Here is a 57,390-nt window from a genome sequence, read left to right as displayed (position 1 = left end):
GCGTACCCCTGCTCGGCGAGGAACCGCTGCCGATGGGCGGCGAAATCCTGGTCCACGGTGTCACGGCTCACCACCGAGTAGAAGCGCGCCCCGCCCCCGCCCGCCTTCGGCCGCAGCACCCGGCCCAGCCGCTGAGCCTCCTCCTGCCGGGACCCGAAGGTGCCCGACACCTGGATGGCCACCGCCGCCTCCGGCAGGTCGATGGAGAAGTTGGCGACCTTGGAGACGACGAGGACCTGGATCTCCCTGTCGCGGAACGCCTGGAAGAGGCGCTCCCGCTCCTTGACCTTCGTCTCCCCCTTGATCACCGGTGCGTTCAGGTGCTCGCCGAGCTCGTCGAGCTGGTCGATGTACTGACCGATGACCAGGACCTGGTCGTCCGGGTGCCGTCGGACCAGCGCCTCGGTCACCCGCGTCTTGGACGGCGTGGTCGCGCAGAACCGGTAGCGCTCCTCGGACTCGGCCATCGCGTAGGCCAGCCGCTCCTCGTCGGTGAGCGTCACCCGCACCTCGACACAGTCGGCCGGGGCGATCCAGCCCTGGTTCTCCATCTCCTTCCACGGCGCGTCGTACCGCTTGGGGCCGATCAGGGAGAACACGTCACCCTCCCTGCCGTCCTCGCGCACGAGCGTCGCGGTCAGGCCCACCCGCCGCCTCGCCTGCAGGTCGGCGGTCATCCGGAAGATCGGCGCGGGCAGCAGGTGCACCTCGTCGTAGACGACCAGACCCCAGTCACGGGCGTCGAAGAGCTCCAGGTGCCGGTAGACGCCCTGCCTGCGGGTCGTCATCACCTGGTACGTGGCGATGGTGACGGGCCTGATCTCCTTCTTCGTGCCGGTGTACTCGCCGATCTCGTCCTCGGTCAGCGAGGTCCGCCTGAGCAGCTCCTGCTTCCACTGGTGCGCGGAGACCGTGTTGGTCACCAGGATCAGCGTCGTCGCCTTCGCCTGGGCCATCGCCGCCGCGCCCACGATCGTCTTGCCCGCCCCGCAGGGAAGCACGACCACGCCGGAGCCGCCGTGCCAGAACGCCTCGGCGGCCTCCCGCTGGTAGGTGCGCAGCTCCCAGCCCTCCTCGGTGAGCACGATCGGGTGGTGCTCGCCGTCGACGTATCCGGCCAGGTCCTCGGCGGGCCAGCCCAGCTTGAGCAGGTGCTGCTTGATGTTGCCGCGCTCGCTCGGGTGCACCACCACGCCGTCGTCGCCCAGGCGCTCGCCCAGCAGCGGCTGGATCTTCTTGGCGCGCAGGACCTCCTCCAGCACGGCCTTGTCGGTGCTGGTCAGGGCGAGGCCGTGGACGGGGTGTTTTTCCAGGCGGAGCCTGCCGTAGCGCGACATCGTCTCGGCGACGTCGACCAGCAGCGCGTGCGGCACGGGGTAACGGCTGTGCGCGATCAGCGCGTCGATCACCTGCTCGGCGTCGTGCCCGGCGGCCCGCGCGTTCCACAGCGCCAGGGGGGTGATCCGGTAGGTGTGCACGTGCTCGGGGGCGCGCTCCAGCTCCGCGAACGGCGCGATCGCCTTGCGGCACTCCCCGGCCCGCTCGTGATCGACTTCAAGGAGCAGGGTCTTGTCCGATTGGACGATCAATGGTCCGTCAGTCACAGCGGCCTTCTCCCTCGGTTACCACAGGCTACGGCGGTTCGGCTCATGGTCGCACCCGTGAACGCCCACCGGCTCGTCGCGTAAGGCCCCGGCCCGCTCAGGAGTCGAAGGCGCCGTTGACGCCGGCGACGATGAAGAAGGTCATGCCCAGGGCGAGCAGCGCGATGTTGACGCCGACGCTGATCCAGGTCCACTTGAGCAGGTTTCTCGCGCCCTGCGGATCGGCGTCGACCTTGCCCAGCGCGATGCCCGACAGGATGGTGCCGACGATGCCGCCGGGGCTCACGAAGCAGCTCAGCGCGAGGGTGATGCTGATGACCAGGGCGACGATCCCGTGCGTCCTGACACCTTCGACGTTGCGAGGCGGCGGGGATCCGTAACCCCCGTAGCCCTGTCCGTAACCCTGTCCGTAGGGCTGCTCGCCGTAACCCTGTCCGTAGCCCTGGCCGTATCCGGGGTCGGTGTAACCGGAGGGCTCGCCGTAGGCCGGGACCTGGTTGTAGCCGGGCTGACCGTAGTCAGGCTGACCGTAATCCGGCTGGGCGTAGCCGGGCTGGTGATCCTGCCGGGTCTGCTCGTAGCCGTACGGCTGCCGCTCGTGGCCCGGAGTCTGGCCGGGGCCTGTGGTGTAGGGGCTCTTCCAGTCGTCCGGGTTGGTGCTGGGGCCTTCTGAGTGACCGCTGCTCAATGGGGATCTCTCGCTTCTGTGGAGCTCAGAACGTCAACTGACACGATATGGGGCGTAGGTCGTGGGCCATGGGCGGATGGACTCGGTCGCGTCCCGGGGGCGGAGCCCGGAGGGGACCCGGAAAGGGACCCTCGCACCCCGGTGAGCGGCGGGGCGAACGACGCGCCGTCGCCGGATCATCGGACCGCCGGCCGAGTTCGTGGTGGGCCCGTCCCGCAACCGAGACTACCCCTTGGCCCCTTACGGCACGCCGGGCCGGCGCGGCCTTTCCGCCCCTCGTGCTGTCGGCGGGAGGCATCTCAGACGATGTCGGCTATGCCGGTGATGCGGTGCAGGGCGAAGCGGTGCACCGCCGCTCGCGTCTCGTCGTAGGCGGTGAGATAACCGCCCTCCATCCGGGCGGGTTCGAGGATCCGGCTGGTGGCGTTGCCCTGGGAGTCGAGGTAGCCGATCCAGACCTGCGACCCCTGCCGGATGGCCTCGCGCAGGGCGGTGATCGTGGCGGTGGCGGGGGAGCGCGGCACCTCGCCGCCGGGGACGGCGACCGGGGCACGACGGGCCTGGAGCGCGGCGTCACCCGCGCGCACCGCGCGCACCGCGGCGGCCACCACGTCGGCCTCGTGGCCGTTGAACGTGACCGGGGAACGACCCGCCGACGTGCCCTCGGTCCTGCGGACGTCGATCTGGGCGATGATCACGTCACCGTCGAGCGACTCCGCCGCCGGTGCGTACCCCATCGCGCGCAGCGCGTCGACCAGCGTCGGACGGGAGGACTTGGAGGCGATCACCGTGGGGGCGAGCCGCCGCAACCGCAGCGGGATCGCCCGCTTGTCGGCCATCACCTCGTCGAGCAGGGAGGAGTCGTCGCACCGCACGTACGCGCTCGCCGATCCGACGCGCATCCGGCCGTGGCGCCTGGCCACGTCGGTGACCAGGTAGCTGAGCGGCTGCGGCACGGGCGTGGTCGAGTGGCGCTCCAGCATGGCCAGCAGCTCGTCGGCGCCCTGACCCGCGTCCAGGGCCCGCCGGATCGAGCGCTCGTCGAAGCGGTAGACCGTCGCGCCGCCGGTCGACTCCACCTCCGCCGTCAGCGCGAGCCATCGCCTCAGGTCGCCGGTGAGCGGCCCCGGGGCGACGGCGGTCAGGTCGGCCTGGAGGAGGACGTGGTCGAGCGGCTCGGGCAGCAGCGGGAGCAGCAGGTGGGCGGCGGGCATCGCGCGGCCGCCGGCGGAACCGGTCGGCGTGCCGGAGCCGCCGGAGGAATCGGGGAGCAGGGCGCGACCGTGGCTGGCGAGCGCCCCGAGCCCGGTGACGCCGATCTGCTCGGCCTCGCGCAGCGTGAACTCCACCAGCTGGTCGCGGTAGCCACCGCGACGGCGGGGCTGCTCCCAGGCCAGGCGCTCGCGTACCGCGTCGAGGGTGGGCGCCACCCCCGGCGTCGAGGCGAGCACGCCCAGGGTCGTGGCGCGGACCTCCGCGGCGGCTGGACGGCGCAGGTCGGGATGGAGGGCGTTGAGCAGCCGATCGCGCTCGTCGCGCTCGCCGATGATCCCCGGCACCCGGTCCATGGTGAGCCAGGCCGTGGCCAGCACCACCCAGCGGTCCTCGGTGGCCTTCACCCTCCAGCCGTCGTAGCCGGGGGTGGGCATCCAGTCGCCGTCGACCGTGCCGCTCGCCGCGATCAGCCCCGCCGCGTACGACACCTCGACGATCAGTCCCGTCACCCACTCGGGCAGGTCGAGCAGGCCCGCCGTCCGCTTGAGGTCGCGCACGGCCAGGCCACCGCTGCGGAGCACGCCGGGCGGGTCGACACTCCAGCGCTCGCACAACTCCTCCACCGCGCGGGTGAAGGTGAACGCCTGCCCGGCCGCCGTGCGGTCGGCGAGCCCGCGGTCGCGCTCGGTGCCCTCCGCGGCGGGAGGGAGAGGGGACAGGTCCCGGTGGACGCGGCCGCCGCGCAGGAACAGGGCGACCTCGCGGGGCAGCACCACGGTCTCCTCGCCGGTGGCGGCGAGCAGTGCCCGGGACAGGAGCTGGTCGATCGGCGACCGGGCGGTGGCGGCCCGCACCTCACGGCGGGCGTTGGGCACCCGGCCGCTGGCCGGACCCCAGACCAGCTCGTTGAGCGCGGACCGCGCCTGCGGCGAGACCTCCTCGATCAGCCGTCCGACGATTTCCGCGTCGCCGAGCAGCGCGGCGAGCGTCTCCTTGGTCGCGCTCCCCGTCTCGCCGCCCTCGCCCGCGACGTCCTGGACCAGCTCGGCCAGCCGCTCGGCGGGATGGTGCCTGAACGCCTCCACGGCGGGCGGACCGAGCCCCGCGGGAGCGTCGAGCACCTCCCGCACCCCGGGCGCCGGAGCCAGGGCGCGGTCAGGGCCGTAGACGAGGGCCATGGTGCGCAGCCGCTCGACCGTCTCCTTGAGGGCGCTCTGGAACTGTGGATCGGCCGTCCCCGCAAGGGAACGGGCCATCTGGGCGCGCAGCGACCTGTAGGCGATCGGGCCGGGAAGCACGGCCAGCGTCTCCACGACCGCGAGCGTGAACCGGTCGAGCCTGTCGAGCGCCCTGCCCACCGCCGACGGGCTGCTCGCCCGCCCGGCGAGCCCTTCCAGATGGGCGGGCACGGGGGTGATGAGCTCGGGACGTACGGAGACGAGAGCCCGCAGCCGGTCATCGCTCCGGCCGCGCAACCACTCGGTGAACTCCGTGCTCATTCCGCCAATGGTAGGAGGCTTGACCGACATCGCGCGGCCTGGGGGAATTCCGTGATCGACCGAAGAGGGAAAACGATCATGTGAAGGGCGGCGAACAGATCACGTGAAGGGCAGCGAATAAGGGAAGAAGCTCACGAGCGAGGCGATGCCGAGAGAGGATGGTCAGTGTGATCGAGCGTGCGGACCAGCTCGTCCTGGACTACGTCAGCAAGGCGGCCGACGCGGCGCACGGTGTGATGAGGCCCAGGCAGCGGATCGACTTCGTGGCGGTGTTGCGCAGGCGGATCGACGCCGAGCGCGCGGGGACGGACGACCCGGCCGCCGTGGAGAGGATTTTGGCCCGGTTCGGCGACCCCGCCGCACTGGTCCAGCACGAGCTACGCCGTCTGAGTGGGGAGGTACCGTCCCCGTCCCCATCCCCGGAGACTTCACCGGGGCGTCCCGAGCCACGGGTCTCCGAGGAGGGCTTTCCGAGTTTGCGGGGCTTGCGGGATCTGTGGAGATCCCGGCGTGATGACTCCGGTACGGTCCCCAGGCCGCGGGGGGAGGGGGCCGCCGGGCTCCCCGGTGCCGCCCGTGCTGATCATGTGGATCGTCCTGACAGCACACGTACCGGCCACGCTGACCGTGCTGATCATGTCGATCGCTTCGACACCGCACATCCTGACCGTGCCGATCGCTTCGACCGTCCAGACCGTGCCGACCGTGCCGATGGTGCTGACCGTCCAGACCGTGCTGATGGCGTCGATCGCTCCGGCCATGCTGACCGTCCAGGCCGTGCTGACCGCATTGATCGCCCCGACCGCGCTGATCCCGCCACGGGCGTCGGCGGTGTCACCCCCATCCCTTCCGTGGCACTCGTGCCTCTCGCCGCCCCCACCCCCGATGACCCGGCCCCCACCCCGGAGGGTGCGGCGCCCAAGGGTCCCTCGAAAAGGGCCGTTCCCGAGGAGCCTTCGGAGGGGGACGTTCCCCAGAGCTCCGCTTCAACCTCCCCCGAGGGATCCGCTCCCACATCGAAGGAGCCCGTTTCCGGAGATCCCCCCGTCTCCCCGTCTCCCCGCCGACCCGTGCGAGGGCATCCGTACGCCGTGATGGGGGCTCATCCCGATGCCGGTGAACCTCAGTCGGATCGCCCCGTTTCGGAGCGCCGTGAGCTGGATCGCCTCGTGTCGGACCATCCCTCGTCGGATCACCCCGAGCCGGACCGTCTCGCCTCGGACCGTCTCGCTTCGGATTACTCCCAGGCGGACCGTCCCGAATCGGCCGCTCCTGTGTCGGATTACCCGGAGCCGGATCGCCCTGAGTCGGACCGGCCCGCGTCGGATCGCCCCGAGTTGGACCGGCCCACGCGGGGTCGGCCCGAGCCGGATCGGGTCGACGAGTGGGAGGACGCGGTGGAGAACGACCCGCCGACCGAGGAGATCCCAGCCGTGCGGGATCCTTTCCCGCCGTCGGCGGCACGGCGGTCGACACCGGACACGCCACAGGAGTCGGGGGAAGAGCAGGAAGACGGGGAGGTCCAGGGAGAGCAGCGGGAGGGAGAGCGCTCGGAGGCGTCGCGAGGGGAACCGGTACCTCAAGGAGCCCAGGGGCCCCAGGAAGACACGAGGGCTCAGGAAGACACGGGACCTCAGGAAGACACCCGAAAAGAGACGCATGTCCGGGGAGACGCGGAGGGCCGTCCGGAGCTTCCGCCCGGGGTGGCCAGGGGCATGCGGGAGGCCGAGGAGCGGCTGGCCAGGAGGCGGGCGCGCAACCGTCCCGACTGGCTGCGTCGACGGCGTCCGGTCCGTTCCAGGGAGGACGTCGTCCCCGGCACCCAGGACACCCGGACGATCCTGCTGAGCCATCGGCGCGAAACGGCCGGCATGGTCCTGCTCGCCCTGGCCGGCCTGCTGATCCCCTTCCCGTTCGCCCCGATCGCGATCTTCACGATCCCGGTGCTGGTCTGGGCCGTCGCGGCTCTCGTCGTGGTCGCCTGCGAGAACTGGCACACCTCCGACAAGGCGCTGGGACTGGCCGCTCCGCTCGTGAGCTACACCTTCGGCGGTGCCCTGGTCGCCCTCGTACGGGCCAGGAACGACCTCGGCACGGTGGTGGACGAGTTCTTCACCATCAGCGGGCTCATGTTCATGCTGGGTACGGCCTGGGCCGTCTTCTGGCTCGCCTACCGCCTGCTCAATCCTCCGATGCCGGTGGGAAGGGGAGCCCGCCGACCCGGGTGACGCCATCGGAGTCCTCACGGCTTCCGGCCTCGCACGGGGTGGTCACGGCCTCCGCTCTCGCGGGGTGACCGTCCGGTGGCGCGTCGGCCGCCGGGTCTGTCGGCGGATGGTCCGGACCATCCGCCGGGGCGGCGGGCCGAGGGTGAGGCACATCAGGGAGGTGGAGAAGCGGTCGCGCTCCACGCGGTCCCGAGGGCTCGCCCACGGTCTCCGCGAACACCGGAGAACCGATGGGGAGGCGTCGGCGCGTCTTCCGGATAGGCGAATCTTTTCGTGAAGGCTTCCGCGGTGGGATGCGTCACGGACAACGCTCTGGATTAGCAATGTTTGGGGGGATTTGGCATTCTTTGAGGGATTCTCCGTGAATCTCTTCGCGGAGCGGACAAGGAGCGGTGAGTGACCTGGTGAACTCTGTGGGATTCGACCTCGATCTGACGCTCGCCGACACGCGTGCGGGCATCGCCGCCGTTTACGAGGAGGTGGCGCTGCGTACCGGCATCTTTATCGACACCGTCACCGTGCTGGGCAGACTGGGGCCGCCGCTGGAGTGGGAACTGGCCAACTGGATGCCCGTCGAGGAGGTTCCCGCCGCCGCCGACGTCTACCGGGAGCTGTATCCGTCGATCGCCGTCCCGGTCACCACCCTCATGCCCGGCGCGCGCGAGGCCGTCGAGGCCGTACGGCGGGTGGGAGGCAGGGTCGCCGTGGTCACGGGCAAGAACGCCCGCGACGCGGCGAGGACGGTCGAGTTCCTCGGGCTGGAGGTGGACGAGGTCGCCGGATCGGTTTTCGGGGCGGCCAAGGGTCCGGCCCTCGCGGCTTTCGGCGCCGCCGCATATGTTGGGGATCATGTCGCGGACATCGACGCGGCACGAGCGGGGGGAGTCGTCAGCGTGGCGGTGGCGACAGGTGTCTATCCGGCGGGAGAACTGCGTGATCACGGAGCCGATGTGATCTTGGGTGACCTGACCGAGTTCGTCGAATGGTTCGACGACTGGCGAACCCCCGTTCTCGTGTAATTCGGGTCTCAATACGCGGTCGCTCCCGGCGCCTGCGGGGCATAACCTACATCCATTCCTTTTCACGACAGTCTGAACGAGGTCACCCCTGTGCCGAGTGGCAAGGTCAAGTGGTACGACGCCGACAAGGGATTCGGCTTCCTCACCCGCGACGACGGCGGTGAGGTCTTCGTGCATTCTTCCGCGCTGCCGTCCGGCGTGGATTCCCTCAAGCCCGGACAGAAGGTCGAATTCGGTGTGGCCGAGGGGCGCCGCGGCCAGCAGGCGCTCTCGGTCCGAGTGATCGATCAGCCGCCCACACTCGCCAAGACCGCCAAGCCCAAGGGCAAGCGCAAGAAGCCCGACGAGATGGTCGTCATCGTGGAGGATCTGATCAAGCTCCTGGACACGGTCTCCATGTCGTACCAGAGGGGCAAGCAGCCGGAGGCCGCGCACGCGAAGAAGATCGCCGCCGTGCTCCGAGCCGTCGCCGACGACCTCGACGACTGATCCGAACCCGCCGGAAGACCCTCGCGGCTCAGCCGTGCGGGTTGGTGAGCGGTCTGGTCCGCTTCTCCGTCGGTGGATCCCCGTGGTGTACGACCGCGGTGGTCGTCCCGGCGGGCCGCGACCCGACCCGCTCCTCCGGCGTGCCGTCAGATGAGGGCCGCTCTCCGTTCGCCGTGGGGTGCGGCCCTGACGGGGAGTGGCGCGGACCTCTCGCGGCCTCGACCCTGGCGTCCACCTCCTTGACCCGTCCTCGGCGGCGTACCAGCAGCCAGCCGAGCGAACCCGCCAGCACCACGGACATCACGGCCAGTCCCGCCGTCCCGCTCGCGAACAGCGAGAGCCAGAGCCCGACCAGGCCGCCCAGCACCCACGCGATCTGGAGGAAGGCCTCCACCACCCCGAACGTGGACGAGCGCACCTCCTCGCCGATCTCCCGTTGCACGATCGCGTCCAGCGCGAGCTTGCCCAGGCCCTGGGCGAACGCGGCCGCGAGCGCGACCGCCACCGCGCTCCACAACTGGAAGACGACGGCCGCCAGTATCGTGATCGCGGTCGTCAGGGCGAGCGTTCCGAGCACGATGACCTGCGGGGAGTGGTTGCGCACCCACGAGGCCACGGCCGTGCCCGCCAGCCCGCCGATCCCGGCGGCCGCTCCCAGCACGCCGATGGCGACCACCGGCGGCAGGCCGGGCAGGTTCTTGTCCTGGACGAGGAACAGCAGGTAGAAGAGCAGAAACCCGGAGTAGAGGCGGATGGCGACGTTGGCGTGCATCGCCTCGGTCACCACGGGACCCACGTTCAGCATCGTGCGCCAGCGGGGTGGCCGCTCCTCGCCCTCGTCGTCCAGTTCGTCCAGATCGGGGGAGTCGATGTGGCGCGGGAGCCGTACGGCGAGCACGCCCTGGAACAGGAAGAGCACCGTCGCCCCGCGCAGCACCCACTCGGCGCCCAGCCAGGCGCTGGCGCCCGCGCCGATCGGCACCGCGACGCCCGCCGCGACCAGTGCGAACAGGGCGACCCTCGCGTTCGCCGTGACGAGTGCGATGTCGGCGGGCAGCACGCTCGGCATGATCGCCGCGCGGGAGACGTTGTACGCCTTCGACAGGACCAGCACGGCGAGCGCCGCGGGGAAGATCGTGAACACGTCGCCGGGGACGATCGCCGCCGCCATCGCGAAGCAGAGCAGCCCGCGGCCGAAGAGGGTCCCGGCCATCACGAAACGCCGCCCGGAGCGGAACCGGTCGAGGACCGGGCCGACGAACGGCGCGACCACCACGAACGGGATCATCGTGATCAGCAGGTAGAGGGCGACCTGGCCGCGTGCCTCGTTCACCGGGAGCTTGAAGAGCGTCCCGGCCAGGGCCGCGGTGACCAGGGCGTCGCCCACGCTGTGCGCGGCGGTCAACTCGATCAGCTGGCCCAGCCCGGTACGGCCCGCGCCCTGCGCGTGGGTCAGCCGCCGCGCGGCCCTGCCCGCCCGCTGGGTGCCGCTGACCGCCCCCCTGCCCGCCTTCGCCGTCACCCGGCCGGTGCCGCGGCCCGCGCGCGCGGCGGTCCTGCCCGCGGCGGAGGCGGCCTCGCCGACCCACCGGGAGGCATCGCCCACCGTCTTCCGCGCCCGTTCCCACCCAGCTGCCACGTATCCAGTCATACCCGAAGGGCGGGTGAGTTGTCCGGTGCGCCTGGTCACTCCCCTGGCGATCGAAGCCACCGCCTCGGCCGGGGCGCTCTCAGGGGGTGGCTGGTCACTCCGGGGGATCGGGCTCCACCGGCCTGGCCGGGTTCTCTTCCGGGGTGCGTCAGGTCACTCCAGGGATGATCGGAGAGGATCCGCGGGCCTGTCTGCTCGTGGGGATCCGGGGTGCGTCAGATCGCTCCTGGGGCGATCGGAGTCCGCCACCTCGCCCGGGTTCGCCATGACGGCCGGTCTCCGGGGCGCCGGATCACTTCCCGGGTGATTAGATGTCCACGGTGCCGTTCGCTCCGGGCATGGGCGAGAATGAACTGTGAGCGCAGTGAGCGAGCCAGCCGGTAGGGACGGCAGCCGTCGTGCTGCGAGGCTGACGGGAGGCGACTCATGAGTCGGACTCGATCCCGCGCCGTGGTCCTTGACCAGGCGTGCGTCGCGGCCGTCGACCTGGCCAGAGCCGCGGTCGAGGAGAATGTCAGGCCCGGAGAGGTGGGCGAGCACCTCGGGGTCGAGGGTGAGGGCGACCGCGTCGTCACCCATTACTTCGCCTGTCTCGACCGCGCCTACCGGGGCTGGCGCTGGGCCGTCACGGTCGCCCGCGCCTCGCGGGCGCGCAACGTGACGGTGAGCGAGGTCGTGCTCCTGCCCGGCTCGGGGGCCCTGATGCCGCCGCAGTGGGTGCCGTGGAGCGAGAGGCTGCGTCCCGGCGATCTCGGCGTGGGCGACCTGCTGCCCACCTCCGACGACGACGACAGGCTCGCGCCCGGTTTCACCGAGACCGACGACGACTCCGACCATCAGATGATCTTCGAGTACGGTCTCGGCCGGGCCAGGGTGCTCTCCCCGATCGGCCGCGACCGCGCCGTGCGGCGCTGGCACTCCGGCGAGTCGGGACCGCACACCCCGCTCGCGCACGCCGCGCCCGCCCAGTGCTCCACCTGCGGCTTCTACTGGCCGCTCGCGGGCGCGCTGCGCACCGGCTTCGGGGTCTGCGCGAACGAGTACGCTCCCGACGACGGGCGGGTCGTCGCCGCCGACCACGGTTGCGGCGCCCACTCCGAGGCCGCCGTGCTGCCGCACCAGGTCGAGCCGACCTCGCCGATCCTCGACGACCTCTCCTACGACACCGCCGAGCACGTCTCGGAACCAGACCTGGCCGGATCGGTGGACGACACCGCCTCCGAGCCGCTCGGTCACTCCTGACCCGGCGTCGCCGGGCCGCTCCCAACCCGGGGCACCACCGGGTCCATCCCGCCCCGCCGCCCGCCCCCGCGGCACACCCGGCCGTCGCGGCCGGGAGCCGCTTCCGTGGCGTCCTGGCCGTACTGGTCGTCCTGGCCGTCGCGGCCGGGGCACCTGGTCGCGCGGGGCTTCGACCTTTGGAAGCATCGCCTTGACTGACATCTTCGGCACCGAACGACTGCGTTCCGCCGTCCTGGCCGCCTGGACGGCCTCGCCCGCCCGTTTCCGTGAGGACGCCAACGCGGAGGAGGACTTCGCACTCGGCGGCTACCGCGACCGGCTGATCGTCGAGCTCGCCCAGAACGCCGCGGACGCCGCGCTCCGCGCAGGGGTGCCCGGACGGCTCCGCCTCTCGCTGCGCGAGGGCGTGCTGTCGGCCGCCAACGTCGGCGCCCCCGTCGACAGATCCGGGATCGAGGGGCTGTCCACGCTGCGTGTCTCCGCCAAGCGCGACGACGCCCACGCCGCCGGCCGGTTCGGCGTCGGGTTCGCGGCCGTGGTGTCGGTCTGTGACGAGCCGGTGATCGGCTCGCTCGGCTCCGGGGTCGTCCGCTGGTCCCGTGACCAGACCGCCGCCCTGGTGGCCGCGGAGCCCGAGCTGGCCAAGGAGCTCGCCGAGCGCGGCGGGCACGTACCGCTGCTGCGTCTCCCCTTCCCCGCGGGCCCGGTGGAGATCCCCGCGGGGTTCGACACGCTCGTGCGGCTGCCGCTTCGTGACGAGGCGGCCGAGGAGGCCGTACGGGCGATGCTGCGGGAGACCAGCCCCGCCCTGCTGCTCGGCCTGCCCGCCCTGGAGTCGATCGAGATCGACGTGGACGGCGAGACGCGGACCGTCACCTCCGAGGGCTGGAAGGTCGTCTCGGACTCCGGGCGGTTCACTCCCGAGCAGGTGGCCGAGCTCTTCGCCGACCGCCCGACGGAGGAGCGCTCCCGGCCGCACTGGCTGGTCCGCTGGGCGGTGCCCGTCACCGCTCCCGTGCCCGCCACCGGGTCCGAGGCCGCCGGGACCGGTTCTGTCGAGGGCGGCTCTGTCAGGTCCGGGTCTTCCGGGTCCTCCGGGTTCGTCGGAGCGGGCGGGGAGCCTCGGCCGCTGCCCGCGCTGGTACCGCCCGTGGTGCACGCGCCCACGCCGAGCGACGAGCCGCTGGATCTGCCCGCGTTGCTGATCGCCTCGTTCCCGATGGCCACCGACCGGCGGCATGTCGCGCCGGGCCCGCTCACCGACTTCCTGGTCGAGCGTGCCGCCGACACCTACCTGGAACTGCTCGCCGGGCTGCCTCGCACTCCCCGGCTCCTCGACCTCGTCCCGGGCATGATGGGCAAGGGTGAGCTGGACGCCCGCATCCGCCGGGCGATCCTGCGCAGGCTCCCCGACGCCCCGCTGCTTCCCGCGCTCTCGCCGCCCGCCGACCCGGCCTCGTCGGGCAGGCCGGGCGGTTCCGGTGCCTCGCTCCTGCTCCCCGACCCCGCCGACGCCGGTCCCCTCGACGCCGGAGCCGGTCTCCACGCGGCAGGGGTCGGCTCCGGCGCGGCGGGCGACGCCTCCCCGGACGCGCTCTCCGCCGGTGCGGAGCCGGTCGTCTCCGGGCGGCAGGCGTCCGTCGTCGCGGCCCCGGCCGAGCTGCTGGAGAGGGTCGCCCCCATGATCCCCGGACTGCTGCCCGCGGGATGGCCGTCCCGGCATCCGGCGATCACCGCACTCGGCGTGAACCGGGTGCAGCTCTCCGACATCGTGGACATGCTCTCCGGCGACGCCGTCAAGGACAGGGACCCGGCCTGGTGGCGGTCGCTGTACGAGGTGCTGCCCGCCGACGACCCCGAGGCCCTCGGCGCGCTGCCGGTGCCGCTGGCCGACGGCCGCCTGGTCAGGGGGCCGCGCGGCACGCTGCTGCTCACCGACGGTTCCAGGCTGGACCCGGCGGTCCTCGCACCGCTCGGATTGCGTGTCGTGCACCCGGACGCGGCCCATCCCCTCCTGCTCAGGCTCGGCGCGGGCGAGGCCACGCCCCGTACCGTCCTGGAGGATCCGCTGACCCGCTCCGCCGTCTCGGAGTCGCTGGACAGCCCCGACTCCGAACCGGTGGCCAAGGCGGTGCTCGCGCTGGTCGACGCCGCCGGGCTGACCGCGGGCGACGCCCCCTGGCTGTCCGAGCTGGCGCTGCGCGGCGCCGACGGCGAGCTGTACCCGGCGGGCGAGCTGCTCCTCGCCGACGGGGCGCTCGCCGGGCTGCTCGACCGCGAGACGCACTTTGGCACGGCCGCGCCGGAGCTGGTGGAGCGGTACGGCCCCCGGGTGCTCGCGGCGGCGGGGGTGCTCGACGGCTTCGCCGTGGTCAACGACTCCGACGTCATGATCGATCCCGACGAGTGCGACCACGACCTGGACCGCGAGGACGAGTGGCTGGAGGTCGTCCTCGACCTGCTGCCCGAGACGGCCGTGCCGCCGGTCGCGAGGGAGTTCTCCGCCGTACGCGACCTGGAGTACGTCGCCGACTGGCCCGCCGCCCTCGCCCTGCTGTCGCGCCCGCCGCTCCGTTCGGTCCTGCACCCGCTGCGGGTCCTGGTGGCGGGGGAGGTCGTGGAGGTGCCCTCCTACACCGCCTGGTGGCTCTCCACGCACCCGGTACTCGCCGGCAGGCGCCCCACGGAGTTGCGGCTCCCCGCGGGCGACCCGCTGCTGTTCGGCCTGTACGGGGACGCCCCCGCCGTCGTCGACGAGGCCGCGCTGGCGATGATCGGGGTCCGGAGTACGCTGGCCGACCTGCTCGCCTCCCACGGTGGTCCCGACGAGCTGCTCGACCTGCTGGGCGACCCCTCCGTGGAGGTCGATCGCGCCCAGCTCCGCTCCCTGTGGGTGGCGCTCGCCGGCGTCGACCCCGCCCGTGTCGGGCCCCCGCGCGCCGTACGCGCCGTCCTCGGTGACGCGATCGTCGCCGTCGACGCCGAGGACGGCCGCGTGCTGTCCGTCGGCGCCGACTCCGAGGGCGACGCGGAGGCGGCGGGTGAGCCGGTCGTGGTCGAGGCGCCGGACCTGCTGCCGCTCGTCGCGGGCCGGCCGCTGATCCTGGCCCCGTTCGACCTGGCCGAGGCGCTGTCGGAGCTGCTCGACCTGCCGCTCGCCGGTGAGGAGGCCGCGGGTGAGGTGACGTCCTCCGGCGAGAAGCGCGACGTCCCGCCCGCCGTACGGTCGCTGCTGCCGACCGCGCCCAGCGGCTACGTGGAGCACGAGAGGCTGCTGGTGGACGGTGTCCCGGCGGCCTGGAGGTTCTTCGAGGGCACGGTGCACGCCTCGGGTGTGGAGGGGCTGGCGCGCGGGCTCGCCTGGGCGTCCGGCCAGTGGGGCGACCGGCTCGCGGTGGCGGCGCTGCTGCGCGACCCGGCGGCGGTGCCGCTGCTGCTCGCCGAGGCCGACCTGGACAGCTGGACCGCCTCGACCTAGACGATCACCTGGGCGCTCGGGGGACGCCGACGGCGCCGCGAGGCGGAACCGTGGGCGAGATGATCCCTGGGCGCGCTCGGGGGCGTCCCACGGTGAAGTACGGCGACGACGGGGTGGGGAAACCACGGGCGGGCGGACCCCCGGGCGCGGCCCGGGGGTTTACGTGATCGTGGTGGTCGGCTCGATCGGCCCTTCGGCCTCGGGCGGCGGGCGGCGGTTGCGGCGGCGCACGTACCAGAGGCCGAAAAGGCCGCCGCAGATGCCCGAGACACAGGTCCAGATCCACCAGCGGTGCTCGAGGCCCGGCTGCGCGACGAAAAGGACGACCAGGGCGACGGCCCACAGGCCGGTACCCGTGAGGATCGTGAGCGTGTCGTTGGTCTTCAACGGCTGCAGATCCGGAGGTCGTGGCTGGTTCACGCGCTCCAGACTAGGTGACGACCTCTCACTATTCGCAAAACGGGTCACGTGAAGGCGCGAATCCATCTCGAAACCATCACCATCGACGGCCGGGCCTTCCGAGAAGGAAAGCTCGCTGTCACTCTGCGCGAGTGAGCGATGTTAAAAATCCTGAATTAAGTAAAGTTGACCGCTTCTTCTTCATCTCCGACCGTGGCTCGTCCGTGGGCAGGGAGGTGCGCGGTGGGTTCGCCACGTTCTTCACGATGGCCTACATCGTCGTGCTCAACCCCTTGATCATCGCCACCGTCCCGGACGTCGAAGGCCAGTTCATCGGAGACGGGAGCGCGCCCAACGTCCCGCTCGTCGCGGCGGGCACCGCCCTGGTGGCCGGACTGCTCAGCATCCTGATGGGGATCGTCGGCAGGGTCCCCTTCGCGATGGCCGCGGGCCTCGGCCTGAACGCCTTCGTCACCTACGGCATCGCCTCGCAGATGTCCTGGGAGTCGGCGATGGGCCTGGTGTTCCTGGAGGGCGTGATCATCGGGCTCCTGGTGCTGACCGGGTTCCGTACCGCGGTGTTCAACGCCATCCCGCCCCAGCTGAAGACGGCGATCAGCGTCGGCATCGGCCTGTTCATCGCGCTGATCGGTTTCGTGGACGCCGGCTTCGTCCGCCGCGTGGCCGCCGGGCCGCCGCTGGAACTCGGCATCGGGGGCTCGCTGACCAGCTGGCCGATCCTGGTCTTCGTGGTCGGCCTGCTGCTGATCGTGCTGCTGGTGGCGCGTCAGACCAAGGGCGCCATCCTGATCGGCATCATCGCCACCACCGTCCTCGCGGTGATCGTCGAGGCCGTCACCAACGTCGGGGCCTCGGTGACGCCCGGCCAGCAGCCGAACCCCGCGGGCTGGCAGCTTGTCGTCCCCCAGCTGCCCGAGCAGATCTTCGGCTTCAACAACCCGCTGGTGCTCTTCAGGGAGTTCGACCCGCTCGGCGCCTTCGGCTCGGTCTCGGTCGTCCTCGCCCTGCTGCTCATCTTCACCCTCCTCATCACCGACTTCTTCGACACCATGGGCACGATCGTGGGCGTCGGCGGGCAGGCCGGGCTGATCAAGGAGGACGGCACCCTGCCCAGGACCCGCGAGATTCTCCTCGTCGACTCGATCGGCGCGGCGGCCGGAGGCGCGGCCTCCGTCTCCTCCAACACCACCTACATCGAGTCGGCCGCGGGTGTCGGCGAGGGCGCACGCACCGGCCTCGCCAGCGTCGTCACCGGCGTGCTGTTCCTGCTGGCCATCTTCGTCTCGCCGCTCGTCGCCGTGGTCCCCTACGAGGCCGCGGCTCCCGCCCTGGTCGTGGTCGGCTTCCTGATGATGACCGCCATCCGCGAGATCGACTTCACCGACTACGAGATCTCGATCCCGGCGTTCCTCACCATCGTCCTGATGCCGTTCACGTACTCGATCGCGAACGGCATCGGCGCGGGCTTCGTCACCTTCGTGCTGATCAAGGCCATCAAGGGCAAGGCCGGCGAGGTCCACCCGTTGATGTGGACGGTCGCGGGGCTGTTCGTCGTCTACTTCGCACTCGGCCCGATCAAGACCATGCTCGGCCTCGGCTGAGCGACGCGCGGAAGGCCGTCACGATGATCCAAGAAGGTGGTCATCGCGACGGCCTTCCGCGTTCTCGTACGCCGTGGCGAGCCGAGAGCGGCTACCGGCGCACCAGAGTGGCGTCCGCGGCCCAAGACCTGCGGTTTCCCGTCCCAGATCATGTCGACGGGACGGTAGGGCCGCTGCTACCTGATTTGGATGCTCGCGAGCATCCAAATCAGGTAGCAGCGGCGTATGGGTCGTCCGCCTCGCCTTGCCCGTGAGCGCGTCCCGTACGCCGTGCCGAACTCCTGAGAACGAGGTACGGCCGTCACGGTGGGCCTTGGAAGGCGATCACCGTGACGGCCGTACGTGCTCCCGTGCGGTTGTGCTCAGCGTCCCCGGGGGCCGGCGGGGATCAGGCCCGCGCGGTACGCCTTGAGGACGGCGTCGGATTCGGCCTGGGTGAGCGTGCCGGCGGTGACGGCCTCCTTCAGTCGTTCGGCGAAGGCCGTCTCGGCTTCGGCGCGGTGTTGCTGGTCGAGCGTCTCCAGCGCCGCGACGACCTTGTCCGCGCTGATCCCGAGCTTGCCGGCCAGGGCCTCGGCCAGTCGTTCCCGAGGGGCGGCCTTCTTCGGCTCATCCTGCGGGACGTTCGGCTCGTCCTGCGGGGCGGCCTTCTCCGCCTCGTCCTGCTCGGGGGCCTTGGGAGGCCGGCCGGGACCGCCTTCCTTTCTGATCTCCTCCAGGGCCGTGGTGACCTTGTCCTTGTCGGCCCCGAGGATCTCGGCGAGCTTGGCGGCCATCTCCTCGTGGTGGCCGGGACCATGGAGACCACCGTGACCGCCGCGCGGGCCGTGCGGGCCGCGCGGGCCGTCGGTGGCGGTGCCGGGGGTCTCCGAGGAGGAGGACGACGGCGCGGGGGTGGGGCTGGTCGCCCAGGCCGCCACGGGGACGGTCAGTCCGGCGGCGAGAGCGGTGCCGGCGCCGGCGATTATGATCATGCGTTTGGTGCGGTTCATGTAACTCCTTGTCCGATGAAGGGCATGGCACTTACCGGACCGATGGTCGGCTGAGCATCTGAGACCTCCCTCATCCCGAACTGAGAATTCCATGAGATCCGGCGCCGCGTGAGGACGAGAAGCCGGGTGGCACCCCGCCGCCCTTCCGCCGGCGTTTCGGGATGTGCGACGGCGGCTTCGAGGGGCGAGGCGGGCGGTGAGATCCTGGTGTGAGAGGTCGCTCCTTCGAGAGACCTCGGCTTCCGCAGGGGGAGTACGGCCGGACCCGCCGGCGTTTCCACTGGGTGTCGAGCTCTCCCCGGGGTTCCCGGCGAGGAACCCCGGGTGCTCCGGGCGGGTTGGCGATCTCCCGTCCGTCTGGCACGCTGTACGGCCCCGCGCCAAGAAGAAAACCCCTCTGGAGGGAATCACGTGCATCCGTATATAGTTAGCAAAGGTAATGACTTACGCTAATGAACCACCCCAGGAAGGACCACGTCGCGAGCCTGCGCAGCGACGCCGGTCTCGCTTCGGCTCTGCGCGTGTCGCTGGCACGACTGAACAGACGCCTGCGCAGGCAGGCCGCGGTGCACTCGTTGACGCCCACCCAGCTCGCGACGCTCGCCGCCGTAGAACGGCATTCCGCGATAACCCCCGGCGAATTGGCCGAGTTGGAGAAGGTGCAGCCGCCCTCGATGACACGCGTGATCGCCGTGCTGGCCGAGCGGGAGTTGGTGTCACGCACACCGCACCCGACCGATCGGCGCCAGGTGACCGTGAGCGTGACAGAGCAGGGCTCAACGCTGCTGAGGGAGGAGCGGCGCCTCAAGGAGGCGTGGCTGACACAGCGGCTGAAGGAGCTGACACCCGAGGAGAGGGCGACGCTCCGGCAGGCGGCTCCGATACTGGAGAAGCTCAGCCGGATCTAGCCGAACCCGAAGAACCGGAAGAACCGGAAGAACCCGAGCAACTCGGGGTTCCACACGACGCCCGGGTTTCACATGACGCCGGGATCCCACACGGCGCCGAGGTCTCTGCCGCGCCTGGGGGCGAGGCGGGAACGCGGTCGCAGGGGTCACAGGGGGAGCGGGACGACGCGCCGGGCCGGGAGTCCGGCGCGAGTCCGGCCGGAGAGTCGAGCGGGGAAACCGGCGCGAATCCGGCGGGTGAGCCGGGCGGGGGCCCACGCAAGAAGATCGGGCTGAGGGCGAGGATGAGGCGGCGGCGGGCCGCGCGGGCCGCCGCCGCGAGCGAGTTGCAGGCCACGGAGAGCGGGACGGCCCAGCCCGTGCCCGAGACGCGGGGCGGGATGTTCCGCTCCCTGCGCGTCTACAACTACCGGCTGTTCGCGGCCGGAGGCGTGGTCTCCAACGTCGGCTCGTGGATGCAGCGCACCGCGCAGGACCTGCTCGTGCTCGACCTGACCAACGGCAGCGCCTTCGCGCTGGGCGTGACCGTCATGCTGCAGTTCCTGCCGTTGCTGCTCTTCGGCCTGTGGGGCGGCATGCTCGCCGACCGCTACTCCAAGCGGCTGCTGCTGATCGTCGCCCAGTCGTTCATGGGCCTGCTGGCGCTCACCATGGGCGTGCTCGTCGTGACCGGCTCGGCCCAGGTCTGGCAGGTGTTCGCGATGGCGTTCCTGCTCGGCCTCATCGCCTGCGTCGAGGTGCCGACCCGGCAGTCGTTCGTCGTGGAGATGGTCGGCCGCAAGGACCTGTCCAACGCGATCGCGCTGAACGCGTCGAGCTTCAACCTGGCCCGCGTGGTCGGCCCGGCCGTCGCGGGTGTCCTGATCTACGCGTTCGGCGGCACCGGCCCGATCTTCCTGATCAACGCCCTGTCCTTCGCGGGCGTGCTCGCCGGTCTGCTGCTCATGCGCACCTCCGAGCTGACCACCCCAGAGCCGGTGCCGAGGGCGAAGGGGCAGCTCCGCGAGGGCCTGCGGTACGTGATGGCGCGGCCCGAGCTGCTCATGCCGATACTGCTGGTCGCCTTCGTCTCGCTGTTCACGCAGTCGTTCTCGATGTCGATCGCGCTCATGGCGCGTGAGGTCTTCGGGGCGGGCGCGGCCTCGTTCGGGCTCGCCTCCAGCATGTTCGCGGTCGGTGCTCTCGCGGGTGCGCTCATGGCGGCACGGCGGGTACGACCCAGCCGGAGACTGCTGGTCGGCGGCGCGGTCGCGTTCGGCCTGTTCCAGATCGCGAGTGGCCTGGCCCCGTGGTACCCGCTGTACCTGATCTCCCTCGTGCCCGCGGGCATCGCGTTGATCTCGGTGAACACCGCGGCCAACGCCAGCGTGCAGCTCGCCACCTCGCCGGAGATGCGCGGACGGGTGATGGGGATCTACGTGCTCGTGTTCACCGGCGGAGCCCCGATCGGCGCGCCGCTGCTCGGCTGGATCTCCGAGCTGGGCGGCCCGCGCGCGGGGGTCATGGTGGGCGGTGCGCTCACCCTGATCGGTTGCGGTGTGGCCATAATGCTGACGAGGGTGATCGGCAGGAGGTCGCGTGCGGCCGTTCGTGGAATCCCCGCCGCCACCGGTGCGTGACGAGCCCGTTCTCGCCGTCGAACGCGAGGGCCGGACCCGCTGCGGGGCCGGGGACCGCCACGAGACGGTCGAGGAACGGCGCCCGGGGGCGCGCGCACCCCGTGGGCAGAGCTAGGCTCCAGGGCGTGGATCGTCCCCGTCGCTGGCTGCTGCCCACGGTGCTCGCACTGCTCGTGCTCCTCGTGGTGATCGGCGCCCTGGTGTCCTAGCCTCCCGGCGCTACCAGGCGTAGTGCTCGGGCGCCGTCTTGAAGCCGGGGAAGATCTCGTCCAGGCGGGCGAGGGCCTTCTCGTCTAGAACGATCTCCAGCGCCCTGGTGGTGCCGTCGAGCTGGTCGAGTGTGCGCGGCCCGATGATCGGCGCGGTGACGACCTTCTGGTGGAGCAGCCACGCCAGGCCGACGTTCGCCGGGTCCTCGCCCAGCTCGTCGCAGAACTCCTCGTAGCGCTCGATCTTGTCGCGGTGCTTGTCCAGCTGCTTGGTGATCTGCTCCGAGGCCGAACGTCCCTTGTCGATCTTCCGCAGGATGCCGCCGAGCAGGCCGCCCGCGAGCGGGCTCCACGGGATCAGGCCCACCCCGTAGTCCTCGGACGCCGGGATCACCTCAAGCTCGGGCTCACGGACGATCAGGTTGTAGTGGGACTGCTCGGAGACCAGGCCGAGGCTGTTGCGGCGCCGCGCGCTCTCCTGGGCCTTGGTGATGTGCCAGCCCGCGAAGTTGGACGACCCCACGTACAGGATCTTGCCCTGCTGCTTGAGGATGTCCATCGCCTCCCAGAACTCGTCGAACGAGGTGTTCCGGTCGACGTGGTGCGCCTGGTAGAGGTCGATGTAGTCGGTCTGCATCCGCTTCAGCGAGGCGTCGGCGGCGCGGCGGATGTTGAGCGCGGACAGCTGGCCCTCGTTGGGCCAGTCGCCCATCGAGCCGTAGAGCTTCGTGGCGATCACCGTCTTCTCGCGGCGCCCGCCACCCTTCGCGAACCAGCGGCCGATGATCTGCTCGGTGACGCCCTCGCCCTTCTTCCAGCCGTAGACGTTGGCCGTGTCGAAAAAGTTGATCCCCAGCTCGTGGGCGTGGTCCATGATCGCGAAGGAGTCGTCCTCCGTGGTCAGGGGGCCGAAGTTCATCGTGCCCAGGCAGAGGCGGCTGACCTTCAGGCCGGTACGGCCAAGCTGCGTATAGTCCATGTGTCCACCCTAGGTACCTGGAGTGCACTCCAGGCGAGTGGATTGCGTGAGAAATCGGCGCCGGTCGGACCCGCCACGTCTGTGCCGCCCGTACGCACGGCCGGGGCATGATGGCTGAATGCTGAGTAAGCGGGGGGAAGTCGTGGTTCGCGTGTTCGCGGTGGCCTGCCTGACCGTGGCCACGGTCCTCGCGGGCCAGGGCGCGCGGGCCGGCGACGGTGAGGGCGTTCGGGATGACGCGGGACACGGCGTACGGGCGGACACGGGGGACGGCGTACGGGCGGACACGGGGGACGGCGTACGGGCGGACACGGGGGACGGCGTACGGGCGGATGCGCGGGAGGCCGAGGGCGTGGAGGGCGCGCGGGCCGGCGACGAACGGGAGGCGGGGGCGGACGACGGGGCGCGGATCCTCTTCCGTTTCAAGGACAGCCGGATCACCGAGTCGAGCGGGCTGGCGGTCTCGCCGACCGGCAAGGACATCTACTACACCCACAACGACAGCTCCGCGGGCCCGGTGTTCTACGCGGTCGGCCCCGACGGGCGGACCCGCGCGACCTTCACCCTGCGAGGGGCGGAGTCCCGCGACTGGGAGGGCATGGCGGCGTCCACCGACCCGCGGACCGGTCAGGGGGTGCTCTGGTTCGCCGATATCGGCGACAACCTGGAAGGGGCATGGCCTGATATTTCCGTATACAAGGTGGCGGAACCCGCCGTGATGAGGGACGCCGTCGTCCCCGCGGTGCGCTACCGGTTCCGGTACGAGGACGGCGGGCGCAACGCCGAGGGAATCATGGTGCACCCCCACACCGGCCGCCTCTACATCGTGACCAAGCAGTTCGCCGGTGCCGTCTACCAGGCACCGAAGCGGTTGCGCACCGACAGGGTCAACATCCTCCGCAAGGTCGGGCCCGCGCCCATCATGGCCACCGACGCCGCCTACGCACCCGACGGATCGAGCTTCGTGATCCGCACCTACTTCTCGGCCACGGTCTACCGCGCCCCGGGAGAGCAGATCGCCCGGGTGACGATGCCGGAGTTGCAACAGGCCGAGTCGATCACCTACACCCGCGACGGCAGATACCTGCTGACCGGTAGCGAGGGAAGCCGCAGCCCGGTCTACCGGGTGCCGCTGCCCGCGGCGGCCCTCGGCGCCTCCGAACCCGCCTCCGCCCTACGCCAGGCGGCCCCCACACCGACCTCCGACACCCCCGGCGAGCCGGTGCCCACCCCGGTCGCCGGGGCGAGGACCGGTGAGGACACGAAAACAGCGGGTGACGGCGCGGAGGCCGGGGTGCCGGTCCTGGCCGTGCTCCTCTGGCTGGTCATCGCGACGGGCGCGATCGGCACCATCACCCTGATCGCCCGCAAGACCCGCTGAGGGACCTCGGAGGCTCACTCAGCCGGGGGACTGGGTGTCGCGGCGGGCGGCACGGTCGAGGGCGGTCGTCACATCGGGATCGACGGGAAACCAGGTGGAGAGGTCGGTCATCCGCAGGAGGCGGCTGAGGACGTCCGAGATTCCGGCGAGACGCAGCCACCCGCCCGCCTCCGAGGCCACCCGCGCACCGCTCAGGAGCACCCGCAGCCCGGTGGAGTCGCAGAAGGTGATGCCTTCCGCGTCGATGACGATCCGCGGTCGGTGGTCGGCGACCAGTCGTTCGATCGTCTCCCTGAGCAACTCGCTGGAGTTGTGGTCGATGTCACCCACGACCGTGATCACGGCGCAGTCCGCGTGTTCTTGGCGATCGACGTCGATGGAGAGTTCTCTGCTCATCGCCTCGTATCTCCACCCGGTGACGCGGTCGGTTCTGGCCGCCATCCGGCCTGATCAAGGTATACCCCTCCGTGCCACCGGGGTGGGCGACGGTCGGGAGACATGTGCGTAACGGCTGTGGGAACCCGCCGGCCGCCCTTCCCCCCAGGAGCCGGTCCGGGGATCTCGCGCCGGCCTCGGAAATCGGTGGGCTCGTGGTCTCGTGCCGCCCCCGGGAGGCGGCACGAGATGTGATCTCACGGCTCGGAGGTGGTGCGGGTCGTGATCTCGTGGCGAAAATGAATGACCGCATAACGATTTATTGCCCCGACATATTCGCGTATTCCTTGACCGGCCTGGGCTTGTTTCCCGCATTGGCAATGACGGTTAAGAACCAGGCCGGTTATCCCTTCTCCTGCGGTGATGGTTGCCGATAACTTTCAGGCATGCGCGTTTTGGTGACCGGAGCGTCAGGTTTCGTCGGCTCGCATGCGGTCGCCGCGCTCCTCGCCGACGGGCATGAACCGCTTCTTCTCATACGCGATCCCCGGAAAACACGCGAGGTGCTCGCCGCCGTCGGGGTGACGGAGGAGGTCCCCCTGCACACGGCCGATATCCGCGACGCGGCGGCCGTGCGGGACGGGCTCGAACGGTGCGACGCGGTCATTCACGCCGCCGCGGAAATCGGGATCATCGGCCAGGCCGGAGATCTGGGCGGTACGAATGTGACCGGGGCGAAGAACGTCCTTGGACAGGCCGTGGAACTCGGTCTCGACCCGATCGTGCATATTTCCACCATTGGCGTCTTCGTGCCCCCGGCCGGGCCGGTCATCACGACCGAGAGCCCGCTCTCCACGCCGAGGAACGAGTACGGCAGGAGCAAGATCTCCGCCGAACGCTACGCGAGGAGGCTCCAGGACCAGGGGATGCCGATCACGATCGTCTACCCGGCCGGGGTCGTGGGGCCGTACCAGCCCTCGCTGGACGCGATGGTGGAGGGCCTGCGCGCCGGGCTGGAACAGGGCTGGCCGATCACCGCGGGCGGCGCCAACATCGTCGACGTACGGGATCTGGCCGTCGTGCTCGCCCGCTGCCTCGAACCGGGGCGGGGGCCGCGCCGGTTCATGCTGGGCGGGCACTACCTCACCTGGGCGCAGCTCGCCGACGTCTGCGACGAGGTGACGGGGAACCGCTGCAGGAGGTTCCGTATCCACCGCTCGGTGCTGCGCGGCGCGGCGGCCGTGGGTGACGTGATGAAGCTGATCAAGGAGATCGACTACCCGCTGACCAGGGACGCCGTCGAGATGATGGTCACGATGGTCCGCACGTACGACACCCCGACCCTGGAGGCGCTCGGCGTGAGCCTGCGGCCGGTCCAGGAGACCGTCGCCGACTCGCTGCGCTGGCTGGCCCAGGAAGGACATCTCACCGTCGACAAGGTCGGGAGGCTGGCGGGTAGTGTCACGCGATGACGCGTCTTTCGTCCCAACGGACGCGATCACCCAGATCACCCAGATCGCTCGGGCTGCCCAGATCACTCAGACCACCTCGGATCACCGCATGAGCGCTCCACAGGGGGCCCCGAGGGAAATCCGTGGGGACCCGTAAGGAGAAGGGAGGAACCGGCGATGAAGGTCGGGATCGTCGGTGCGGGAATCGTCGGGCTGGCCGTGGCCAGGGAGACGGCGCTGACCCACGGGGCCACCGTGACCGTCCTCGACAAGGAGGACCGCGTCGGGGCCCACCAGACCGGGCACAACAGCGGAGTCGTCCACGCCGGGATCTACTACCGCCCCGGCTCGCTCAAGGCCAGGCTCTGCAGGGAGGGCGTCGCGCTGCTTCGGCAGTACTGCGCCGAGCACCGCATCCCGTACGACGAGGTCGGCAAGCTCGTCGTCGCCTCCACCGGCTCCGAGCGCCCCGAACTGCGGAGCATCGCCGAGCGGGCCCGCGCGAACGGGGTTCCCGGCATCGCCGAGCTCGACGCGCTCGCCCTGCGCGAGATCGAGCCGCACGCCGTCGGCGTGGGCGCCGTGCACTCCCCGCACACCGCGATCGCCGACTTCCCCGCCGTCGCCCGGCGCCTCGCCCTGGACGTGGAGGAGAGCGGCGGCTCGGTGCTGCTCTCCCATCCGGTGCGTGCCGTACGGGAGACCGCGAGCGGGGTGAGCGTCCTGGCGGGGGAGCGGACGCTCGACTTCGACCGGGTGATCGTCTGCGCCGGGCTCGGCACCGACACCGTCGCGCGGATGGCCGGGGTCCCCGGCGACGTGCGGATCGTCCCCTTCCGCGGCGAGTACTACGCGCTGGCCGGGGAGGCGAAAGACCTGGTCCGCGGGCTCATCTATCCGGTTCCCGACCCCCGGTACCCGTTCCTCGGCGTGCACCTGACCCGCAGGATCGACGGCGAGGTGCTGGTCGGCCCCAACGCGGTCATGGCGCTGGCGCTGGAAGGCTACTCCTGGCGAAACGTCGACCTCGCCGACCTGGGCCGGACCCTCGCCTGGCGGGGCACCCGGCGGCTGGCGGCGAGGCACTGGAGGACCGGGGTGCGGGAGGTGGCCGGTTCGATGGGTAAAGGATCGTTCCTGAGGGCCGCGCGCCGTTACGTCCCGGCCCTCACCGCCGCCGACCTGGTGAGGACCTCGGGAGGCGTCCGCGCACAGGCTGTGGACAGACAGGGCGGCATGCTGGACGACTTCGCGATCGACGTACACGGCCGCGTCGCCCTCGTGCGCAACGCCCCCTCACCGGCGGCCACATCGAGTTTGGCGATAGCCAGGCATATTGTGGGGTTAGCCTCTGTCTTGACCAGTTAACTGCTTTCTCATGTGGGCCGGTGAAAATAGACCAGTGACCGACTCACCCGAGGCACGTCTGCTGATCGTCGAGGACGAGCCCAACATTCTCGAACTCCTGGCCGCGAGCCTGCGGTTCGCCGGGTTCGGCGTCAACACGGCGGGTAACGGCACGGAGGCCGTCGCCGCCGTCCAGCGGCACCGGCCCGACCTCATCGTCCTCGACGTGATGCTCCCCGACATGGACGGCTTCGACGTCGTACGGCGCCTGCGCGGCGGCGGCAGCGACACCCCCGTGGTCTTCCTCACCGCGCGTGACGCCACCGAGGACAAGATCCGAGGGTTGACCATGGGCGGGGACGACTACGTGACCAAGCCGTTCAGCCTGGAGGAGGTCGTGGCCCGCATCCGGGCCGTGCTGCGCCGTACCAACTCCGGCGAGCTCAGCCCCAGGCCGCCCCGGCTCACCTTCGCCGACATCGAACTCGACGAGGAGAGCCACGAGGTGTGGCGCAAGGGCCAGGCGGTGGCGCTGTCGCCGACGGAGTTCAAGCTGCTGCGCTACTTCATGGCGAACGCGGGACGGGTGCTGTCCAAGGTCCAGATCCTCGACCACGTATGGGACTACGACTTCAGGGGCGACGTCGGGATCGTGGAGTCCTATGTCTCCGTGCTCCGCCGCAAGATCGACAATGTCGACCCGAGGCTGATCCACACCCTGCGCGGTGTCGGATACGTGCTGCGCCTGCCACCGGCTCCGTGATGCTCAACGCGACCCCGCTGCGGGTGAAGCTGATCGGCGTCATCCTGCTCCTGCTCACGGTCGCGCTCGCCCTCATCGGCGTCGGCAGCGTCTCGATCATGCGCGGCTACCTGATCGACCGCGTCGACAGCCAGATCGACATCACCACCGACTCCGCGCTGCGCCGCATGAACAACCGGGGCATCATCGCGCTGGGGGGCAAGTTGATGCCCTCCGACGCCAGGCTGGAGCTCCGCGACAAGAACAACAGGACCCTCGTCCTGCTCAGCGGCATCGACGTGGAGGGCAAGCCGGGGCCGGACATCTCCCACGGCCGGGTCGGCGAGCTCTTCGAGAACGGTGACTGGCGGGTCCGGGTGACCTCGTTGGACACCGGTGAGAGCCTCATCGTGGCCGTGGACATGAGCGAGGTACGGCAGATCGTCGGCCAGCTCGCGCTGGTGGAACTGCTCGGCGGAGGCGGCCTGGTGCTGATGCTCGCCGGAGCCGGTGTAGTGATCATCCGCAGGAGCCTGCGCCCGCTGGAGGAGATCGAGCGCACCGCCGAGGCGATCGCCGCCGGAGACCTGGGCCGCCGCGTCCCCGACGCCGACCCGCGCACCGAGGTGGGCCGCCTCGGCCGGTCGCTGAACGGCATGCTCGCCCAGATCGAGGCGGCCTTCCGTGCCCGTTCCGAGTCGGAGTCCTCGGCCCGCAGTTCGGAGGAGCGCATGCGCCGGTTCGTCGCGGACGCCTCGCACGAACTCCGCACGCCGCTCACCTCCATCAGGGGCTTCGCCGAGTTCTACCGGCAGGCGCCCGGCATCGACGCCGCGCCGCTGATGCGCAGGGTCGAGTCCGAGGCGGTCAGGATGGGCCTGCTCGTCGACGACCTGCTCATGCTGGCCAGGCTCGACCAGCAGCGGCCGATGGTCATGCGCCCGGTCGACCTGCTCGCCATCGCCGCCGACGCCGTCCACGACGCCCGCATCCTCGCCCCGGAGCGCGATGTCACGCTCTCTGTGGACGGTTCCGCGCTCATCGTCTCCGGCGACGAGGTACGGCTCCGCCAGGTCGTGGGCAACCTCATGACCAACGCGCTCACCCACACCCCCGAGGGCACCCCCGTACGGGTGCTCCTCTCCAGCGACGGCTCCAGCGACGGCGACATGGCCGTCATCGAGGTCGCGGACGAGGGGCCGGGCCTCACCACCGAGCAGCGCGAGCGCGTCTTCGAACGGTTCTACCGCGCCGACTCCGCCCGGGGGCGGCGCGCTCCCGAGGACGGCGGGAGCGGTCTCGGCCTCGCCATCGTGGCCGCGATGGTCGAGGCCCACGGCGGCCGCGTCGCCGTGGAGTCCGACCCGGGCAAGGGGGCGACGTTCCGGGTGGTCCTCCCCCTCGCCTCGGAATCCGACTGATCTCCCTCCGGTACGACGCCGTCGGCTCCCGGCCCGGCCTCATGGGTGGTCGGCGTCCTGCCCGGACCCGGTTCGCGGGTGTCCCCTGTGGAGGGGATCGGTCGAGGGGATCGGTGTCCTGCCGGGTTGCGGCTCGGGGATGTCCGCCTGTTCGGGGTGGGGGTGGCCGGTGTCCTGCCGGGTTCCGGGCGGGATATCCGCGTGTCCTGGGGTCAGGCCTGCAGGTAGCGCAGGACGGCGAGAACCCGGCGGTGGTCGTTCTCCGACGGAGACAGGCCGAGTTTGACGAAGATCTGCGTCACGTTCTTCTCCACCGAGCCGTAGGAGAGGAACAGCGCGTTGGCGATGGCGTTGTTGGAGCGTCCCTCCGCCATCATGGCCAGCACCTCGCGCTCCCTGGGCGTGAGCGTGCCCAGGGTCTCGATGCGTCTGCTCGCGCCCATGATCTGGGTGACGACCTCGGGGTCGAGGACGGTCTCCCCGGCCGCGATCCGGTCGAGCGCGGTCAGGAAGTCCCTGACGTCGGCCACCCGCTCCTTCAGCAGGTATCCCACCCCGTGGGCGCCGTCGGCGAGCAACTGGGCGGCGTAGCGCGTCTCGACGTATTGGGAGAACACCAGCACGCCCACACCTGGATGATCACGGCGGATCTGGATCGCGGCCCGCAGGCCCTCGTCCGTGTGCGAAGGCGGCATGCGCACGTCGACCACGGCGATGTCGGGGTGGTGTTCCGCCACGGCCGCCCTGAGCGCGTCGCCGTCGCCCACCGCCGCCACCACCTGCCGGCCGCGCGAGGTGAGCAGCATGTGGAGGCCGTCCCTGAGCATCACGGCGTCTTCGGCGATCACGATGCGCATGCGCTTCTCCGTTCAGATGTGCAGGGGAAGTTCGACGGTGATCACCGTAGGTCCTCCCGCCGGACTGCGGACGTCGATCGTGCCGTCCACCATCCCGGTCCGCGCGGCCAGGCCGCGCAACCCGGAGCCGGTGTTCGTCGCCGCGCCGCCGACGCCGTCGTCCCGCACGATCAGCGTCAGCAGGCCGTCACCCGCCCGTACGTCGACCGAGGCATGTCCGGCGCCGCTGTGCTTGGCCACGTTGGCGAGGAGTTCCGCCGTGCAGAAGTAGGAGATGGCCTCGATGGCCGGAGCCGGCCGCTCCGGCAGATCGGTTTCGAGCCTGACGGGGACCGGGCTCCGTGCGGCGAGCGTGGCCAGCGCCGTCTCCAGCCCTTTGTCGAGCGCGGGCGGGTGGAGGCCGCGGATCAGGTCACGAAGTTCGGCCACCGCCTCCTTGGCACCGCGGTGCGCGCCGTCGACGAGGGCGCGGGCCCGCTCCAGCCGTTCGGGACGATGGGCGTGCTCAAGATCTTCCTGGACCATGCCCAGGTTCAGGGCGAGCGTCACCAACTGCGCGGCCGTTCCGTCGTGCAGGTCGCGCTCGACCTGACGAAGTCTCGCGGCCGCGTCGTCCACGGCCATCGCGCGCGCCTGCTCCAGCCTGCGGATTCGCGCGGCGCCGGGATCCGGCCCGAGCAGCGTCCTGGCGAGCGTCCGCTCGGGGGCCAGCGCGTGGTGGACACCCCAGGGGGCGAGAAGCAGCAGCGCCAGCCCGGCCGCGCTCATCAGCACCGCTCCCGGCCAACCGCTGGGAGACAGGTGCGCGAAGGCGGGGGATCGCCACCACAGGGGACAGCAGAGCAGAAGCAGGCCGCCTCCCCACAATCCGGCGGCTACGGCGAAGGCGACGACGGCCGCCGGCAGCCGGACCAGCCCGTGGATGACGGCACGCCATCCCGTCACGTCACCGAGCGCCGCTCCGAGCCGGTTCAACAGGCCGGGCCTGGTACGGAACGGGGCAGGGGCGGTCACCCGCACTCCGGCCAGCACCCGCGCCAGCCCTCGATTGGCCGTGCCGAGCCCCCTGGCCGCGAACACGCTCAGGGCCAGCATCGGTATTCCGACGAGGTTGACCGTCATGGCCACGCTGAGCAGTACGAGAACGAGATGGACGAGGCCGATTCCCGCCATCAACGGCATCGTCAGCGCGTAAACGAGTTCGCGCCATGCCCGTCCCCGCGCCGGAGCGGTGATCAGCGCGTGAACGAGCTCGCGCCACGTCCGCGCCGGAGCGGTCATCGGCGCACGCCGCAGGCTGGAACCGCCCCCTACCCGCTTGCCCACGCCCTTGCCCCCTGACGGACAGCCTGCCGGTGGTCCGCCATCCAGCTTGAGGGACGTTCGCCGGCGGGGACAGCCGAAGATTTCGTGGGGGATATCCCGAGCCAACGCGGAGGATGTCCCGGTGGTGGAGTGTCATCCGTTTTCGTCAGGGTGATCAGCATGATGACAACGAGGAAACGGGGCCTGCGCGGCCGGGCCACATGGCTGGTCGCCGGTATGACGGTGGCGGCGCTGGCGGGAATGATCCCGGCGGCGTCCGCCGCCCAAGGCGGGCAGACCCAAGGCGGGCAGCCGGTGTGGCGAGACTGCGCGGGGCAGGAGATGCCGGCGGGCATGCGGTGCGCCGCGATCGAGGTGCCGGTGGACTGGGCCAGGCCGAACGGACCGAAGGTCACGTTGGATCTGGCCCGGCTGCCGGCCACCGAGCCCGCGCGCAGGATCGGCAGCGTGCTGGGTGTCCCCGGCGGTCCCGGGGCCAGGGGGATCGAGGACCTGCAGCTGGTGGCGGGCAGCCTCACCGAGTTGGGGCGCAGGTTCGACCTCGTCGCCTACAACCCCCGCAACGCCGTGTGGCGCGACCGGCTGCCGCAGTCGTGCATGCAGCCGGGGACGTCCCTGTCCGACCCTCGTGACGAGAGGGAGTACAGGGCGCTGACCGCGGCGATGGCCAAGGCGTTCACCGCGTGCCAGAAAGCGGATAAAACCGGACTGTTCTCCCGGATGGACTCCCTGTCGGTGGCCAGAGACATGGAGGCGGTCCGCAAGAGCCTGGGCGAGGAACGACTGAGCTTCATGGCCAACTCCTACGGAGGGGTGCCCGCCGCCGCCTATGCCCGGCTGTTCCCGCAGCGCATCCGAGCGATGTATCTCGACGGGGTGGTCAATCAGGCCGACGGCTGGCCCGACCAGTGGCTGCGACTCATGCCCCTTCGAGAGCGGGCATTCACCGAGTTCACCACCTGGTGCGCGACCACCCCCGCCTGCGCGCTGCACGGAGAGGACGTCGGGGCGGTCTGGCGCAAGCTCACCCGAGACGCCGATCGCCGGCCGATCCCGGTCACGTCCGAGTTCGGCAAGGAGCTGACCGGATGGCACTTGAAGAGCCTCGGATTCCCCGCAGAGCCGGGGGAGGGAAACTCTCACTGGCTGGCCTTCGCCGAAGCGGTCGACAAGGCCCGGGGCGGCGACGGGTCCGGTTTCGCCGATTTCGCCCTCGGTAACACGCGGGTGTGGGCCATGCCCGGGATGCTCGCTATGACCTGTGCTGACGGCCGTGGTTACACCGGCTATGCCCAGCTCCAGGAGTTCCGCAGGCAGACGCGGAAGATCTCGCCGAACTTCGGCGGGGTAGCGTCATTTGAGGCCCTGGGGTGCGCCGGCTGGCCGCTCCACATCGCCAACCCGCCCCGCCCGCTGCCGACTCGCGGACTGCCGCCGTTCCTGGGGGCCGGCAGCACGCGGGGCGACTACTTTTTGACGGAGAGCTTCACCGAGATGATCCCGGGGTCGGTCACCGTCGCCTACGAAGGACCCGGCCATGCCCTGTACCTGATGGGCAAGAAGTGCCCGATCCGACACGCCACCACGTACCTGACCGACCTGGGACTTCCCAGGCCGGGCACGACCTGCCCTGCCGAATGATCCCCTTGCCGATGCGTGACGGCTCGGAGTCGGTCCTGGGGCCGGTGGCCGCGAGAAGTTCCCGGAGCCCTGTCGATGTCCGACGGCTCCGGTCAGCCCGACGGGCGCTCCCTGAGAGGCCGCGAGGTTCCCTGTCGATGTCCGGCGGCTCCGGTCAGCCTCTACCGAGGGCGTCGGCCTCCGGCCAGCTGCTGTCGGGGAATTCCCCTTCCGCTGCGCCGGGCAGTATCACCTGGTCGTTCTCGGACAGTCCAGAGGTGATCTCGACGTAGCGGTCGCCGCGGACCCCCGTCTCCACGACCCGCTCCGCGCCGCCCCGCACGGTGACCCTGGAGACTCCGTCTCCGGTCCGTACGGCCTGTGCGGGGACGTAGAGCGTCTCCGCGGACTCGGCGACGGTCACGGTGACCGAGGCGGTCTGGCCCACGAGGAGGTTCGGCGGAGGGGCGTCGAACGCGATCGTGACGCCGTACCGCACCAGCCGGTCGCTCGTGGTCGGGGTGGGTGCGATGGCTGTCACGCTGCCCGGGTACTTCTCTCCCTGTCGCGTGGCGAGGGTGATCGCCGCCTGCTGTCCCGGCTTCAGGCTGCCGATGTCCGACTCGGTGAACAGCGCCTCCACCTGGAGTTCGTCCAGGTTCCCGAGGGTGAGGAAGGTGCCGGTGCCCACGCGGTCGCCGACCGCTCCGGCGACGGACATGACGGTGCCGTCGAGGGGGGCGACGATTCGCACGCCCGCGAGTTCCTTCGTGGCGTCGGTCAGCTCCGCCCGCGCCTCCTTCACACGAGCATCGGCCTGCTCCACGGTGAGCGCCCCCCGCCCGGTTCCGCCGCTCTGCTGAGGACCCTGCCGGGTGTTCTGTCCGGTGTCCCTGTTCGGAGACGTGCCCCGGTCGGCCCCCGTTCCCGTGCTCGCGCTCGGCTTCGGGGTGGGGCACGCGGTGGCGGTGGGCCTGGCGGTCGGTACGGCCGTCCCGGTGGGGCGGGTGGGGCTCGCCGTCGGTCCGGGGTGCTCGCCGGGACCGGCCGAGGGGCCGGTGGGAATGGTGGGCGGTCCGTTCCCTTCGGGCCTCGCGGTCACGGTGACCGTGGCGGTGGCCGTCACGGTCACCGTCGGGGCGGCCGTCACGGTGACGGTGACCGTCGGGGCGGGCCAGGGAGAGCCGTCATCCGGACGCGCCGTCACCGTCGGTGTCGCGGTCGAGGTGGGCGCGGGCGTCGCGGCCGGGGATCGCGCCGGTACGGACATGGAGTCCTGTACGGGAACGGGGGTGGGGGCCGTCGTGAGGCGGTACCCGGCGGGGACGATCCCGCCCGCGGGAGCGATCTGTACGGTCCGCGTCGATTCGGTCGGCGCGGGTGCCGGGGGTGGCGAGATCGTGCGCACGGGCTCCGGAGCCTCGGCGGGGACGGAAGGGGTGGCGGTGGCGCCCGCTCCAGGGGGTCGCGTCGCCGTGGGTTCGCAGCCGGTCCGCGTGGCGGGCCCCGGCCGGTCGGAACCGGTTCGACCCCCCGAGCGGTCGGACCCTGCCCGATCGTTCGAGCGGTCGGTTCCCGTCTGACCACCCGAGCGGTCGGACCCTGCCTGATCGCTCGTCTGATCCGTCGTCTGATCACCCGGCTGCTCGGCCCCTGCCTGGCCTCCGCTCTGCTGCCCGGTCCCGGTCGTGCCCGTGCTTTCCGCCGCCTCCCGTGCCTCCTCGGCCGCCGCGAGCCGCGCCTTCGCGGCGGCGTGGCGCTCGCGCGCGGGCTCGGGACCGATCCTGGCGAGTACGTCCCCCTTGCCGACCCTGTCCCCGGCCTTGACGTAGACCTTCGTGACCGTCCCCGATCCGCCGAAGGCCAGCTCGCGGGTGCCGTCGTCCACGGTGCTGCCTGCGGCCGACACCGCGGCGGTCACGGTCCCGCGCCTGGCGGACACCGGCTCTGTCCGCGGGGCCTCGTCGGAGCCGCTGTCCAGCGCGACGATCGCTCCCGCGCCCACGAGGACGAGGGCGGCCAGGGCGAGTCCTCCCGCGCGCAGGCGCTTCGGGAGATGGGTCGGTCTCATGGCGGACATCCTGGACCGTCTGATTCACAGCATGCTCACAGGTCCCTGAAGGTTTGCTGTGCATCACCGGCGGTACGACGAAGTCTGCAGGAAACCTTCAGCCTTCGCCGGGCTGGGTCCAAGCCTGGTACGCCAGGGTCAGGCGCTGTGAAGCTGTCGACCAAGCGCGGAGCGCTGATCGTGAACGGGGCCCTGGGGGTCCTGTTGCTGGGCGGGGTGGTGATCGCCTACTCCTCCCTCGGCGGTGAGGCCTCGTCCGCCGATGTCGCGGTGCGGACCGTTCCGGTGACCAGGGCCACGGTCTCCGCCTCCGTATCCGCGTCGGGGACCGTGTCCAGTGCCCGTGCGCGATCGCTGTCCTTCGGGACGAACGGCACCGTCGAGAAGATCTACGTCAAGGCCGGGGACAAGGTCACCGCGGGACAGATCCTCGCCAGGCTGGACGACGAGTCGGCGCAGGAGAGCCTGGACGCGGCCGCCGCCGCTCTCGACACCGCGGACGACGACACCTCGACCGCCGAAACCTACGCCCAGTACGTCACGGCGAGGAACACCTACCGGGCCGCGAAGCGCGCGGTGGACGGCACCGTCATCAAGGCGCCGTTCGCCGGTACGGTCACCGCCGTCAACGGCACGGTCGGCGGATCCTCGGGCGGCGCCTCCAGGACCGGGACCACCGCGACCACCGGGACCACCGCGACCACCGGGACCACCGCGGCCGGTTCCGGGGCCTCCGCGAACGCGGACGGGGCGGCGAACGCCTCGGGCGGGTTCATCGACCTCGCCGACACCCGCAGACTCGAACTCGTCGGCACCTTCACCGAGACCGACGTCACCAGGCTCAAGGTCGGCCAGGCGGCCTCCATCGGGTTCGACGCGCTCAGCGGCGTCACCGCCTCGGGGAAGGTCACCCAGATCCAGCCGACCGCGACCATCGGCAACAACGTGGTCAGATACCCGGTGACGATCTCCTTCACCGAGGTGCCGAAGGAGGTGAGGCTCGGCCAGACGGCCACGGTCGGGATCGTCGTCGAGCGCGCGGAGGACGTGCTCGCGGTCTCCTCCACGGTGATCTCCACGACGGGCGGGCGAAGCACGGTGACCGTACTGCGGGACGGCCGACAGGTGCCCGTGCAGGTGGAGACCGGGATCAAGGGCGACACACTCACCGAGATCAGATCGGGGCTCGCGGAAGGCGACCAGGTGGTCCGCCCGACGGCCACGGAGACCACCCGGCAGGGCGGCGGCTTCCCCGGCCTCGGCGGTGGCGGGGGCCGCAACGGCGGTGGCGGGGGAGGTATCGGCCGATGACCGTTCCCGTCCTGTCCCTCACGGACATCACCAAGGTGTACGGCAGGGGAGACGCCGAGGTCCGGGCGTTGCGCGGGGTGTCGCTCGGCGTCGACCGAGGCGACTACGTGGCGATCATGGGCGCCTCGGGCTCCGGCAAGTCGACGCTCATGAACATCCTGGGCTGCCTGGACGTGCCCACCTCCGGCGACTACCGCATCGACGGCACCGACGTCGGCTCGCTGGACGAGCGCAGGCTCGCGGTACTCCGCAACCGGAAGATCGGATTCGTCTTCCAGTCGTTCAACCTCATCCCCCGGATGAGCGCGCTCGCCAACGTCGAGCTGCCCATGGCGTACGGCGGGGTCGGCGCCGCCGACCGGAGGGCCCGCGCCCTGGCGGCCCTGGAGCAGGTGGGCCTGTCCGACCGGGTCGGCCACGAGCCGAACGAGCTCTCCGGCGGCCAGCAGCAGCGGGTGGCCGTGGCGAGGGCACTGGTCACCGCGCCCGCCCTCCTGCTCGCCGACGAACCGACGGGCAACCTCGACACCGCCTCCACCGGGGACGTACTGGGCATCTTCGACCGCCTGAGCGTGGCGGGCAGGACGATCGTGATCATCACCCACGAGGACGACGTGGCCGCCCACGCCAAGCGGGTCATCCGCCTGGTGGACGGTCGCGTCGTCGAGGACCGCCGTCAGGCCCCCGTCGACGGCCCTCCGCCCCGCGTGCCGGAGGTCACCGCGTGAGCCGGCTCGAAATCCTGAGGTTCGCACTCCGGGGACTGGCCGCCAACAAGCTGCGCAGCTTCCTCACCACCCTCGGCATCCTCATCGGGGTGGCGGCCGTGATCCTGCTGGTCGCCTTCGGCGAGGGGGCCTCGCAGAGCATCCAGCAGTCCATTCAGCGGCTCGGCGCCAACACCCTCACCGTCTCGGCGTCCTTCGCCGGAGGCGGTGGTGGCGGTGGCGGTGCCTTCGGGGGAGGGGGAGGTGGTGGGAGCCGGGTGGCCGGGGGCCAGAACGACGGACCGCGTACCCAGGCCAGGCCGCTCACCCTGGAGGACGCGAGGGCGCTCACCGACCGCGAGCGGGTTCCCTCGGTGCGGAGCGTGTCGCCCGTGGTGACCGCGAACGCGGCCACCGCCGTCCACGAGGGCGCGAGTCACACGATCGCGCAGCTCGTGGGCACCTACCCCAGTTACTTCGAGGCCACGAACAGGCCCGTGGAAAGCGGCACCTACTTCGTCAACGACGACGTGCTCGCCGCGAGGAAGATCATGGTCATCGGGCGGACCGTGGCCGAGGAACTGTTCGGCGCCGCCGATCCGGTCGGCAGGCAGGTCGGCGTCTCCGGGGTGCCGTTCACGGTGGTCGGGGTGCTCAAGGAGTCGGGTTCGTCGGGCATGCAGGACGCCGACGACGTGGCCGTCGTGCCGCTGCCCGCCATGCAGCAGAGCCTGACCGGGTTCGGCGCGCTCGGCTCGATCATCGTGCAGGCGACCGGCGCCGACACGACCGACTCCGCGCAGGCCGAGGTGACCGCCGTGCTCGACCAGCGGCACGGCATCACCCCGGCGGGCGTCGCGGACTACCGGATCCTGAACCAGGCCACCCTGCAGGAGACGATCGGTTCGACCATCGGGATCTTCACCGCCCTGCTCGGCGCGGTCGCCGCCATCTCCCTGCTGGTGGGCGGCATCGGCATCACCAACATCATGCTCGTCACCGTGACGGAACGGACGAGGGAGATCGGCATCAGGAAGGCCATCGGCGCGCCCAGGAGCGCCATTCTCGGCCAGTTCCTGCTGGAGGCGACGGTGTTGAGCCTGGTGGGCGGTCTGTCGGGCGTCGCGGTCGCGTTCGTCGGCACCCGTTTCACGATCGCGGGCATCTCACCGGTGCTCGTACCGTCCTCGATCGCGCTCGCCCTCGGCGTCTCCGTGGGCATCGGACTGTTCTTCGGCGGCTACCCGGCGAACCGGGCCGCCAAGCTCCGGCCCATCGAGGCCCTGCGTCACGAATGACCCGCACGGCTCACGCGACTTAGGAAGGAGAGACACATGGGCGGCAACGCCGACGAGACGGTCCCGGCGGGCAGGGATCTGGAGAGTTCCCCGTTCCGGGGAGACCTGGACGGTGAACTGGCGGCCCGGCCGCGGCGGCGCCTGTCGACGCTCACCCTCGTGCTGGGCGCCGGGGTGATGCTCGTGGCGGGGGTGATCGTGGGCATCCAGGCGCAGAAGGCGATGGGCGGCCCGTCCGGTATCGCCGAGGCGGTGATGCGGCAGGCAGGCCCAGGCGGCGCCGGCGGCCCCGGTGGCTTCGGCGGCGGCCAGGGGCGCCAAGGGGGTCAGGGCGGCCAAGGGGGTCAGGGCGGTGGCCGGGGCGGCATGACCGTCGGTACGGTGCAGCGGGTCGAGGGTGGCAAGGTCTACGTCCAGACGGTCGACGGCTCGGTCGTGACCGTGAACACCACCGACGAGACGTCCGTACGCGTCACGAAGGAAGGGAAGGTCACCGACCTCGAACCCGGAGGCACGGTCGTCGTGCGGGGGACACCGGCCGATGACGGCTCGGTGACCGCGACCGACATCAACGAGGGCGCCGGGCGCCGGTGAACCCGGTCGTGACGGCCGCGTTTCTCCGGGAAAGGTACTGAGAGGTCTCTCAGGAAACGTTCAGCCCCGGCTGAGCTGCGTTCCAGAGAGGTGGGCGAGTCTCGGAGTGTGCTGGACAGAGTGGAAGCCCGATTGCTGGTCGTGGACGACGAACCGAACATCAGGGAGTTGCTCTCGGCCAGCCTGCGCCTGTCGGGGTTCGAGGTGGTGACCGCGGTGGACGGCAGGGAGGCCGTGCACTTCGCCGAGCGCATCCGTCCCGACCTGGTCGTGCTGGACGTGATGCTGCCCGACATGGATGGTTTCGCCGTGGCGGGACGGCTGCGGGAGATGAGCGGGCAGATGCCGGTGCTCTTCCTGACCGCGCGGGACGGCACCGACGACAAGGTGGCGGGGCTGCGGCTGGCCGACGACTACGTGACCAAGCCTTTCAGCCTGGAGGAGGTCCTGGCCCGTATCCGGGCCGTGCTCCGCCGTACCAGGGGGGATCTCGACCTGCCGGTACGCCTCCAGGTCGGTGATCTGGAGTTGGACGAGGAGGCGCACCAGGTCTGGCGCTCCGGCATCCCGGTGCGGCTGTCGCCGACCGAGTTCAAGCTCCTGCACTACTTCATGGTCAACACCGGCAGGGTGCTGTCCAAGGCGCAGATCCTCGACCACGTCTGGAACTACGACTTCGGTGGTGACGCGGGGGTCGTCGAGTCCTACGTCTCCTACCTGCGCCGGAAGGTCGACACGGCCGAGCCTCGGCTCATCCACACCCTTCGCGGGGTCGGCTATGTGCTGCGACCGCCCCACAGTGATTGAATTTTCAGCTGATATTCAGCTCTACATGACCCGTTTCTGAGGTTTGTGTGTTCAAATAGGCATTGCACGACCCCCGATCACCTCGGAAGCATCCGAGCGGGTTCGAGCTCGCCTCCAGCTGCGGGGGAGACGAGCTCGGCATGACCCCCGGGTGAGATCCGAGGGCTGGGCCCCACCGCTTTACCGAGTTCGCCCCCGTAACCCGGTCCAGCGGTGGGGCCAAACACGTCTAGAGGGGCCTCGGCAGGGCAGGATCGACCGTATGGGTGACAACGACGGTCTTCTGGAGACGCTGCGGGAGCTGCGGCGGCACCTCGACCGCGAGCTGTTTCCCCTCGCGATCGGCGACGTGGAGGCCGACCGCCGGGCGCTGCGCGAGCTGACCGGCCAGCTCGACGACTACCTGATCCCCCGGCTGAGCGCGATCGACGCTCCGCTGCTCGCCGTCGTCGGCGGATCCACCGGGGCGGGGAAGTCCACGCTGGTGAACTCCCTGGTCGCCGAGGACGTCTCCGAGCCGGGGGTGCTGCGGCCCACGACGATGGCACCCACCCTCGTCACCAGCCCCGTCGACCGCGAGTGGTTCACCGCCCAGAACGTCCTGCCCGGCCTGCCGCGCGTCACCGGGAGCGGCAGGGGCGAGCCCGGCACGCTCCGGATCGTCACCGCCGCCACCGTCCCGCCCGGCCTCGCCCTGCTCGACGCCCCCGACATCGACTCGATCGTCGCCGCGAACCGCGAACTGGCCGCCCAACTGCTCGCCGCCGCCGACCTGTGGCTGTTCACCACGACCGCCGCCCGGTACGCGGACGAGGTTCCCTGGGGCTTCCTGCGCTCGGCCAGGGAACGTAGCACGGCCCTCGCCGTCGTCCTGTCCAGGGTTCCCCCCGAGGCGATGGGCGTGGTGCGCAAGGACCTGAACCGGCTGCTCGAGGCGAACGGCCTGGGCGGAACGCGCCTTTTCGAGGTGCCCGAGCTGACACTGCCCGACGAGAACGCCCGCCTGCCGCGCCAGGCGGTTCAGCCGATCGCCGATTGGCTCACCACCATCGCCGCCGACTCCCGTTCCCGCGCCGAGGTCGTACGCCAGACCCTGTCCGGCGCGCTGGAGAGCCTCTCCACCCGGGTGCCCGCGCTCGCGGCCGCGGTCGACCGTCAGCACACCGAGGCCGAGGAGCTCCGCTCGATGGCGGACGCCGCCTACGCGGTGGGCCTCGCCTCCTTCGACGAGGGCATGCGGGACGGGTCGCTGCTGCGCGGCGAGGTTCTGGCCCGCTGGCAGGACTTCGTCGGTACCGGCGACCTGATGCGCTCCCTGGAGAGCCGGGTCGGCAGGTTCAGAGACCGGGTGGTCGCCTTCGTCACCGGGCGGCCCGCGCCGGAGAGCGAGCTGCGGACCGCGCTGGAGAGCGGCGTGGAGGCACTGATCAGGGCCTCGGCCGACGGCGCCGCCGAGCGCCTTCTGGAGTCCTGGTCGTCGCACCCCTCGGGGCGGGCACTCCTCGAACGCGAGGGGGTCGCCGTGGCCGGACGTCTCGGCCGGGCCTCCGCCGACCTGCCCGCGAAGGCGGAGGAGGCCGTGCGGGGCTGGCAGTCGTACGTGCTCGACCTGGTCCGCGAGGAGGGGGCGGACAAGCGCACGACCGCCCGCATCACCTCCTTCGGGCTGAATGGGGCCGGGCTGCTGCTGATGATCGCGGTGTTCGCCTCGACCGGCGGCCTGACCGGCATCGAGGTCGGCATCGCCGGAGGCACCGGCGTGCTCAGCCAGAAGGTCCTGGAGGCCGTCTTCGGCGACCAGGCCGTCCGTGACCTCACCGTCAAGGCCCGCACCGACCTGCGTGCCCGCGTCGCGATCCTCCTCAGCGAGGACGCCGACCGCTTCACCGACCTGCTGGACGCCGCCCAGCCTCCCGAGGGCACCGCCCCCGCCCTGCGTGCCGCCTCCGACGCCGTACGCGAGCACCTGCGCGAGCTCCCCGTCGCGGACCGCCGCGCCGCCCTGTCGGCCGGCTCCGTCCCGAGGACCGTGGAGGAATCACGCAGGCCGTCCGACGCACTCTCGCACGCGCCCGGCGGTCTCCCCCGCGCGCCCGGCGAGGTCCCTCGCGTCCACGGCGACGTCCCGCACGCGCCTGACGACGCCCCGAACGCGTCCGGCAGGCCCGGCGACCCCCGTGCGCCCGGCGGTGTTCCGCGAACCACCGGTAAGGGAGAGGCGGGCCAGGCGTGAAGCTGCTGCGAAGGGAGAAGGCCGTCTCGTTGGACGACCGGTTGACGGCGCTGGCGCGCGCCGCCGATCTGGCCGACGGGAGGCTGGACGCGGAGGCGGTGAGCGCGGCCCGTTCGGTGATCTCCCGTGCCGGGGTACGGGCGAGCCTGTCGGTCGACCACACCGCGGTCGCGCTGGCCGGTGCCACCGGCAGCGGCAAGTCCTCCCTGTTCAACCTGCTGTCCGGCACCTCGCTCGCCGCGGTCGGCGTCACCCGCCCGACCACCTCGACCGCCCAGGCCGCCCTCTGGGAGGGCGCCGGGGCGGGGCCGCTGCTCGACTGGCTGGAGATCCCCCGCCGCCACGAGCTCCTCGACGCATCCGGTGCTTCGCCCTGCCCCGAGCCGTCGGACGGCTCGGGGCAGGTGGCGAGGATGGACGAGGCGGCCGCCGGGCTGATCCTGCTCGACCTGCCCGACCACGACTCGATCGAGCCGTCGCACCGGCTGGAGGTCGACAGGCTCGTCGAGCTGGTCGACCTGCTGGTGTGGGTGCTCGACCCGCAGAAGTACGCCGACGCGGCCGTCCACGACCGCTACCTCCGGCCGCTGGCCAGGCACCGGGGGGTGATGGTCGTCGTCCTGAACCAGATCGACCGGCTCTCACCGGCCGCCGCCGAGCGCTGCCTGAAGGACCTCCGGCGGCTCCTTGACGAGGACGGCCTGACCGGTGTCCCGGTGGTCGGGGTGTCCGCCCGTACCGGGGCGGGCATCCCCGAGCTGCGCTCGCTGCTCACCTCCCGGGTCGCCGACCGGCGGTCCTGGTCCGCCCGCCTCGCCGCCGACGCGGGCATGGCGGCCGACGCGCTCCTCCGGGCGTCCGGCGTCGCCCCCGGCGAGACCCCTCCGGGCGTCGCGGGCGGGCCTGACGGCCTGGCGAGGCCGTTGAGGGACGCGCTGTCGCAGGCCGCAGGGGTGCCGGCCGTCGTCGAGGCCGTGGCCAAGTCCCACCGGCACCGTTCGGTCGCCGCCACCGGATGGCCGCCCACCCGATGGGTCCGCCGCCTGCGGCCCGATCCGCTTCGCCGCCTCCGCCTGGACACCGCGAGCAGGACCGCCGGGGGTGCGGGGGAGCCGGGAGAGCCGCAGGGCGTCGTCGGGAGGACGTCCATCCCCGTCGCGACCGTCGTCCAGCGTTCCCGGATGGACACCGCGATCCGCGAGGCTGCGGGGGCCGCCTCCGCCGGGCTTCCCGCGCCGTGGGCCGCCGCCGTGCGGCAGGCGGCGAGGTCACGCGGGGACGAGCTGGAGGACAGCCTGGACCGGGCGGTGGCCACCACCTCGCTCGGAGTCTCCAAGCGCCCCCTGTGGTGGCGGCTGGCCGGGCTGGCGCAGTGGCTGGCGCTCGCGACGGTGGTCGCCGGAGGGATCTGGCTGCTCGCCCTGGTCGCCATCGACTATCTCCGGCTCCCGCAGCTCTACCTGCCGACCGCAGGGGAACTGCCCTGGCCCACCACGTTGCTGGTCGGGGGCGTGCTGCTCGGCCTGCTGATCGCGCTGCTCTCCCGGGTGGCCGCCTGGTTCGGCGGACGGCGCAGAGCACGCAAGGCGGCGAAGGCACTGCGGTCGAGCGTCGACCGGGTCGGCCGCGAGCTGGTGCTGGAGCCCGTGGAAGAGGAGCTGACCAGGTATCGGCACTTCACCGAGGCGGTCACAGTGGCCGGGGACGGAGCCCGCGGGTAGGCGGGCGCTCTTCACGGAGTGCGCGAGCAGGCGGGTGGTCCCTACGGAGCCCGCGGGTGGCGGACAGTCCTGACGGAGCGCGCGAGCAGGCGGGTGGTCACGGGCGGCGGACGGTCCTCGGCTGTCGACGTACGGCGGCTCTGATGGCGCTTGTCGTGATCCGGCGCGCTCTTGCGCGGAGGCTTCCTCGTGGACGGCGCTTCCTCGCGAAAGGGCTCCCTTGAAGGGGCTCTAAGGGGGCGAACAAGGGCTGACGGGGCACTGAGGGCGCGCCACAGTTGCGGTGACGGGGGCTGGGGAGCCGCGGCTGTGATGACGGCGTCGTGATCCTTCGCGGGGGCGATGGGACGCGGGAACGCGCGTCCGCGCTCGATGTGCGGCCTGGGCGAGCCCCACATCGCCGGCATGCCTCGTGCTGCCGGCCGACGAGAGGAGCGACATGCGGCGATGGAGGAGGACGGCCTCGTTGCTGGCCGTCTGCGGTGCCCTCGGCGCCGGCCTGTTACCGCAGGCGGCGGGCGCGGAGGGGCCGACGGGGGCGGAGAGTCCGGCGGGCGCGAAAGGGGTGACGGGCGCGGACTCGGTCTTCTCGATCGCCGGGCTGGAGCGGCCGGTGCGGATGCTGGTGGACCGGTGGGGTGTGCCGCACATCTACGCGGAGAACACCGCCGACCTGTATCTCGCGCAGGGGTTCAACGCGGCCCGTGATCGCCTGTTCCAGATCGACCTGTGGCGCCGTCGCGGCCTCGGGCTTCTGTCCGAGGTGCTCGGCCCCGCCTACCTCAAGCAGGACCAGGCGGCCAGGCTGTTCCTCTACCGAGGGGACATGGAGAAGGAGTGGCAGAGCTACGGTCCCGACGCGAAGAAGGCGGCCACCCGGTTCGCCGAGGGGATCAACGCCTACGTCGACTGGCTGAAGCGCACCCCGGAGGCGATGCCGCAGGAGTTTCGCGAGCTGGGGTACGCGCCCGCGCGATGGTCTCCCGAGGACGTCGTGCGGATCCGCAGCCACAGCCTGGCGATCAATCTGACCTCCGAGGTCGACCGCGCCCGCGCGGTCTGCGCGGGCGGCATCGGTGTCGACCCGCTCATGCGCAAGCTTGAGCCCGAGTGGAAGACCGTGGTGCCCGACGGGCTCGACCCGTGCGCGATTCCTCCGGACGTGCTCGGCACCTACCAGCTCGCCACCCAGAGCGTCGTCTTCCAGAACGGCCAGGTCCGCGCGGTCCCCGAGCCGCCGGGGCCCGCCCTCTCCGAGGGCAGCAACGCCTGGGCCGTCGCGCCGGCGCGTAGCACGACGGGTCGTCCGATCCTGGCCAGCGACCCGCACCGGGTGATGAAGGCACCCGCGCTGCGCTACATCACCCACCTGTCGGCACCCGGCCTCGACGTGATCGGGGCGGGGGAGCCCGCCCTGCCCGGCATCTCCATCGGGCACAACGGGACCGTGGCGTTCGGGCTCACCATCTTCGGCGTCGACCAGGAGGATCTCTACGTCTATCAGCTCGACCCCGGAGACCAGGGACGCTACCGGTACGGCAAGGGGTGGGAACGCTTCAGGACCGTCACGGAGAACGTGCCGGTCGCAGGTGAGCGGGCACAGCCCACCGAGCTCTCGTTCACCCGCCACGGTCCGGTGATCAAGGTGGATCGGGAGCGGAATCTCGCCTACGCCCTGCGTACGACCTGGCTGCAACCGGGCACGACGCCCTACTTCGGCAGCATGAAGTACATGCGGGCGCGCAACTGGAACGAGTTCGCGACGGCGATGCGCACCTGGGGCGGGCCGCCGGAGAACCAGATCTACGCCGACGTCGCGGGCAACATCGGGTGGGTTCCGGGCGGTCTGGCACCGAACAGGATCGGGTACGACGGCCTGCTGCCCGTGCCGGGGGACGGCCGCTACGACTGGGCCGGTTTCCACGACGGCGCCCGCCTGCCGCGTTCCTACAACCCGGCCAAGGGGATCGTCGCCTCCGCCAACGAGTTCAACATGCCCAAGGACCACCCGTTGAAGGTCGGGTTCGACTCGTGGGCCTCCCCGTACCGGCACGAGCGCATCGTCGAGGTGCTCTCCTCCCGGTCGCGCACCTCGCCCGCCGACTCGGCGGCGCTGCAGAGCGACAAGGTCTCCATCCCGGCCCGCAGACTGGTGCGGCTGCTCGCGGGCATCACGAGCGACCAGCCGTCGACGGCGCGGGCGCTCGAACTGCTGCGTACCTACGACGCGGTCACGAGCGCGGACTCGGGACGGGCCGCCCTGTTCGAGACGTGGTTCAGTGGCCATCTGGAGCCGGCGTTCGCCCGCGAGGTCCTGCCGGAGAACGTGGCGAGGCAGATCTTCATCCACGACCCGCTGCTGCTCTTCGACGCGATGGACAACCCTGACCGGTGGTTCGGCGCCGGGGGAACGGCGGTGCGGGACCGCATTCTCAAGACCTCGCTCGCGGCGGCCTACGACGAACTGGTCGGTCGGCTCGGCCCCGATCCCGCCACCTGGAAGTGGGGCGACATCCAGCGGCTCACGTTCGGGCATCCGACGGGCAAGGACGTGGGCCCCTTCCCGCGCGGTGGCTCGTGGAACACCGTGGAGGCGTCGAACTATCTGCCGGGCAGTTACGCTCCCCTGTCGGGCCCCACGTTCAAGATGGTGCTCGACGTCGGCGACTGGGACAGGTCGCAGGCGATCAACGCTCCCGGCCAGTCGGGTGACCCCCGGAGCCCGCACTATCGCGACCTGGCGGAACCCTGGCAGAAGGGGGAGTATTTCCCGCTGCTCTACAGCCGCGCCGCCGTGGAACTCAACGCGAAGGATCGTTTCCTGCTCACCCCGCGTCGCTGAATCCTCGGAGCCGGGATGCTCGACACCTGAGCCCGGAGCTTGACGCGGGTCGCCCGGCTGGGATCGAGCGCCTCCTGCGCGTAGGGGGGACGGACCTTGAGAAGGGAATTTTGGTATCCGTCTCTCAGGAGGCGCTCACCCGCGTCCGCTCTCACTGTGGCGCGGGGCCGGTCGGGGCCGGGCGGCGCGTCAGGTGAGGGGAGCGCGTCAGGCGGTGAGATTCACGTAGTAGCGCGCATAACCGTTCATGTCGACGAGTCGGGTGCCGACGCGCCTCGCGGCGGTGCTGCCGATGTTGATGCAGGAGTCGAAGGCGTTCTGGTAGACGTACATCGGGCCGTAGGGACCGGTCCAGACGGCTCCGTTGGCGGCTTCGGCGTAGAAGGCGGCGTAGCGGTTGTCGGTGTTGAGGACGAACGCCTCACCGCCCGGGTCGATGGCCCACCAGCCCCGGGTGCCCCACTGGCCGTAGTCGCGGCAGCCGACGGGGCTGTAGAACATGATCGCGACCCACACCTTGGAGGTGTAGCGGTTGCGGAAGTGCAGCTGCATCTCTACTCCTCCTCTTCCGGTTCGGTGAATCGCGCGGCGAGAGGTTTGTCGTCGATCGGCTGATCGGCGAGGGGAGGGAGATGGTCATCGGTCTTCGCGGCGACGGCGGCACGGTCGGCCGTCCCGGGCCGCTCGCTCGTCTCGCCCGTCTGGGCCGACTCCGCGTCCACGAACGCCACCCGGGGGTCGGGGGGGCGCTCTGTGCCGTTTTCCGGCATGGTGCTCACCTACATTCGTTGAGTTCGTAGAGTGATTGGTTGACAACATACAGTCACTTTCAAGGTCATGTAAAGAATCGTTTTCATTTTCGGTGGCAGCCCTGCGGCATGACGGCCACAGGACTGTCACCGTTCCACGGACGACCGCTGGAGGACGCCTGGAGCGTTCAGCGCCCGCTGCGCGTGTAGGCGCGGAGCGACAGGGGGACGAAGATCGCCAGCAGCACGGCCGACCAGAGCAGGACGGTGGTCACCGGATGCGCGAGTGGCCAGGCCACGTTCCCTGCCGGGGCCCCCGGGTTGCCGAACAGCTCCCGTAAGGCGGCGGTGAGCGCGCTCACCGGGTTCCAGTCGGCGACGAATCGCAGCCAGGCGGGCATGCCGTCGGTCGGGACGAACGCGTTGGACAGCATCGTGATCGGCAGGAACAGTGGCACCATCGCGTCGGCGACCTGCTCGTCCTTCACCACCAGGCCCAGGTAGACGCCCACCCAGCTCAGCGCGTAGCGCAGCAGTATGATCAGCGCGAACGCCTCGACGGTGGGGATCAGGCCGTGGTGCGGTCGCCAGCCCACCAGCAGGCCCGTGGTCACCATGGCGGCCAGCAGCGGTACGCCGACCAGGGAGTCGGCGCCGGTCTGCCCGAACGGCACCGCCAGGCGCGCCATCGGCATGGAGCGGAAGCGGTCCATCACGCCGCGGGAGGCGTCGGCGGCCATCCGCGCCATGGTCCCCTGCGCGGCGGTGAAGGTCACCATGGCGAACAGGCCCGGCATGAGGTACTCGCGGTAGTCGCCGCCGCCCGGCACCTGGATCGCGCTGCCGAAGACGTACCCGAACAGCACCACCATGACGACCGGGAAGACCAGCGCGGCGACGATCTGCCCGGGCTCCTGCCGCAGCCGGCCCAGCTCGCGGCCGACCAGGGTCAGCCCGTCGGTGAGTGTCCAGCGCAGGCGGCCCAGCGGTGAGGTGAGGACGGTCATCGCACGGTCTCCTTGCGGTCGGTGAGGCGCAGGAACACCTCGTCGAGGGTGGGGCGGCGCAGGCTCACGTCGGCGGCGGCGACCTCGGCGCGGTCGAGTTCGCGCACGACGTCGGCGAGCCGGAGGCGGCCGTCGGGCGGTGCGCCGGGTGACGCGACAGGCGGTGCGCCGGGCAGTACGACGCTGAGCCGGTCGGCGCCCGTCGTCGTGGGATCGGTCCCGGTGAGGGTGTTCAGGACGGTCATCGCCGCGGGCAGGGCGGCGGGGTCTTCGAGGGTGACGTCGAGGCGGTCGCCGATCGTGGCCTTCAGCTCGTCGGGCGTGCCGGTGGCGATCACCTGCCCGTGGTCGACGACGGCGATGTCGTCGGCCAGCCGGTCGGCCTCGTCCAGGTACTGCGTGGTGAGCAGCACCGTGGTGCCGTCGGCCACCAGCTCGCGGATGCCGTCCCAGATCTCGCCGCGGCTGCGCGGGTCCAGGCCGGTGGTCGGCTCGTCCAGGAAGAGCACCTCGGGGCGCAGGATGAGGCAGGTGATCAGGTCGAGCCGGCGGCGCATGCCGCCGGAGTAGCCGAGAACCGGCCGGTCGGCGGCGTCCGTCAGACCGAAGCGCTCCAGCAGCTCATCGGCCCGTCGGTGCGCCTCGCGCCGGGGCAGGTGGTAGAGGCGCCCGAACATGCGCAGATTGCCGCGGCCGGTGAGCTTCTCGTCCACGGCGGCGTACTGGCCCGCGAGCCCGATCCTGGCGCGCACCTCGCCGGCCTCGCGGACGACGTCGTATCCGGCGATGCGGGCGTGCCCGGCATCGGGGTCGGACAGGGTCGTCAGAATGCGCACCACGGTCGTCTTGCCGGCGCCGTTCGGCCCCAGCAGGCCGCAGACCGTTCCTCTCGGAACGCTCAGGTCCAGACCTCGCAGGGCACGGGTGTCGCCGAAGGACTTGTGCAGCCCTTCGGCGACCACGATCAGGTCGTTCACGATCCCTCCACTGGGTACGTTGTACGCGGTTGTGGTGGTCACGCTAAGCCATTGGGTACCATGTACGCAATAAGGAGGTGGGGCGGTGCCCGACGCCGAGTACGTGAGCATCTGGATGCGGCCCGAGCGCCCGGCCCGCGGGCCGAAACCGGTCTACAGCCGCGCGCAGATCACCGAGGCGGCGATCCGGATCGCCGACGCCGAAGGGCTGGAGGCCGCCACCATGCGGCGGATCGCCGCCGAGATCGGCGCCGGCGCGATGTCCCTGTACCGGTACGTCCCGAGCCGCGACGACCTCGTCGAGCTCATGGCCGACCGGCTGATGGGCGAGATCGACGTCGAGGGCATGCCCTCCGGCGACTGGCGCGCCGACCTGACCCGCTACGCCGACGAGTGGCGGGCCATGTGGCTGAGGCACCCGTGGATCGCCACCGTGCAGCGGTCACTCCCCGGCTTCGGCCCCAGCCAGCTGCTTCTGATCGAGCGGCTGATGGGAGTGCTCGACGCCTTCGTCTCCATCGACGAGAACCTCGCCCTCATGGCCATGCTGAACAGCTACGTCGAGGGTGCCGTCCGCGAGGAGATCAGCTCGGTCAGGGAGTTCCGCAGCAGCGGGCTCAGTGAGTCGGAGTGGATGGCACGGAGCCACTCGTACGTCGACCGGCTGGTGAAGAGCGGGGAGTACCCGATGTTCACCAAGATCGTGATGGAGGCGCGCCAGCCGCACCTGAGCCGCGACGAACAGTTCCGGTACGGGCTCCGGCGCGTCCTCGACTGCATCGCCGCGGCCCTCCCGTCAACGGCCGAGTCTCCGGTGTCGGCGCACCGAGAAGGGCGGGAAGAACAAGACGGGCCAGGGCAAGCCGGTCGTCGACCATTTAAGAGGGCGTGAGAAGTGAAACGGGCGAACAGGACATGTGGTGGCCCGGCCTCACGTCGGGTGTCGGGCGAAGGGCCGGGCCGCGTCGAGTCGTGAACAGGTCGAGGCTAGCGGTGGACCGGTGACGCCCCGGTTGTTCCGGTGTCGTGGAGCCCGTCCAGTACCGACAACTTTTTTTGTATTGACGGTGTGAGTCGTCGGTCGATATTGTAGAGAACATGTTCGAAGGCGGGGCGGCCGAAGAGGTCGGCGTCGCCGAGGCGGCGCTCGATCCGATCCGGGTGCGGCCGCCGGAGGCGCCGGTCGAGCGGCACCCGGCGACCGGTCGCGCGGCGGTCACCGGGTCGTCCCGGCGGAGCTGAAGACCCTCCAGTGCCACGGCCTCGTGAAGTTCGTCGAGGAGCGAGGCGGGGCAACGACACCAACGACATCAAGGAGTCCTGATATGTCGCACGAATTCCGCCTCACCCACGATGTCGACCTCCAGGCGACCCCCGAGCAGGTCTGGGAGGCGATCGCGACAGGCCCCGGCGTCGACGCGTGGTTCATGGGCAAGAACGAGATCGAGCCCCGCGAAGGTGGCAGGGCGTCGATGACGATGCCCGGGGTGAGCGGTGACTCCACGGTCACCGCCTGGGAGCCGCCGCACCGGTTCGCCTACGCTTCGGAGCCCGACGAGGACGGCGCCTTCATGGCGTTCGAATATCTCGTCGAGGGCCGTGACGGCGGTGGCGCCGTGCTGCGGTTCGTGCACAGCGGGGTCCTGACCGGCGACTGGGAGGCGGAGTACGACGCGCTCCGCAAGGGCAACCCGCTCTACCTGCGGACCCTCGCCCAGTATCTGGAGCACTTCGGCGGACGCACCGCCGTGCCGGTCACCGCGTTCGCCCCGCAGCAGCCCGACCAGGACCTGGCCTGGGCCGGCCTCACCCACGCCCTGGGCCTGTCCGAGCAGGTCGAAGAGGGCGACAAGGTGCATCTCGCGGTCGCGGGCCAGGGCGTCGACGGGGTGGTCGACACGGTGCTCGCCCCCAGCTTCCTGGGCGTACGCACCGACGACGCGCTGCTGCGGTTCGTCGGGGGCGACGGCGTCATCATGACCGGCCACCACCTCTTCACCGGGGTCGACCAGGCCGACGCCGAGCGGACCTGGGGTGAGTGGCTCGCGTCCGTCTACGCCTGAGCCGTCCGACCGCTCATCCGGCCGTGACGATCGTGGAAACACTCACCTCGGCCGCCGGCCGCGAACCGTGGCCCACCGGACCTTCCGCCGAAGGCCCGGTGGGCCACGGGCGTTCACACGGTCGCGTCGTCTCCGTCAGTGGTGGACGATGAGCCAGGTCGCGACGGCGGTGACGGTCTCCGAGCGGTTGCCGATGATGTGGGGGCGGCTGCACGGGAAGGTGATGGAGTCGCCCTCGGCGAGGGTGACGACCTCGGACTCGAAGTCGATGGTGAGCTCGCCCCTGGTCACGGTCCCGACCTCGTAGCCCTCGTGCTTGAGGAAGTGGCCGTGCGCGTTGGAGATCGAGTTCGGCGGATAGGTCGACTCGAAGAACTCGACGTCGGGTGAGGGGGCGGGCGAGAGCCTGCGGAAGGTGATGCCGCCGCTGAGCCGGATGGGGGCGACCTCCCACGAGCGCCGGATGGCGAACCCGGGGGGCGCGCTCGGCCCCGCCGGGTCGGCGTCGGCCGCCTCCGCGGTGTCGAACACGGCCGCGAGGGGCACGCCGATCGCGGAGACGAAGGCGATGAGCCTGCTGACGGACGGCCGCATCGTGCCGAGCTCGATCTGGGAGACGGCGCTGGGCGAGATGCCGAGCTCGCGCGCCAGGGCACGCAGCGACATCCCCGACCGGAGCCGCAGCTCGCGGAGCCTGCGGCCGAGGTGCTCGTTCGTGATCGCCTCGATCTCCGCGCCGGGTTCCGGGGTCATGGCTGTCACGGCCTCCACGCCAATTGTCACAAGGCCTTTACGCGGCCGAAATTAGGGGTCGGGTGTCAAGGCATACATTGACGGCAGCTGTTAAGTGACCACTTAACAGCCCACGCCACAGCCCCTGCGGGGGCAGCTGCGTCAATCCCGAGCACCTTCCGCCCTGGCACACCCGCGCGCGGGACACACCGGTCTCCCGCACCGTACCCCCCACGGAAGCCGACATGACCGAACACAGCGCACCGTCCCAGCCGAAACTACACGACGTCGTCGAGGCCGCGGGCATGCCCGTCGGCGACGGCCTCGTCAAACCCGACTACGACCCCCGGCTCGCGAACGAGGACCTCGCCCCGCTCCGCGAGCAGAGATGGTCCTCGTACAACATCTTCGCCTTCTGGATGTCCGACGTGCACAGCGTCGGCGGCTACGTCACCGCGGGCAGCCTGTTCGCCCTCGGGCTGGCGAGCTGGCAGGTCCTCCTCGCCCTGATCGTGGGCATCGTCATCGTGAACGTGTTCTGCAACCTGGTCGCCAAGCCGAGCCAGGTCACCGGTGTGCCGTACCCGGTCATCAACCGGGCGATCTTCGGGGTGCGTGGCGCGAACGTCCCCGCCATCATCCGCGGGCTCATCGCGATCGCCTGGTACGGGGTGCAGACCTACCTCGCCTCCCAGTCGCTCATCATCATCTTCCTCAAGTTCTGGCCCGCGTCGGCGTCGCTGAACGAGGGCGGCTTCCTCGGCCTGTCCGCGCTCGGCTACATCTGCTACGCCATCCTCTGGGTGGCACAGGCGGCCGTGTTCTGGAAGGGCATGGAGGCGATCAGGCGGTTCATCGACTGGGCGGGACCCGCCGTCTACGTCGTCATGGTCGTGCTCGCCGTCTACCTGGTCAGCCAGGCGGGCTGGGAGAACATCAGCCTCGACCTCTCCGAGGGCGAGAACCTCGACTTCGGCGCGTCCATCCCGGTCATGCTCAGCGCGATCGCCCTCGTCGTCTCGTACTTCTCGGGGCCGATGCTGAACTTCGGTGACTTCTCCCGGTACGGGAAGTCGTTCGCGGCGGTGAAGAAGGGCAACTTCCTCGGGCTGCCGATCAACTTCCTGTTCTTCTCGCTGCTCACGGTGATCACCGCGTCGGCGACCGTGCCCGTGTTCGGCGAGCTCATCACCGACCCCATCCACACGGTCGAGCGCATCGACACACCGTTCGCGATCCTGCTGGGCGGGCTCACCTTCGTCATCGCGACGATCGGCATCAACATCGTCGCGAACTTCATCTCCCCGGCGTTCGACTTCTCCAACGTGAACCCGCAGAAGATCAGCTGGCGGACCGGCGGCATGATCGCGGCGGTCGGCTCCGTGCTGCTCACACCGTGGAACTGGTACAGCAACCCCGACGCCATCCACTACACGCTCGGCATCCTCGGCGCCCTGATCGGGCCGCTGTTCGGGATCCTGATCTCCGGCTACTACATCGTGAGCCGCCAGCGGATCTGGGTGGACGACATGTTCACCCTCGAACCGACCGGCCGCTACTTCTTCCAGGGCGGCTACAACCCGAACGCGGTCTGGGCGACGGTGCTCAGCGGGGTCCCCGCGATCGTGTCGGTGCTCGTGCCGAAGATGCTGCTCGACCTGGAGCTCACCACAATCGACGTGACCTGGATCGCCGACTACAGCTGGTTCGTCGGCTGCGGGCTCGGGTTCGTGGCGTTCACCGTGCTGGAGCGGATGTCGCCGAGGATCGGCGGTCTCGACCGTGACACCGACCGGGTGTCGGACGGCACGACCCTGGTCGGTTGATGACCCGCGTCGACCTTCGGGTGATCAACCCCAACACCGCCCGGGCCATGACCGAGAACATCGGCCGATGCGCCCGGGCGGTCGCGGCGCCGTCCACCGTCGTCACGGCCGTGAACCCGGCGATGGGCCCGGAGTCGATCGAGAGTCACTACGACGAGGCCCTCGCCGTGCCCGGCCTGCTGGCGGAGATCGCGGCGGGCGAGGCGGCGGGAGCGGACGGATACGTCATCGCCTGCTTCGGAGACCCCGGCCTCGACGCCGCCCGCGAGCTCGCCTCGGGGCCGGTGGTCGGGATCGCCGAGGCGGCCATGCACGCCGCCACCCTGGTCGGCCGGAGCTTCAGCGTCGTGACGACCCTCGCCAGGACCACGGGCCGGGCGTGGGACCTCGCCACCCGGTACGGCTTCGCGGGCGCGTGCCGGGGGGTGCACGCCTGCGACATCCCCGTACTCGAGCTGGACGACCCCTCCTCGGACGCGCGCAAGGTGGTGACCGCCCTGTGCGCGGAGGCCGTGGAACGGGACGGATGCGACTCGATCGTGCTCGGCTGCGCGGGCATGGCCTCTTTCTGCGCGGACGTCTCCCGCGCGGTCGGCGTCCCGGTGATCGACGGCGTCACCGTGGCGACCAAGCTCGTCGAGTCGCTCGTCTCCCTCGGCCTGCGGACGAGCACCCGAGGCGAGTTCGCCCCTCCCCGCTCCAAGAAGTACACCGGCCTGCTCCGCGACTTCACCGTCTGACGCACGAGATCCGGTGCCCTGCCCCTCAGCATCGCGGGACAGGGCACCGGCTGCTCAGGAACCCTCGTAGAGGCGGGTCAGGTCGACGAGTTGTACGTCCGCGCGTTCCTGCGCGGTTTCCCGCAGCTGGGGCATGAAGCCGGCGGCACCGAACAACAGAAGCCGGGTGCCGGGGGTGGCGCGGTCGTCGCGACGGATGAGCAGCTCACGGAGACGCTCAAGGTGACCACGACCGACGACGTCGCCTCAAAGACCAGGGAAGAAACATGACACAAGGTGTCGGGTTTTGGGTCGAGCATGGGTTCCCCGGTCGGCGTCGATGGTGGGCGTGGACCGGGCCCTACGGATAGACAAGGATTTCGATGCGCGAAACGCCAGAAGAGCTCAAAGAGCTCCAGGCCCTCCTGGACGCCTCTCTCTTCCGCTCCAACTCGTACCTCCGCTCGGTCATCAGCGGCGAGCGCACCCTGGGCGCAGAGCAGCTCACCCAGGTCCTCGCCGGTATGTGCCCCCTCGCGCTGTCCACCGTGACGGCGAAGGGTGAGCCGCGGATCAGCGGGGTGGACGGGCACTTCCTGCACGGAAAGTGGCACTTCGGCACGGCGCTCAACGCCGCCAAGGCCCGCCACCTCGCCGCCAGGCCCGCCGTCAGCGCCGCGTACATGCGCGGTGAGGAACTGGGCGTGTTCACCCACGGCACCGTGGAGATCCTCAACCCCCAGGACGGCGAGCCGGCCGCGGACTGGCCGGACCTGCTCGCGTACTTCAAGGACTTCTACGGCGACGACGCCTTCGACTGGACCAACGAGGTGGTCTACTACCGGCTGCATCCGCACTGGATGACCGTCTACGCCGCCGACGTCGCGAAACTCACCACCCCGCCCCGGCCCTGATCCGCAGCACAGTCCTCAGCGAGATCACGCCCATCGATGGGGTCCGTGGGTGTTGTCGATGTTCTGTACTGCGAAGCCCTCGGTCGATTCCCCGCCTGTGCGAGGCGCCTGCACTACGTTCGGGCCATGAGCAACGAACTTCCCGCCGAGTTGCTTGCCGAGGTCAGGCAGTGGATTGCCGAGACCGGCCAGGACATCACGCCTGCCGAGTACATCGCTCAGGCTGTTCATCGGCAGATGCAGCAGGATTACCGGGTTGCCAAGGAGCGAGAGGCGCGTCGCATCGAGGCGATCCGCACCTCCAACCCCGAGGGGTTCGTGGCCGGTGAGCGTCGAGCCGAAGAACTGATCGCCAAGTACGCAGGCCGGCCACGTTGTGAGCGCCAAGACACAGAGAAACCCCCGAGGACATGACCGGGAGATCCTTGGTTATGAGAATTCCTACTTGTGAGTCAGCTCACCATTGATTCCTGCTGGTGACCAGACTCGTCAAGCCGGTGCTCTCGTGGAGGTCTCGGGCGAGCTGAAAGATCAACAGAGCCCGTGATGGCGAATAAAAGGGCCAAATGTCGCGCCCGAGCATGGCAGACGCATGCCCGTTGCTTTGAGCGTGTCAACGATGTTGCCCGCTCCAACCTCGCTGAGCTTGCCGTCGCGGCAGGCGTTCGCGAGTAGCCACACGGTGCCATGAACCCTCAGGCCAAAGCTTCTGCCCACCGCCACAGCCTCTCGATCATCGGTGATCGCGATTCCGTCGCAGAGTTCGGCAGCCGAGAACACACTGGCCTCACCAAGGTTCCGCTCAGAGGAGCCGATCCGCTGCGACCATTTCGCGAAACTTCTGATCTCCCCGAGGGAGTCGAGGCGTGCGACACCAAGCCAGTCCGCGTCCAGCACCTTCAGAAGAGCGGAATGTTCGGTGACGCCCGCGCGTAGCTCCTCCCGTACGACATGGGTCGTCAGGCAGTTTCTGCCGACGAGAAGGTCTCGTAGGACGTCCAGGCGCTCGGCACGTGCGAAGTGGTTGAGGCACATCGCGTCGAACACCAGGGGGAGGTCCGGTTCGGGAGCGATCAAGGTTCGAGATCCGGTTCCTCGCGGGTGGGGAGGTCCGACTCCACGATCTGGCCGCGCATGAGTTCCACGGCGCGAGATGTGGTCATCCGGTTCTTCCCCCACGCCTGCAGCACGGCATGAGCGTAGCTCGGTGGCACGCGCACCGTCTGGAGATCAGGCTGCGGCACCCAGCCCAGGGCCTCCATGAGTTCGGCACGTGTTGGGTTCCTCCGACGCAGGTCCTTCGCGTCCTCCTTGGCCAGGATTCCGGCCGCGACCGCTTGGCGGATGGCCAGTGACCAGGATGTTCGATATTTGGCGGCGAGGGTGACGAGGGGGTCTCGCAGGGAATCCCTGTTTTCCGCACAGCCCTTCAGCACCGACTCGATGGGCAGCAGGAGCTCCGCGGCGAAAGCGTCGATCACCAGTTCTCTGTCGGCGCGAGAGGTGTGGAGGCCCAGGTCCGCCGAGTACTCATCACCGATGATCATGTGACCCAGCTCGTGAGCGGCGGTCGCTCGACGTCTTCCGGGATCCCCCTGGCTGCTGACGACCGCCACGGCGATTCCGTCCTCGATCAGGGAGGCCCCGTCTCCCGGCGCGTCGACCACCGCGACCAGTTGACCGAGCTCCTCGCAGACGCTTATCAGCGAACTGATCGGGTCGGTTCCAAGGCCGAGTCTCCGCCTGGCCCACCTGGCCGCGTCGCGAGCGGTCTCGACGTTCTCCACGGCGCCGTGGAATTTCTCTGGCACGGGAGGAGTCAACTCTCGCAGCTCGACGAGTTGTCGGACATCGTCCAGCCACGTCGCCAGAGCCGCTTCAAGCCGATATGACTGGCGGGCGGCATCCGTTGCCGGGTCGTCGATGAGCTCGGTCCGACGCGATACGACCGCTGGAGGCCGACGCAGGAAATGTGTGAGCGGAACACCGAGGACCGACGACAACCTTGCCAGTTCGAGAGCGTCCACCCGACGGGTGCCTGCTTCGATCTTGGCGATCATCGTACGGTCCAGGTGCATGGTCGATGCGAGCTGCTCCTGGGACATGTCAGCCGCAACGCGGCATTCGCGGACGCGATCGCCCACGTCAGCCCACTCTCCGACCTCTCTCATGGTGCGATAATCGCACGTTGGCTGGTCAAGGACGATGCTCTCCAACGTTGCCGCAGTCAATCGTTACCTACGGCGGTCCTTTTTGGGTGATTCCGCAGGTCTTCGTGGGCCAAGGACGGGCGGAGCCAGCGGAAAGTGGTACTGGAGTTCATGCCCTGGAAGGTGCCCCCGGGCGGGAGATCGGGTCGTCCGGAGTATGCGGCGGGTGCTGTCGGAGAGCGACGACGTCTCTCCCCCGGGATCTGGTGTCGCAGGCGGCGGGGACGCTTGGGCCGGACCTGTGAGAA

General features: G+C 70.6%; 49 protein-coding genes (1 of these 49 only partly in view). 30 read left to right on the top strand and 19 right to left on the bottom strand.

The features are described from left to right. From AB0B96_RS34060 to AB0B96_RS34045, 4 genes are all read right to left on the bottom strand, one after another. Window positions 1–1,604, bottom strand: partial view of a DNA repair helicase XPB gene (locus AB0B96_RS34060; protein ID WP_362905438.1) — the 5' portion only. It extends 43 nt beyond the left edge of the window; the window shows 1,604 of its 1,647 coding nt (coding positions 1–1,604); the start codon lies at window positions 1,602–1,604; its stop codon lies off the left edge, out of view. Between the two features lie 97 nt (window positions 1,605–1,701). Beyond that, window positions 1,702–2,292 carry a hypothetical protein gene (locus tag AB0B96_RS34055; protein WP_362905436.1) on the bottom strand — a complete coding sequence of 197 codons (591 nt, stop codon included), beginning with the start codon at window positions 2,290–2,292 and terminating at the stop codon, window positions 1,702–1,704. A gap of 299 nt (window positions 2,293–2,591) precedes the next feature. Next, the gene (locus AB0B96_RS34050; RefSeq protein WP_362905434.1) at window positions 2,592–5,006 is read right to left on the bottom strand and encodes a helicase C-terminal domain-containing protein; all 2,415 of its coding nucleotides are present in this window, start codon (window positions 5,004–5,006) and stop codon (window positions 2,592–2,594) included. A 428-nt stretch (window positions 5,007–5,434) separates the two neighbouring features. Then, complete coding sequence (locus AB0B96_RS34045) at window positions 5,435–5,767, bottom strand: hypothetical protein (protein WP_362905432.1); 333 nt, start codon at window positions 5,765–5,767, stop codon at window positions 5,435–5,437. Window positions 5,768–6,721: 954 nt separating this feature from the next. On the opposite strand from AB0B96_RS34045, the gene AB0B96_RS34040 reads away from it, so the two are divergent. From AB0B96_RS34040 to AB0B96_RS34030, 3 genes are all read left to right on the top strand, one after another. Further along, entirely contained in the window at window positions 6,722–7,234 is a 513-nt protein-coding gene (locus tag AB0B96_RS34040; RefSeq protein ID WP_350945787.1) for a hypothetical protein, read from the top strand. A gap of 392 nt (window positions 7,235–7,626) precedes the next feature. After that, window positions 7,627–8,253, top strand: a complete 627-nt coding sequence (locus AB0B96_RS34035) for an HAD family hydrolase (RefSeq protein ID WP_350945786.1) — start codon at window positions 7,627–7,629, stop codon at window positions 8,251–8,253. A 90-nt stretch (window positions 8,254–8,343) separates the two neighbouring features. Further along, window positions 8,344–8,742 carry a cold-shock protein gene (locus AB0B96_RS34030; RefSeq protein WP_350945785.1) on the top strand — a complete coding sequence of 133 codons (399 nt, stop codon included), beginning with the start codon at window positions 8,344–8,346 and terminating at the stop codon, window positions 8,740–8,742. 28 nt (window positions 8,743–8,770) lie between these two features. Here the strand turns inward: AB0B96_RS34030 and AB0B96_RS34025 are convergent, their stop codons facing one another. After that, a complete protein-coding gene (locus AB0B96_RS34025) occupies window positions 8,771–10,381 on the bottom strand; it encodes an MFS transporter (protein ID WP_362905429.1) in 1,611 nt (536 codons plus the stop codon). Between the two features lie 438 nt (window positions 10,382–10,819). Here AB0B96_RS34025 and AB0B96_RS34020 point away from each other — a divergent pair, with 438 nt between their 5' ends. Both AB0B96_RS34020 and AB0B96_RS34015 read left to right on the top strand, forming a co-directional pair. Continuing rightward, window positions 10,820–11,635, top strand: a complete 816-nt coding sequence (locus AB0B96_RS34020) for a DUF3027 domain-containing protein (RefSeq protein WP_350945783.1) — start codon at window positions 10,820–10,822, stop codon at window positions 11,633–11,635. Window positions 11,636–11,825: 190 nt separating this feature from the next. Further along, complete coding sequence (locus AB0B96_RS34015) at window positions 11,826–15,113, top strand: hypothetical protein (RefSeq protein WP_362905427.1); 3,288 nt, start codon at window positions 11,826–11,828, stop codon at window positions 15,111–15,113. 159 nt (window positions 15,114–15,272) lie between these two features. Here AB0B96_RS34015 and AB0B96_RS34010 read toward each other — a convergent pair whose 3' ends face one another. Next, window positions 15,273–15,533, bottom strand: coding sequence for a DUF2530 domain-containing protein (locus tag AB0B96_RS34010; protein WP_362905425.1), 261 nt, complete (start codon window positions 15,531–15,533; stop codon window positions 15,273–15,275). A gap of 131 nt (window positions 15,534–15,664) precedes the next feature. Here AB0B96_RS34010 and AB0B96_RS34005 point away from each other — a divergent pair, with 131 nt between their 5' ends. Further along, window positions 15,665–17,134, top strand: coding sequence for an NCS2 family permease (locus tag AB0B96_RS34005; RefSeq protein ID WP_362905423.1), 1,470 nt, complete (start codon window positions 15,665–15,667; stop codon window positions 17,132–17,134). Window positions 17,135–17,496: 362 nt separating this feature from the next. Here the strand turns inward: AB0B96_RS34005 and AB0B96_RS34000 are convergent, their stop codons facing one another. Then, window positions 17,497–18,126 carry a hypothetical protein gene (locus AB0B96_RS34000; RefSeq protein ID WP_362905421.1) on the bottom strand — a complete coding sequence of 210 codons (630 nt, stop codon included), beginning with the start codon at window positions 18,124–18,126 and terminating at the stop codon, window positions 17,497–17,499. Between the two features lie 452 nt (window positions 18,127–18,578). Here AB0B96_RS34000 and AB0B96_RS33995 point away from each other — a divergent pair, with 452 nt between their 5' ends. Both AB0B96_RS33995 and AB0B96_RS33990 read left to right on the top strand, forming a co-directional pair. Beyond that, window positions 18,579–19,034: a MarR family transcriptional regulator gene (locus AB0B96_RS33995; protein ID WP_350945778.1), complete on the top strand. Its 456-nt coding sequence runs from the start codon at window positions 18,579–18,581 to the stop codon at window positions 19,032–19,034. A gap of 284 nt (window positions 19,035–19,318) precedes the next feature. Beyond that, window positions 19,319–20,653: an MFS transporter gene (locus AB0B96_RS33990; protein ID WP_362905418.1), complete on the top strand. Its 1,335-nt coding sequence runs from the start codon at window positions 19,319–19,321 to the stop codon at window positions 20,651–20,653. A gap of 219 nt (window positions 20,654–20,872) precedes the next feature. Here AB0B96_RS33990 and AB0B96_RS33985 read toward each other — a convergent pair whose 3' ends face one another. Beyond that, window positions 20,873–21,841 (bottom strand): aldo/keto reductase, encoded by a 969-nt coding sequence (locus tag AB0B96_RS33985; RefSeq protein ID WP_350945775.1) that lies wholly within the window; start codon window positions 21,839–21,841, stop codon window positions 20,873–20,875. Window positions 21,842–21,959: 118 nt separating this feature from the next. On the opposite strand from AB0B96_RS33985, the gene AB0B96_RS33980 reads away from it, so the two are divergent. Continuing rightward, window positions 21,960–23,222, top strand: a complete 1,263-nt coding sequence (locus AB0B96_RS33980) for a hypothetical protein (RefSeq protein ID WP_362905416.1) — start codon at window positions 21,960–21,962, stop codon at window positions 23,220–23,222. Between the two features lie 18 nt (window positions 23,223–23,240). On the opposite strand, the gene AB0B96_RS33975 is transcribed toward AB0B96_RS33980, so the two are convergent. Beyond that, window positions 23,241–23,618 carry an STAS domain-containing protein gene (locus AB0B96_RS33975; RefSeq protein ID WP_362905414.1) on the bottom strand — a complete coding sequence of 126 codons (378 nt, stop codon included), beginning with the start codon at window positions 23,616–23,618 and terminating at the stop codon, window positions 23,241–23,243. A 425-nt stretch (window positions 23,619–24,043) separates the two neighbouring features. On the opposite strand from AB0B96_RS33975, the gene AB0B96_RS33970 reads away from it, so the two are divergent. From AB0B96_RS33970 to AB0B96_RS33955, 4 genes are all read left to right on the top strand, one after another. Continuing rightward, window positions 24,044–25,069, top strand: a complete 1,026-nt coding sequence (locus tag AB0B96_RS33970; RefSeq protein ID WP_350945772.1) for an NAD-dependent epimerase/dehydratase family protein — start codon at window positions 24,044–24,046, stop codon at window positions 25,067–25,069. A 156-nt stretch (window positions 25,070–25,225) separates the two neighbouring features. After that, the gene (gene lhgO / locus AB0B96_RS33965) at window positions 25,226–26,416 is read left to right on the top strand and encodes an L-2-hydroxyglutarate oxidase (RefSeq protein WP_362905411.1); all 1,191 of its coding nucleotides are present in this window, start codon (window positions 25,226–25,228) and stop codon (window positions 26,414–26,416) included. Window positions 26,417–26,450: 34 nt separating this feature from the next. Continuing rightward, window positions 26,451–27,158 (top strand): response regulator transcription factor, encoded by a 708-nt coding sequence (locus tag AB0B96_RS33960; RefSeq protein ID WP_362520582.1) that lies wholly within the window; start codon window positions 26,451–26,453, stop codon window positions 27,156–27,158. Further along, window positions 27,158–28,558 carry an ATP-binding protein gene (locus AB0B96_RS33955; protein WP_362905409.1) on the top strand — a complete coding sequence of 467 codons (1,401 nt, stop codon included), beginning with the start codon at window positions 27,158–27,160 and terminating at the stop codon, window positions 28,556–28,558. The genes AB0B96_RS33960 and AB0B96_RS33955 overlap by 1 nt, the downstream gene beginning before the upstream one ends. A 212-nt stretch (window positions 28,559–28,770) precedes the next feature. Here the strand turns inward: AB0B96_RS33955 and AB0B96_RS33950 are convergent, their stop codons facing one another. Together AB0B96_RS33950 and AB0B96_RS33945 are read right to left on the bottom strand one after the other, a co-directional pair. Continuing rightward, window positions 28,771–29,415 (bottom strand): response regulator transcription factor, encoded by a 645-nt coding sequence (locus AB0B96_RS33950; RefSeq protein WP_362905407.1) that lies wholly within the window; start codon window positions 29,413–29,415, stop codon window positions 28,771–28,773. 12 nt (window positions 29,416–29,427) lie between these two features. Then, window positions 29,428–30,741 (bottom strand): sensor domain-containing protein, encoded by a 1,314-nt coding sequence (locus AB0B96_RS33945; RefSeq protein ID WP_362905405.1) that lies wholly within the window; start codon window positions 30,739–30,741, stop codon window positions 29,428–29,430. Window positions 30,742–30,900: 159 nt separating this feature from the next. Here AB0B96_RS33945 and AB0B96_RS33940 point away from each other — a divergent pair, with 159 nt between their 5' ends. Next, window positions 30,901–32,382: an alpha/beta fold hydrolase gene (locus AB0B96_RS33940; protein WP_362905403.1), complete on the top strand. Its 1,482-nt coding sequence runs from the start codon at window positions 30,901–30,903 to the stop codon at window positions 32,380–32,382. A gap of 154 nt (window positions 32,383–32,536) precedes the next feature. Here AB0B96_RS33940 and AB0B96_RS33935 read toward each other — a convergent pair whose 3' ends face one another. After that, window positions 32,537–34,432, bottom strand: coding sequence for an efflux RND transporter periplasmic adaptor subunit (locus AB0B96_RS33935; RefSeq protein ID WP_362905401.1), 1,896 nt, complete (start codon window positions 34,430–34,432; stop codon window positions 32,537–32,539). 147 nt (window positions 34,433–34,579) lie between these two features. On the opposite strand from AB0B96_RS33935, the gene AB0B96_RS33930 reads away from it, so the two are divergent. The 8 genes from AB0B96_RS33930 (at window position 34,580) to AB0B96_RS33895 (ending at window position 45,945) form a co-directional block, all read left to right on the top strand. Beyond that, a complete protein-coding gene (locus AB0B96_RS33930) occupies window positions 34,580–35,743 on the top strand; it encodes a biotin/lipoyl-binding protein (RefSeq protein WP_362905399.1) in 1,164 nt (387 codons plus the stop codon). Then, window positions 35,740–36,471, top strand: coding sequence for an ABC transporter ATP-binding protein (locus AB0B96_RS33925; protein WP_350945763.1), 732 nt, complete (start codon window positions 35,740–35,742; stop codon window positions 36,469–36,471). The genes AB0B96_RS33930 and AB0B96_RS33925 overlap by 4 nt, the downstream gene beginning before the upstream one ends. Continuing rightward, window positions 36,468–37,748, top strand: a complete 1,281-nt coding sequence (locus AB0B96_RS33920) for an ABC transporter permease (RefSeq protein WP_362905397.1) — start codon at window positions 36,468–36,470, stop codon at window positions 37,746–37,748. Before AB0B96_RS33925 ends, AB0B96_RS33920 begins: the two co-directional genes overlap by 4 nt. Window positions 37,749–37,784: 36 nt before the next feature. Next, a complete protein-coding gene (locus AB0B96_RS33915; protein WP_362905395.1) occupies window positions 37,785–38,342 on the top strand; it encodes a hypothetical protein in 558 nt (185 codons plus the stop codon). 111 nt (window positions 38,343–38,453) lie between these two features. Next, window positions 38,454–39,149: a response regulator transcription factor gene (locus tag AB0B96_RS33910; RefSeq protein WP_362520668.1), complete on the top strand. Its 696-nt coding sequence runs from the start codon at window positions 38,454–38,456 to the stop codon at window positions 39,147–39,149. Window positions 39,150–39,411: 262 nt separating this feature from the next. After that, a complete protein-coding gene (locus tag AB0B96_RS33905; protein WP_362905393.1) occupies window positions 39,412–41,382 on the top strand; it encodes an ABC transporter in 1,971 nt (656 codons plus the stop codon). Next, the gene (locus AB0B96_RS33900) at window positions 41,379–43,103 is read left to right on the top strand and encodes a GTPase (RefSeq protein WP_362905391.1); all 1,725 of its coding nucleotides are present in this window, start codon (window positions 41,379–41,381) and stop codon (window positions 43,101–43,103) included. Before AB0B96_RS33905 ends, AB0B96_RS33900 begins: the two co-directional genes overlap by 4 nt. Before the next feature lie 439 nt (window positions 43,104–43,542). Beyond that, the gene (locus AB0B96_RS33895) at window positions 43,543–45,945 is read left to right on the top strand and encodes a penicillin acylase family protein (protein WP_362905389.1); all 2,403 of its coding nucleotides are present in this window, start codon (window positions 43,543–43,545) and stop codon (window positions 45,943–45,945) included. A gap of 207 nt (window positions 45,946–46,152) precedes the next feature. Here the strand turns inward: AB0B96_RS33895 and AB0B96_RS33890 are convergent, their stop codons facing one another. From AB0B96_RS33890 to AB0B96_RS33875, 4 genes are all read right to left on the bottom strand, one after another. Further along, window positions 46,153–46,497 (bottom strand): DUF1036 domain-containing protein, encoded by a 345-nt coding sequence (locus AB0B96_RS33890; protein ID WP_362905387.1) that lies wholly within the window; start codon window positions 46,495–46,497, stop codon window positions 46,153–46,155. A 2-nt stretch (window positions 46,498–46,499) separates the two neighbouring features. Beyond that, the gene (locus AB0B96_RS33885) at window positions 46,500–46,715 is read right to left on the bottom strand and encodes a hypothetical protein (protein ID WP_362905385.1); all 216 of its coding nucleotides are present in this window, start codon (window positions 46,713–46,715) and stop codon (window positions 46,500–46,502) included. Window positions 46,716–46,882: 167 nt separating this feature from the next. Next, a complete protein-coding gene (locus AB0B96_RS33880; RefSeq protein WP_362905383.1) occupies window positions 46,883–47,701 on the bottom strand; it encodes an ABC transporter permease in 819 nt (272 codons plus the stop codon). Beyond that, window positions 47,698–48,678 (bottom strand): ATP-binding cassette domain-containing protein, encoded by a 981-nt coding sequence (locus AB0B96_RS33875; RefSeq protein WP_362905381.1) that lies wholly within the window; start codon window positions 48,676–48,678, stop codon window positions 47,698–47,700. Before AB0B96_RS33875 ends, AB0B96_RS33880 begins: the two co-directional genes overlap by 4 nt. A gap of 85 nt (window positions 48,679–48,763) precedes the next feature. Here AB0B96_RS33875 and AB0B96_RS33870 point away from each other — a divergent pair, with 85 nt between their 5' ends. The 3 genes from AB0B96_RS33870 (at window position 48,764) to AB0B96_RS33860 (ending at window position 50,741) form a co-directional block, all read left to right on the top strand. Next, entirely contained in the window at window positions 48,764–49,570 is an 807-nt protein-coding gene (locus AB0B96_RS33870) for a TetR/AcrR family transcriptional regulator (protein ID WP_362905379.1), read from the top strand. A 206-nt stretch (window positions 49,571–49,776) separates the two neighbouring features. Continuing rightward, complete coding sequence (locus AB0B96_RS33865; RefSeq protein ID WP_362905377.1) at window positions 49,777–49,920, top strand: hypothetical protein; 144 nt, start codon at window positions 49,777–49,779, stop codon at window positions 49,918–49,920. An 83-nt stretch (window positions 49,921–50,003) separates the two neighbouring features. After that, window positions 50,004–50,741, top strand: a complete 738-nt coding sequence (locus tag AB0B96_RS33860; RefSeq protein WP_362905375.1) for an SRPBCC domain-containing protein — start codon at window positions 50,004–50,006, stop codon at window positions 50,739–50,741. A gap of 135 nt (window positions 50,742–50,876) precedes the next feature. Here the strand turns inward: AB0B96_RS33860 and AB0B96_RS33855 are convergent, their stop codons facing one another. Continuing rightward, window positions 50,877–51,494, bottom strand: a complete 618-nt coding sequence (locus AB0B96_RS33855) for an XRE family transcriptional regulator (RefSeq protein ID WP_350945803.1) — start codon at window positions 51,492–51,494, stop codon at window positions 50,877–50,879. Window positions 51,495–51,718: 224 nt separating this feature from the next. Here AB0B96_RS33855 and AB0B96_RS33850 point away from each other — a divergent pair, with 224 nt between their 5' ends. The 5 genes from AB0B96_RS33850 (at window position 51,719) to AB0B96_RS33830 (ending at window position 55,346) form a co-directional block, all read left to right on the top strand. Beyond that, window positions 51,719–53,299 (top strand): NCS1 family nucleobase:cation symporter-1, encoded by a 1,581-nt coding sequence (locus AB0B96_RS33850; protein WP_362905373.1) that lies wholly within the window; start codon window positions 51,719–51,721, stop codon window positions 53,297–53,299. Beyond that, window positions 53,299–54,039, top strand: a complete 741-nt coding sequence (locus tag AB0B96_RS33845; protein ID WP_350945752.1) for an aspartate/glutamate racemase family protein — start codon at window positions 53,299–53,301, stop codon at window positions 54,037–54,039. Before AB0B96_RS33850 ends, AB0B96_RS33845 begins: the two co-directional genes overlap by 1 nt. Before the next feature lie 90 nt (window positions 54,040–54,129). Beyond that, window positions 54,130–54,309, top strand: a complete 180-nt coding sequence (locus tag AB0B96_RS33840) for a hypothetical protein (RefSeq protein WP_362905371.1) — start codon at window positions 54,130–54,132, stop codon at window positions 54,307–54,309. A gap of 92 nt (window positions 54,310–54,401) precedes the next feature. Beyond that, the gene (locus AB0B96_RS33835; RefSeq protein ID WP_350945750.1) at window positions 54,402–54,932 is read left to right on the top strand and encodes a pyridoxamine 5'-phosphate oxidase family protein; all 531 of its coding nucleotides are present in this window, start codon (window positions 54,402–54,404) and stop codon (window positions 54,930–54,932) included. 126 nt (window positions 54,933–55,058) lie between these two features. Further along, window positions 55,059–55,346 carry a hypothetical protein gene (locus AB0B96_RS33830; RefSeq protein WP_362905370.1) on the top strand — a complete coding sequence of 96 codons (288 nt, stop codon included), beginning with the start codon at window positions 55,059–55,061 and terminating at the stop codon, window positions 55,344–55,346. A gap of 117 nt (window positions 55,347–55,463) precedes the next feature. Here the strand turns inward: AB0B96_RS33830 and AB0B96_RS33825 are convergent, their stop codons facing one another. Then, window positions 55,464–56,009: a hypothetical protein gene (locus AB0B96_RS33825; RefSeq protein ID WP_362905369.1), complete on the bottom strand. Its 546-nt coding sequence runs from the start codon at window positions 56,007–56,009 to the stop codon at window positions 55,464–55,466. After that, entirely contained in the window at window positions 56,006–57,148 is a 1,143-nt protein-coding gene (locus tag AB0B96_RS33820; protein ID WP_362905367.1) for an XRE family transcriptional regulator, read from the bottom strand. Before AB0B96_RS33820 ends, AB0B96_RS33825 begins: the two co-directional genes overlap by 4 nt. Between the last annotated feature and the right edge of the window lie 242 nt (window positions 57,149–57,390).

Origin of the sequence: Streptosporangium sp. NPDC049046 (assembly GCF_040649155.1) — a bacterium.
Lineage (GTDB): Bacteria > Actinomycetota > Actinomycetes > Streptosporangiales > Streptosporangiaceae > Streptosporangium.
The sequence above is the reverse complement of the archived record's forward strand: the minus strand, read 5'-3'. Positions and strand labels throughout refer to the sequence as shown.

Excerpts from the sequence above, each read along its gene's own strand:
- AB0B96_RS34050 (WP_362905434.1), bottom strand. The coding sequence starts at position 5,006 with ATGAGCACGGAGTTCACCGAGTGGTTGCGCGGCCGGAGCGATGACCGG.
- AB0B96_RS34045 (WP_362905432.1), bottom strand. The coding sequence starts at position 5,767 with ATGGCCGGAGCGATCGACGCCATCAGCACGGTCTGGACGGTCAGCACC.
- AB0B96_RS34040 (WP_350945787.1), top strand. The coding sequence starts at position 6,722 with ATGCGGGAGGCCGAGGAGCGGCTGGCCAGGAGGCGGGCGCGCAACCGT.
- AB0B96_RS34020 (WP_350945783.1), top strand. The coding sequence starts at position 10,820 with ATGAGTCGGACTCGATCCCGCGCCGTGGTCCTTGACCAGGCGTGCGTC.
- AB0B96_RS34000 (WP_362905421.1), bottom strand. The coding sequence starts at position 18,126 with ATGAACCGCACCAAACGCATGATCATAATCGCCGGCGCCGGCACCGCT.
- AB0B96_RS33995 (WP_350945778.1), top strand. The coding sequence starts at position 18,579 with ATGAACCACCCCAGGAAGGACCACGTCGCGAGCCTGCGCAGCGACGCC.
- AB0B96_RS33990 (WP_362905418.1), top strand. The coding sequence starts at position 19,319 with ATGAGGCGGCGGCGGGCCGCGCGGGCCGCCGCCGCGAGCGAGTTGCAG.
- AB0B96_RS33985 (WP_350945775.1), bottom strand. The coding sequence starts at position 21,841 with ATGGACTATACGCAGCTTGGCCGTACCGGCCTGAAGGTCAGCCGCCTC.
- AB0B96_RS33980 (WP_362905416.1), top strand. The coding sequence starts at position 21,960 with ATGCTGAGTAAGCGGGGGGAAGTCGTGGTTCGCGTGTTCGCGGTGGCC.
- AB0B96_RS33975 (WP_362905414.1), bottom strand. The coding sequence starts at position 23,618 with ATGAGCAGAGAACTCTCCATCGACGTCGATCGCCAAGAACACGCGGAC.
- AB0B96_RS33970 (WP_350945772.1), top strand. The coding sequence starts at position 24,044 with ATGCGCGTTTTGGTGACCGGAGCGTCAGGTTTCGTCGGCTCGCATGCG.
- lhgO (WP_362905411.1), top strand. The coding sequence starts at position 25,226 with ATGAAGGTCGGGATCGTCGGTGCGGGAATCGTCGGGCTGGCCGTGGCC.
- AB0B96_RS33955 (WP_362905409.1), top strand. The coding sequence starts at position 27,158 with ATGCTCAACGCGACCCCGCTGCGGGTGAAGCTGATCGGCGTCATCCTG.
- AB0B96_RS33950 (WP_362905407.1), bottom strand. The coding sequence starts at position 29,415 with ATGCGCATCGTGATCGCCGAAGACGCCGTGATGCTCAGGGACGGCCTC.
- AB0B96_RS33940 (WP_362905403.1), top strand. The coding sequence starts at position 30,901 with ATGATGACAACGAGGAAACGGGGCCTGCGCGGCCGGGCCACATGGCTG.
- AB0B96_RS33935 (WP_362905401.1), bottom strand. The coding sequence starts at position 34,432 with ATGAGACCGACCCATCTCCCGAAGCGCCTGCGCGCGGGAGGACTCGCC.
- AB0B96_RS33925 (WP_350945763.1), top strand. The coding sequence starts at position 35,740 with ATGACCGTTCCCGTCCTGTCCCTCACGGACATCACCAAGGTGTACGGC.
- AB0B96_RS33915 (WP_362905395.1), top strand. The coding sequence starts at position 37,785 with ATGGGCGGCAACGCCGACGAGACGGTCCCGGCGGGCAGGGATCTGGAG.
- AB0B96_RS33905 (WP_362905393.1), top strand. The coding sequence starts at position 39,412 with ATGGGTGACAACGACGGTCTTCTGGAGACGCTGCGGGAGCTGCGGCGG.
- AB0B96_RS33895 (WP_362905389.1), top strand. The coding sequence starts at position 43,543 with ATGCGGCGATGGAGGAGGACGGCCTCGTTGCTGGCCGTCTGCGGTGCC.
- AB0B96_RS33890 (WP_362905387.1), bottom strand. The coding sequence starts at position 46,497 with ATGCAGCTGCACTTCCGCAACCGCTACACCTCCAAGGTGTGGGTCGCG.
- AB0B96_RS33885 (WP_362905385.1), bottom strand. The coding sequence starts at position 46,715 with ATGCCGGAAAACGGCACAGAGCGCCCCCCCGACCCCCGGGTGGCGTTC.
- AB0B96_RS33880 (WP_362905383.1), bottom strand. The coding sequence starts at position 47,701 with ATGACCGTCCTCACCTCACCGCTGGGCCGCCTGCGCTGGACACTCACC.
- AB0B96_RS33865 (WP_362905377.1), top strand. The coding sequence starts at position 49,777 with ATGTTCGAAGGCGGGGCGGCCGAAGAGGTCGGCGTCGCCGAGGCGGCG.
- AB0B96_RS33860 (WP_362905375.1), top strand. The coding sequence starts at position 50,004 with ATGTCGCACGAATTCCGCCTCACCCACGATGTCGACCTCCAGGCGACC.
- AB0B96_RS33855 (WP_350945803.1), bottom strand. The coding sequence starts at position 51,494 with ATGACCCCGGAACCCGGCGCGGAGATCGAGGCGATCACGAACGAGCAC.
- AB0B96_RS33850 (WP_362905373.1), top strand. The coding sequence starts at position 51,719 with ATGACCGAACACAGCGCACCGTCCCAGCCGAAACTACACGACGTCGTC.
- AB0B96_RS33845 (WP_350945752.1), top strand. The coding sequence starts at position 53,299 with ATGACCCGCGTCGACCTTCGGGTGATCAACCCCAACACCGCCCGGGCC.
- AB0B96_RS33835 (WP_350945750.1), top strand. The coding sequence starts at position 54,402 with ATGCGCGAAACGCCAGAAGAGCTCAAAGAGCTCCAGGCCCTCCTGGAC.
- AB0B96_RS33830 (WP_362905370.1), top strand. The coding sequence starts at position 55,059 with ATGAGCAACGAACTTCCCGCCGAGTTGCTTGCCGAGGTCAGGCAGTGG.